51 protein-coding genes (1 of these 51 cut by a window edge) are annotated in these 47680 nt (G+C 62.0%); 32 read left to right on the forward strand and 19 right to left on the reverse strand.

The window, feature by feature from the left end; all coding sequences use genetic code 11:
• Positions 1-895 carry the 3' portion of a Bug family tripartite tricarboxylate transporter substrate binding protein gene (locus ACE04A_RS06670; RefSeq protein ID WP_264616439.1) on the forward strand. 116 nt of this gene lie to the left of the window's left edge, so only the last 895 of its 1011 coding nucleotides appear in the window; its start codon lies off the left edge, out of view; the stop codon is at positions 893-895.
• Between the two features lie 9 nt (positions 896-904).
• The gene (locus ACE04A_RS06675) at positions 905-2206 is read left to right on the forward strand and encodes an acyl-CoA thioester hydrolase/BAAT C-terminal domain-containing protein (RefSeq protein ID WP_448716080.1); all 1302 of its coding nucleotides are present in this window, start codon (positions 905-907) and stop codon (positions 2204-2206) included.
• Here the strand turns inward: ACE04A_RS06675 and ACE04A_RS06680 are convergent.
• Both ACE04A_RS06680 and ACE04A_RS06685 read right to left on the reverse strand, forming a co-directional pair.
• The gene (locus tag ACE04A_RS06680; protein ID WP_259246491.1) at positions 2193-3494 is read right to left on the reverse strand and encodes a UDP-N-acetylglucosamine 1-carboxyvinyltransferase; all 1302 of its coding nucleotides are present in this window, start codon (positions 3492-3494) and stop codon (positions 2193-2195) included. The two genes, ACE04A_RS06675 and ACE04A_RS06680, sit on opposite strands and share 14 nt — an antisense overlap.
• Positions 3495-3666: 172 nt before the next feature.
• Positions 3667-4887, reverse strand: a complete 1221-nt coding sequence (locus ACE04A_RS06685) for an MFS transporter (protein WP_485819969.1) — start codon at positions 4885-4887, stop codon at positions 3667-3669.
• Positions 4888-5070: 183 nt separating this feature from the next.
• Here ACE04A_RS06685 and ACE04A_RS06690 point away from each other — a divergent pair, with 183 nt between their 5' ends.
• Positions 5071-5691 (forward strand): TetR/AcrR family transcriptional regulator, encoded by a 621-nt coding sequence (locus ACE04A_RS06690; protein WP_448716082.1) that lies wholly within the window; start codon positions 5071-5073, stop codon positions 5689-5691.
• A 16-nt stretch (positions 5692-5707) separates the two neighbouring features.
• On the opposite strand, the gene ACE04A_RS06695 is transcribed toward ACE04A_RS06690, so the two are convergent.
• The 3 genes from ACE04A_RS06695 to ACE04A_RS06705 form a co-directional block, all read right to left on the reverse strand.
• On the reverse strand, positions 5708-7828 hold the full coding sequence (locus tag ACE04A_RS06695; protein ID WP_485819970.1) for a DUF4034 domain-containing protein: 2121 nt from the start codon (positions 7826-7828) through the stop codon (positions 5708-5710).
• Between the two features lie 96 nt (positions 7829-7924).
• The gene (locus ACE04A_RS06700; RefSeq protein ID WP_448716084.1) at positions 7925-8395 is read right to left on the reverse strand and encodes a hypothetical protein; all 471 of its coding nucleotides are present in this window, start codon (positions 8393-8395) and stop codon (positions 7925-7927) included.
• Positions 8396-8458: 63 nt separating this feature from the next.
• Entirely contained in the window at positions 8459-8941 is a 483-nt protein-coding gene (locus ACE04A_RS06705; RefSeq protein ID WP_438858292.1) for a nucleoside deaminase, read from the reverse strand.
• A 250-nt stretch (positions 8942-9191) separates the two neighbouring features.
• Here ACE04A_RS06705 and ACE04A_RS06710 point away from each other — a divergent pair, with 250 nt between their 5' ends.
• Positions 9192-9587: a type II toxin-antitoxin system RelE/ParE family toxin gene (locus ACE04A_RS06710; RefSeq protein ID WP_448716085.1), complete on the forward strand. Its 396-nt coding sequence runs from the start codon at positions 9192-9194 to the stop codon at positions 9585-9587.
• A gap of 130 nt (positions 9588-9717) precedes the next feature.
• Positions 9718-9999, forward strand: coding sequence for a type II toxin-antitoxin system RelB family anti-toxin transcriptional regulator (gene relB / locus ACE04A_RS06715; RefSeq protein WP_242001446.1), 282 nt, complete (start codon positions 9718-9720; stop codon positions 9997-9999).
• Between the two features lie 44 nt (positions 10000-10043).
• Here the strand turns inward: relB and ACE04A_RS06720 are convergent, their stop codons facing one another.
• Positions 10044-10679 carry a hypothetical protein gene (locus tag ACE04A_RS06720; protein ID WP_485819971.1) on the reverse strand — a complete coding sequence of 212 codons (636 nt, stop codon included), beginning with the start codon at positions 10677-10679 and terminating at the stop codon, positions 10044-10046.
• Positions 10680-10906: 227 nt separating this feature from the next.
• Between ACE04A_RS06720 and ACE04A_RS06725 the strand changes: the two genes are divergently transcribed.
• Complete coding sequence (locus ACE04A_RS06725) at positions 10907-11548, forward strand: glutathione S-transferase family protein (RefSeq protein WP_259246500.1); 642 nt, start codon at positions 10907-10909, stop codon at positions 11546-11548.
• A gap of 90 nt (positions 11549-11638) precedes the next feature.
• On the opposite strand, the gene ACE04A_RS06730 is transcribed toward ACE04A_RS06725, so the two are convergent.
• Entirely contained in the window at positions 11639-12229 is a 591-nt protein-coding gene (locus ACE04A_RS06730) for a BPSL1445 family SYLF domain-containing lipoprotein (RefSeq protein WP_279994035.1), read from the reverse strand.
• A gap of 175 nt (positions 12230-12404) precedes the next feature.
• Here ACE04A_RS06730 and ACE04A_RS06735 point away from each other — a divergent pair, with 175 nt between their 5' ends.
• Positions 12405-12674, forward strand: a complete 270-nt coding sequence (locus ACE04A_RS06735) for a hypothetical protein (protein ID WP_259246502.1) — start codon at positions 12405-12407, stop codon at positions 12672-12674.
• On the opposite strand, the gene ACE04A_RS06740 is transcribed toward ACE04A_RS06735, so the two are convergent.
• Both ACE04A_RS06740 and ACE04A_RS06745 read right to left on the reverse strand, forming a co-directional pair.
• Positions 12671-13657: a Bug family tripartite tricarboxylate transporter substrate binding protein gene (locus ACE04A_RS06740; protein WP_448716087.1), complete on the reverse strand. Its 987-nt coding sequence runs from the start codon at positions 13655-13657 to the stop codon at positions 12671-12673. The two genes, ACE04A_RS06735 and ACE04A_RS06740, sit on opposite strands and share 4 nt — an antisense overlap.
• Before the next feature lie 57 nt (positions 13658-13714).
• Positions 13715-14944 (reverse strand): CaiB/BaiF CoA transferase family protein, encoded by a 1230-nt coding sequence (locus tag ACE04A_RS06745; protein WP_279994037.1) that lies wholly within the window; start codon positions 14942-14944, stop codon positions 13715-13717.
• Positions 14945-15116: 172 nt separating this feature from the next.
• On the opposite strand from ACE04A_RS06745, the gene ACE04A_RS06750 reads away from it, so the two are divergent.
• From ACE04A_RS06750 to ACE04A_RS06825, 16 genes are all read left to right on the forward strand, one after another.
• Positions 15117-16334, forward strand: coding sequence for an ABC transporter substrate-binding protein (locus ACE04A_RS06750; protein ID WP_279994038.1), 1218 nt, complete (start codon positions 15117-15119; stop codon positions 16332-16334).
• Between the two features lie 10 nt (positions 16335-16344).
• Positions 16345-17187, forward strand: a complete 843-nt coding sequence (locus tag ACE04A_RS06755) for an HTD2 family dehydratase (RefSeq protein WP_448716088.1) — start codon at positions 16345-16347, stop codon at positions 17185-17187.
• A 44-nt stretch (positions 17188-17231) separates the two neighbouring features.
• A complete protein-coding gene (locus tag ACE04A_RS06760) occupies positions 17232-17975 on the forward strand; it encodes an SDR family NAD(P)-dependent oxidoreductase (protein WP_448716089.1) in 744 nt (247 codons plus the stop codon).
• 16 nt (positions 17976-17991) lie between these two features.
• Entirely contained in the window at positions 17992-18981 is a 990-nt protein-coding gene (locus ACE04A_RS06765; protein WP_448716090.1) for an NAD(P)-dependent oxidoreductase, read from the forward strand.
• Entirely contained in the window at positions 18974-19852 is an 879-nt protein-coding gene (locus ACE04A_RS06770) for a branched-chain amino acid ABC transporter permease (RefSeq protein ID WP_448716091.1), read from the forward strand. Before ACE04A_RS06765 ends, ACE04A_RS06770 begins: the two co-directional genes overlap by 8 nt.
• Positions 19845-20846 (forward strand): branched-chain amino acid ABC transporter permease, encoded by a 1002-nt coding sequence (locus ACE04A_RS06775; RefSeq protein WP_448716092.1) that lies wholly within the window; start codon positions 19845-19847, stop codon positions 20844-20846. Before ACE04A_RS06770 ends, ACE04A_RS06775 begins: the two co-directional genes overlap by 8 nt.
• Complete coding sequence (locus ACE04A_RS06780) at positions 20843-21631, forward strand: ABC transporter ATP-binding protein (protein ID WP_438857854.1); 789 nt, start codon at positions 20843-20845, stop codon at positions 21629-21631. Before ACE04A_RS06775 ends, ACE04A_RS06780 begins: the two co-directional genes overlap by 4 nt.
• Positions 21624-22418: an ABC transporter ATP-binding protein gene (locus tag ACE04A_RS06785; protein WP_448716094.1), complete on the forward strand. Its 795-nt coding sequence runs from the start codon at positions 21624-21626 to the stop codon at positions 22416-22418. Before ACE04A_RS06780 ends, ACE04A_RS06785 begins: the two co-directional genes overlap by 8 nt.
• Before the next feature lie 13 nt (positions 22419-22431).
• Positions 22432-23370 (forward strand): SMP-30/gluconolactonase/LRE family protein, encoded by a 939-nt coding sequence (locus tag ACE04A_RS06790; RefSeq protein WP_448716095.1) that lies wholly within the window; start codon positions 22432-22434, stop codon positions 23368-23370.
• Positions 23371-23570: 200 nt separating this feature from the next.
• Positions 23571-24488 (forward strand): Bug family tripartite tricarboxylate transporter substrate binding protein, encoded by a 918-nt coding sequence (locus ACE04A_RS06795; RefSeq protein ID WP_485819972.1) that lies wholly within the window; start codon positions 23571-23573, stop codon positions 24486-24488.
• Positions 24489-24592: 104 nt separating this feature from the next.
• A complete protein-coding gene (locus ACE04A_RS06800) occupies positions 24593-25795 on the forward strand; it encodes an FAS1-like dehydratase domain-containing protein (protein ID WP_259246531.1) in 1203 nt (400 codons plus the stop codon).
• Positions 25796-25883: 88 nt separating this feature from the next.
• Positions 25884-27050, forward strand: a complete 1167-nt coding sequence (locus ACE04A_RS06805) for a CaiB/BaiF CoA transferase family protein (RefSeq protein ID WP_485819973.1) — start codon at positions 25884-25886, stop codon at positions 27048-27050.
• On the forward strand, positions 27047-28312 hold the full coding sequence (locus ACE04A_RS06810; RefSeq protein WP_448716098.1) for a CaiB/BaiF CoA transferase family protein: 1266 nt from the start codon (positions 27047-27049) through the stop codon (positions 28310-28312). The genes ACE04A_RS06805 and ACE04A_RS06810 overlap by 4 nt, the downstream gene beginning before the upstream one ends.
• A gap of 69 nt (positions 28313-28381) precedes the next feature.
• On the forward strand, positions 28382-28963 hold the full coding sequence (locus ACE04A_RS06815) for a cysteine hydrolase family protein (protein ID WP_448716099.1): 582 nt from the start codon (positions 28382-28384) through the stop codon (positions 28961-28963).
• 7 nt (positions 28964-28970) lie between these two features.
• Positions 28971-29783, forward strand: coding sequence for an HpcH/HpaI aldolase/citrate lyase family protein (locus tag ACE04A_RS06820; protein ID WP_448716100.1), 813 nt, complete (start codon positions 28971-28973; stop codon positions 29781-29783).
• Between the two features lie 108 nt (positions 29784-29891).
• Positions 29892-30533 carry a GntR family transcriptional regulator gene (locus ACE04A_RS06825; RefSeq protein WP_438857860.1) on the forward strand — a complete coding sequence of 214 codons (642 nt, stop codon included), beginning with the start codon at positions 29892-29894 and terminating at the stop codon, positions 30531-30533.
• A gap of 52 nt (positions 30534-30585) precedes the next feature.
• Here ACE04A_RS06825 and ACE04A_RS06830 read toward each other — a convergent pair whose 3' ends face one another.
• Entirely contained in the window at positions 30586-30924 is a 339-nt protein-coding gene (locus tag ACE04A_RS06830) for a hypothetical protein (protein WP_448716101.1), read from the reverse strand.
• Between the two features lie 214 nt (positions 30925-31138).
• Between ACE04A_RS06830 and ACE04A_RS06835 the strand changes: the two genes are divergently transcribed.
• The 3 genes from ACE04A_RS06835 (at position 31139) to ACE04A_RS06845 (ending at position 32955) form a co-directional block, all read left to right on the forward strand.
• Positions 31139-31939, forward strand: a complete 801-nt coding sequence (locus tag ACE04A_RS06835) for a hypothetical protein (RefSeq protein WP_448716102.1) — start codon at positions 31139-31141, stop codon at positions 31937-31939.
• A 320-nt stretch (positions 31940-32259) separates the two neighbouring features.
• The gene (locus ACE04A_RS06840; protein WP_391432194.1) at positions 32260-32418 is read left to right on the forward strand and encodes a hypothetical protein; all 159 of its coding nucleotides are present in this window, start codon (positions 32260-32262) and stop codon (positions 32416-32418) included.
• Positions 32419-32571: 153 nt separating this feature from the next.
• Positions 32572-32955 (forward strand): hypothetical protein, encoded by a 384-nt coding sequence (locus ACE04A_RS06845; RefSeq protein ID WP_448716103.1) that lies wholly within the window; start codon positions 32572-32574, stop codon positions 32953-32955.
• 8 nt (positions 32956-32963) lie between these two features.
• Here the strand turns inward: ACE04A_RS06845 and ACE04A_RS06850 are convergent, their stop codons facing one another.
• The 8 genes from ACE04A_RS06850 to ACE04A_RS06885 all read right to left on the reverse strand — a co-directional run bounded on the left by ACE04A_RS06850 (position 32964) and on the right by ACE04A_RS06885 (position 39620).
• Entirely contained in the window at positions 32964-33536 is a 573-nt protein-coding gene (locus tag ACE04A_RS06850; RefSeq protein ID WP_448716104.1) for a cysteine hydrolase family protein, read from the reverse strand.
• A gap of 192 nt (positions 33537-33728) precedes the next feature.
• On the reverse strand, positions 33729-34517 hold the full coding sequence (locus ACE04A_RS06855; protein WP_485819974.1) for a DUF899 domain-containing protein: 789 nt from the start codon (positions 34515-34517) through the stop codon (positions 33729-33731).
• A 187-nt stretch (positions 34518-34704) separates the two neighbouring features.
• Positions 34705-35472 (reverse strand): aldolase/citrate lyase family protein, encoded by a 768-nt coding sequence (locus ACE04A_RS06860; protein WP_448716106.1) that lies wholly within the window; start codon positions 35470-35472, stop codon positions 34705-34707.
• 10 nt (positions 35473-35482) lie between these two features.
• A complete protein-coding gene (gene hpaH, locus ACE04A_RS06865; RefSeq protein WP_448716107.1) occupies positions 35483-36265 on the reverse strand; it encodes a 2-oxo-hept-4-ene-1,7-dioate hydratase in 783 nt (260 codons plus the stop codon).
• 13 nt (positions 36266-36278) lie between these two features.
• The gene (locus ACE04A_RS06870; RefSeq protein ID WP_448716108.1) at positions 36279-37148 is read right to left on the reverse strand and encodes a fumarylacetoacetate hydrolase family protein; all 870 of its coding nucleotides are present in this window, start codon (positions 37146-37148) and stop codon (positions 36279-36281) included.
• A complete protein-coding gene (locus ACE04A_RS06875; RefSeq protein WP_448716109.1) occupies positions 37145-38092 on the reverse strand; it encodes an amidohydrolase family protein in 948 nt (315 codons plus the stop codon). The genes ACE04A_RS06870 and ACE04A_RS06875 overlap by 4 nt, the downstream gene beginning before the upstream one ends.
• Before the next feature lie 42 nt (positions 38093-38134).
• Complete coding sequence (locus ACE04A_RS06880) at positions 38135-38515, reverse strand: RidA family protein (protein WP_485819975.1); 381 nt, start codon at positions 38513-38515, stop codon at positions 38135-38137.
• Between the two features lie 136 nt (positions 38516-38651).
• Entirely contained in the window at positions 38652-39620 is a 969-nt protein-coding gene (locus tag ACE04A_RS06885; RefSeq protein WP_448716111.1) for a Bug family tripartite tricarboxylate transporter substrate binding protein, read from the reverse strand.
• Positions 39621-39868: 248 nt separating this feature from the next.
• On the opposite strand from ACE04A_RS06885, the gene ACE04A_RS06890 reads away from it, so the two are divergent.
• From ACE04A_RS06890 to ACE04A_RS06915, 6 genes are all read left to right on the forward strand, one after another.
• A complete protein-coding gene (locus ACE04A_RS06890; RefSeq protein ID WP_046807937.1) occupies positions 39869-40501 on the forward strand; it encodes a flavin reductase family protein in 633 nt (210 codons plus the stop codon).
• The gene (locus ACE04A_RS06895; protein WP_448716112.1) at positions 40498-41286 is read left to right on the forward strand and encodes an IclR family transcriptional regulator; all 789 of its coding nucleotides are present in this window, start codon (positions 40498-40500) and stop codon (positions 41284-41286) included. The genes ACE04A_RS06890 and ACE04A_RS06895 overlap by 4 nt, the downstream gene beginning before the upstream one ends.
• Before the next feature lie 511 nt (positions 41287-41797).
• The gene (locus ACE04A_RS06900; RefSeq protein ID WP_448716113.1) at positions 41798-42673 is read left to right on the forward strand and encodes a hypothetical protein; all 876 of its coding nucleotides are present in this window, start codon (positions 41798-41800) and stop codon (positions 42671-42673) included.
• Positions 42674-42719: 46 nt separating this feature from the next.
• Entirely contained in the window at positions 42720-43826 is a 1107-nt protein-coding gene (locus ACE04A_RS06905) for a hypothetical protein (RefSeq protein ID WP_448716114.1), read from the forward strand.
• 721 nt (positions 43827-44547) lie between these two features.
• Entirely contained in the window at positions 44548-44883 is a 336-nt protein-coding gene (locus tag ACE04A_RS06910) for an HNH endonuclease (RefSeq protein WP_448716132.1), read from the forward strand.
• 839 nt (positions 44884-45722) lie between these two features.
• Positions 45723-47129 carry an ATP-binding protein gene (locus ACE04A_RS06915; protein WP_448716115.1) on the forward strand — a complete coding sequence of 469 codons (1407 nt, stop codon included), beginning with the start codon at positions 45723-45725 and terminating at the stop codon, positions 47127-47129.
• Positions 47130-47157: 28 nt separating this feature from the next.
• Here ACE04A_RS06915 and ACE04A_RS06920 read toward each other — a convergent pair.
• Positions 47158-47680, reverse strand: a 523-nt coding sequence (locus ACE04A_RS06920; protein ID WP_485819902.1) for an integrase core domain-containing protein, incomplete at its 5' end; no start/stop codon positions are given.

The raw sequence follows: 47680 nt of genomic DNA on the forward strand, positions 1-47680 counted from the left end.
GCCCGTGCGCCTGCTGGTGGGTTTTGCCCCGGGCGGCCTGACCGACATCGCTGCCCGCGCCTTGGCCGAACGCATGGGCAAGACGCTCAAGCACAACGTCGTGGTGGAAAACCGGCCGGGCGGGCAGGCCATCATCGCCACCGTGGCGGTGGCGCGCGCCGAACCGGATGGCTACACGCTGGGCTTCGCCGGCACCAACGGCATGATTTTGAATCCCTTGCTGTACAACAACCTGCCTTACCAACCGTCTGATTTCAAGCAACTGGGTTCCATGGGCAAGTCGCCCATGCTGCTGATCGTGCACCCCGACCTGGGCGTGAAGAACGTGCAGGAATTCATCGCGCTGGCCAAGAAAAAGCCCGGCGACATCACCTGCGCCCATGCGGGACGCGGCGTCATCAACCATCTGGCGCTGCTGCATTTCCAGTCCAAGACCGGCACGCAATTCCAGGACGTGCCCTACAAGGGCAGCGGCCCCGCGCTGCTGGACCTGATGGCCGGCACCGTGCAAAGCAGTTTCGACTTTCCCACGTCGGCCTTGCCCAACATCAAGTCGGGCAAGCTGCTGGCGCTGGCCGTTACCGCCGACAAGCGCCTGACCAGCCTGCCGGACGTGCCCACCATGAAAGAGGCCGGTGTCGATGACTTTGAGCTGTACACGCGCATGATGATTTCCGGCCCGGCCGCCATGCCGGCGAACGTTGCGCAGGTGCTGGAGAACGCCGTGCGCGAAGGCACGCGCGACCCCAGCCTGATTCAGCAATTCGCCGAGCAGGGAGTGGCCGTGGAATTCACCTCGTCGGCGGACTTGGACAAGGTCATCGCCGACGAATCCGCCATGTGGGCCCAGGTCATCAAGGCCAACGGCGTGCCCAAGACCGACCTGAAAGCCTGAGGACACCCCGTGACCGACCAAGCCCGCATTAGCGTCACCCCGGAATTTGCCCTGATCGATGTCGCTCGCGACATTCGCATCGACGGCTTTCCGGCCTACGCCTTCATCACCGTCACCGCCAGCATGCAGATGTGCGGCGCGCCGTGGCGCTCGCAGGCCGTGTTCGTGGCGGGCCACGACGGCAGCCTGGACCTGGGCCGCGACAGCCCCGTTTCGGGCAGCTACGCCGAGCCCGCGGCCATGGGCATCGTGTGGTCCATGGTGTGCGAAGACATGAGCCGCGTGGTGTTTCCGCCTGATCGCACCGAACCGCTGGTTATTCAGATCGAGGCCACGGACGGGGTGCGCAGCGTGTCGGCGCGCCTGGTGCAGGAATTTTTGGAAGAGGGCGTCACGCACCGCGCGGTGCGCGAGCAGGTCGGCGGCATGACCGTGTCGGGCGAGCTCTATACGCCCGCTGGACCCGGCCCGCATCCGCTGGTGATCTACATGAACGGCTCGTCGGGCGGGGTCAACGCACCCCGCGCCGCGCTGTTCGCCGCGCGCGGCTTCCAGTGCCTGGCGCTTGCCATCTTTAACTACGATGGCCGGCCCAAGTACCTGAACGACATGCCGCTGGAATACTTCGAGCATGCATTGCGCTGGGCGCACGCCGAGCTGGCGCCGCGCGATGGCTTCGTGGCCTTGTCGGGCATCAGCCGGGGCGGCGAGACCTCCTTGCTGGTGGCCTCGCAGTATCCCGAATTGGTCAGCGCGGTGGCCGCCTACGTGCCGTCGCCCGTCATGCATGGCGTGGTCAGCGCGGGCTCGCCCGGCACCGGCCGCGATGCCCAGGTCTGGACCAAGGATGGCGAACCCTTGCCGCATTTGTGGCAGGACAACGCCAGCGCCGACTGGGAAGCGGCCTATGCGTCCGAGCCGCCGTATCGGCAAACCCACGCTTTCCTGAGTGCCACGCGCGATGCCGCGGCCGTTGAACGCGCGCGCATTCCGGTGGAAAACTATCCCGGCCCGATCATGCTGATCAGCGCGTCCGACGACGGCTTCTGGCCCAGCACGGCGTATTCCGAAATGGTGATGCGCCAGCGCCAGGCGCACGGCCTGCCCACGTTTCACCACGTGTGCATGGGGGCGGGGCACCACGTGCATTACCCCTATCTGCCCGCCACGCTGATCAGCAAACCGCATGCGATGTCGGGCTTGCTGCTGGACGCGGGCGGCACGCCGGCCGCGAATGCGGCGGGCAACGAGGGGTCGTATCTGGCGGTGCTGGAATTCCTGAACCGCGCGGCGGCCCTTACTCCTCGCTAGTCCATTCGACCTGCACGCCCAGGCTGCGCAGGTTTTCCACGAACTGGGGATGCGCGCGGCGGATCGGCGTCGCGTTGCGGATTTCCGAGCGGCCCTTGATGCTGCTGGCCACCATGAACAGCGCGATCGCCACGCGGATGATGTAGGGGCTTTCCACCACGGCCGGCGTCAGCGGCATGCCGCCGAACGTCACCACGCGGTGCGGGTCCGACGAGAACACGTGCGCGCCGAACTTCGTCAGCTCGCCCGTCCAGCCCAGCGCGCCGTCGTAGACCTTGTTCCAGAACATCGCATTGCCCTCGGCGCACACGCCCAGCGCAATGAAGATCGGCAGCAGGTCCACCGGAAAGTACGGCCACGGCGCGGCTTCCACCTTGGTCAGCACGTTACTGGTGAAGGGCGTCTGCACCTTCAGCGGGCCCGAGCGCAACGCGCGCGACCAGCCGTCCTTGTGCTCGATGGTGACGCCAAACTTGGCGAAGGTGCGGTCGATCAACGGGAAGTTGCCCGGCGTGCGGTTGCGCACCACGACATCGCCACCCGTGATCGCGCCCAGCGCGAGAAACGTCGTGATCTCGTGGAAGTCTTCTTCAAAAGTGAATTCGCCGCCGCCCAGCCGCGCACCGCCGCGCACCGTCAGGCGCGACGTGCCGATGCCATCAATATCGGCGCCCATCATCGCCATGAAGCGGCAGAATTCCTGCACGTGCGGCTCGGACGCCGCATTGGTCAATGACGATTCCCCTTCGGCCGCCGCCGCGCACAGCACGAAGTTTTCGGTGGTGGTGACCGACGCGTAATCCAGCCAGTGATGCGTGGCCTTCAACGTGCCGCTGCTGCGCACCAGCAAAGACCCGCTGGCGCGTTCCACTTCACCGCCGAACGAGCGGAAGATGTCCACGTGCGGATCAATCTCGCGCACGCCCAGCGTGCAACCCTTGACGTTGTCTTCAAGCCGCGCAATTCCAAAGCGCGCCAACAGCGGCGGCACCAGCATGATCGACGAGCGCATTTCTTCCGGCAACCGGTGCTGCGTGGCGTCGAACGTGGTGTTGCGGTGATGCAGGTTCAGCGTGCGCGTGGATTCATCCAGCTTCACCTCGCTGCCCAGCGTGCGGAAGATGTCGAGAATCTTGCGCACATCGGTAATGTCCGGCACGCCATGCAGCGTCAAGGGCTGGTCGGTCAAGAGCGTGGCGCACAGAATGGGCAGCACGGCGTTCTTGTTGGCCGAAGGAATGATGCGGCCGCGCAGGGGCGTGCCACCGTGGACGATGAGACTGGACATGGGGAAGGCGGACGGGTTGCGTACGGGTAGCAGGAAGTGGCCGGAATTGTACTTGTGTCGCCTGACGGGGACGGGCAGCCCGGTGATGAAACGTATCAAACTGCAAGTGACGTGGCCACCCAGGATTCTCCGGCCGCGCGCCTTGCCTCTCCCGCGCTCTCGCTGCGCGAGGTCAATGCCCCACGGCAGCCATGCCCGAGGTCCGTAATCCGGGCCGGAACGCATGCGCGCGCGCCGACCACGCCATCGCGAACGCCAGGGCGATCAGCACAAGCAGCGCCCACGGAAACGCCCCTACGCCCCAGGCCTCAAGCAGCATGCCACCCGCCACGCCGGCGCCGGCGATCGCGCCATTCCACGCCACCACGTTCATCGACAGCGCGACGTCTGCGCCGCTACCGGCCGCATCGGCCAACGCCGTTTGCAACAAGGTGGCGGCCCCGCCGAAGCTGATGCCCCATACCGCCACGCCCAGGTAGATCACGGCGGGGTTGGCAGGCGCCAGGGCGAAGACCAGTGCCGTGGCGGCAAATGCGGCCAGGCTGGTCAGCACCGTCAGGCGCAAATGGTGATCGACCAATTTGCCCGTGATCCAGATGCCGGCAAGCGCTGCCATGCCAAAGACCAGCAGCACCAGGTCCACCCGTTCAGACAAGCCGATGGGGGCCACAAAGGGGGCAATGTAGGTGTATAGAATGTTGTGCGCCAGCATCCACGCCATCACCACCGCCAGCACGGGCCGCACACCCGGCGTCGTGAATACCCGGCGCAGCGGCATGCGTTCATGGGCAGACTGCCCCGGGTAGTCAGGCACCTTGACCAGCACCCAGACGACCAGCCCCAGCGTCATCGCCGACATGATCCAGAACGCCACGCGCCATCCCACCGTGGCCCCCAGCAACGTGCCCAGCGGCACGCCGAGAGACAGCGCGATCGGCGTGCCCACCATCGCCAACGCCATCGCCCGCCCTTGTTGCCAGGGGGCGACCATGCGCCGCGCGTAGCCTGCCAGCAGGCTCCAGGCCAGCCCCGCCGCCATGCCCGCGAAGAAGCGCGCCACCAAGGTCAGCCCGTAGTTTGTCGACAGCGCCGTGGCGGAATTAAAGAGAAGAAAGCCGATGATCGTCATCAGCAACACGTTGCGGCGGCGCCAACTGCGCGTGGCGATCGTCAGCGGAATGGCCGCCAGCAAGGAACCCAGCGCATAAGCCGTCACCATCTGCCCGGCCAAGGCCTGGCTGACATCCAGGCCGGCGCTGATCTGCGGCAACAGCCCGGCGGGCAGAGTTTCGGTAACGATGCAAAGAAAGCCGGTCATGGCCAGCGCAAGCAGCGCGGAGACAGGCAGGCGGTCAGGCGCAGGCTGACCGCTTGATGTTGTTGAGGGGTTCACGCGAAAGTCCTTTTGTAGAGGTGGCAGGATCGATATCCAAGGCGGCCCATGCGCGGTGGATGAGCGCAAAGATTGGCCGCTTTATATACCGATCAGTACAAATGTATGCCGAGCGCTTTCGCGTTGTCAACGACTTTTGTATCGATTAGTATTGATGTCGCGTTCGAAAATAGGGAGACCGTAATGGCGCAAATGGGCAGGCCGCGCGCGTTTGACCGCGAGCAGGCGATCGACCAGGCGTTGCATCTGTTTTGGGAGCAGGGCTATGAAGCGACGTCGCTCAGCCAGTTGAAGGCCGGCATCGGCGGGGGTATTTCAGCGCCCAGTTTTTATGCGGCGTTCGGGTCGAAAGAGGCGCTGTATGCGGAAGCCGTTCAACGCTATCTGGACACCTACGCCCGCGTGAACGACAGCCTGTGGGACGACAGTATTCCCCCCAAAACCGCCATCGAACTGGCACTGCGCCGGTCGGCGAAGATGCAGTGCGAGCGCACTCACCCCAAAGGCTGCATGGTGGCGCTGGGCGTCATGAGTGCGCCCACCCCTGAACATGCCGCCGTCGCCAAGCCCTTGGCGGCATCGCGCCAGCGCACGCATTCTGGCTTCATCCGCTGCGTGGAACGCGGCATTGCCGGCGGCGAGCTTGTGGCGACGACGGACGCCAAAGTGCTGGGTACCTTGTTCAACAGCTTTCTGTTGGGCGTGTCGCTCGCGGCCCGGGACGGCGTGCGGTACCCCGTTTTCGACGCCGCGATTACGCAACTGATGCTGCAATGGGACGCGGCGTGCGAGCCGGCAAGCTAAGCGAACAAATCAAGGCTCAGGCGTCCGTTTCACCCCGTCCAAACGTCAGCTCGCGACCCCGCGCGTCCACGTTTGCGCGGGCCTGTTCCATGCGCCGCCGCAAGCGCCAGTCGCCAAACCAGCCGCTGTCGTCATTGATTTCGCCGCTTAAGCGCTGCAAGTATTCGTTGTCGGGCGACAGCGCGCAGGCGCGCGCAATCCACACCTTGGCCAGATAGGCATTGGGCTCGCAGCCGCGTCCTTCCAGGAATGCGATGGCGTAGCTGCGCGCGGCGGTTTCGCGGTCGCCCTCGTCGCTTTGGTCCCACAGCCAGGGCAGCACGCGGTCCAGGGCGGTGCGCTGGTCTTCATCCGACCCGCTGTGCATCAGCATCAACCAGCTCAGGTTGCGGGCGGCCATCGCTTCCATGCGGGAACCGCGATCGGCCACCTTCCAGTTGTTTTCCAGCCAGAGCCGGTACGTCTGGTATTCGCCCGTTGGAATGTCGCGGCCTTCGTCGATGGCGGCATAGGCCAGGTTGTTGCGGGCCACCAGATGACCGGCTTCGGCGGCGCGCGTCAGCCAATCGCGTGCGGCGGTCTTGTCGATGTCGGCGTAGTCGGCATCGATCTTGCCCGCATACAACTCGCTTAGCGACATCAGCGCATCCGAGCGCCCACGCGCGGCGCCTTCCTGCCACAGGAACAACGCGGCGTCGGGCGATACGTCGCCCCACAGGTTGCGGCCCAACTGCGGCAGGTTGAACTCGCGGGCTTCGCGGTCCAACGCAAAGCCGCGTTCCAGCAGCGCCTGGGTGTCGAGCTCGCCGGCCTGCAAGCCAAACAGGCCGAACTGGCTGCCCACTGCCGCCAGCAGCACGGCTTCCACATCATCCCCCCAGCGCGCGCCGCGCAGCAGAATCTGGCGGAACAAGCCCTGCGTGTCGGGCATGCCCTTGAACCACAGGCACGCCTGCAAGGTGAACAGCGTGCCGGGGTAGGCCTCGTCCGTCAGGTCGACATCGGCGGGGGCCGTCGCGCAGACTTGCGTCAGCAGATCGTAGGCGTGTTGCAGCAGCGCGGCATCCCAATGCACCTCGCCGTCTTCATCGACGTGGCGGGCGCGCGTGGTTTCGAAGTTGGCGTAGTGACACAGGGCCACGGCGCGCTGCTCGGCGGGAAGCTGCAAGGTCAGCCATTGTTCGAACGCCTGGAGGAACACGTCGATCTGCTCGTCGTCATCCGGTTCCGGATGAAAGGCGGTGTAGCCCAGGTAATCGAATTCCTTATGGAACCGCAGTTCATCGCGCTCGGCCTCGGTCAGGCCGGCGCACACGGGGCCGTTGATGAACGCGTCCATCGCGGCGTGGCTGCCGCCCCAACGCGGATACAGGAAGTACAGGTACGCGCTTAGCGCGCCCACATCATTCGGACGCAGGGCAAGCGCGGTGCGCAGCCAATAGGTTTTGGGATCGTCGTCATCGCCAGCCTGACGCGCGGGCAGGCCGGGTGGCAACGAGGCGGGCAGCTCGGCCAGGCCCATGCCGCTGTGTTCGGCCAGCAGGCTCAGGCCTTGTTCCCAAATCTCGGCGGGCCAGTGCGCCTGTAGCGCGGCGGGCGACGCCGGGGGGGCAAGTGGGAGCGAGGTTTGGGGTGTGGCCGGTGCGGCGGTGGCCAAGCCCGCCAGCCATTCAGGTTCGCCCAGGTACGCGCAGACGCGCATGGTCCGCTGCACGGCCACCGCCGGCCGCTCGTGCAAGGCCATGGCTTGCAGGAACGCGGCCACGGCGTGGTCGCGCGCCATCATCGCGCCTACCCATTGCTCATCGTCCACGTAGTCAGCGGTGGTGCTGCTGCGGATGTTGCCGGCTATGGTCTCCCACTGGTTGCCGTAGGCAAGATGCGCGTGATACGACGCAGGCCGCGCGTCGCGCCAGGCGCGCAGGCGGGCAAGGTTGTCGGCGGCTGACAGTTGCGGGTCGCGGATTTCATCCAACAACCACCGGTACCCGAAGGACTCTCCCTTGCTGTCCAGCCACCGCAAGGCGGCGGGTTCCAGGATGGCGTCCAGTGCATCAAACTGGCCGCCTTGCAGCAGTTGCCGAATTTCCGCGCGACGCGCGAGATGGGTGTCGATGGTGTTGGGGGATGAGATCATGCGCTACGCAGGTGGGTTCAAGGAAAGGCGAACCCATGCCGGCTGCGCATGGCGCATGCGGGGGCCGCAATGTTCTAACAACGGCAGATTCGGGGATTAGTTAAGGACCGGGTCTTTGGTGGCCGGATTCTTGCGCACCAGCACCGTGCCCAGAATTGTCAGCGCCAGCCCGCCGCCGACATAGGGCAGGCCGAAAATAAGCGCCCAGAAGAAGAGGGCGGTATTGGCGTCGCGCGTGTCCGCGGCGGAGGCGTTCTGCGTACCGGCGTCCATGGTCAGCAAGGTGGCGGGAATGGTCAGCACCAGGGCCACGCCCAGCACGATGCAACCCCAGCCGATCAAGCGGCGCAGGTTGGGAATGCGCGCCAGCAAGACGCTGGCGATGACGGTGACGACAAGCCAGACGACCAGACCGGCCACGATCATCGTGTTGGAATCGGCCAAGGCGGTGCTTTGCTCGCCCGGGCTCAAGGCCATGAAAACCGGCAGCAGCACGCCGTAGCTGACTCTGCCGATAATCAGTCCGAAGACGATGCTGACAATCCATTTAACGCTGTTCGAGGGCATGCCGGGAAGTCCTGTCGTGGTTTGGATAGCGATTCTGTGCCGGGATAAAACCCACGGTAGAAGCTACGCCCGGCGCCGCACGTTCTCTTGATGCACCAGCTTGATCTGCTCCGCGAACTCCGGCACGGGGCCATCAACCGTCACCCCATCAATAACGTCTTGAATCGCCAACGTTTTTACGCGGGACGGCGCCACGCCCCATTCCTTCATCCACTGCGCATACTGCTTCGAAGACGCCGCATACACAATGCGCCCCAGACCCACCCAGCCATGCGCCGCCGAGCACATCGCGCAGTGCTCACCCGAGGTGTAGACCGTGCAGGACGCACGCTCGGCTGCCGGCACGTGGTTGGCCGCCCAACGGGCAATTTCAAATTCAGGATGCTGGGTGTGATCGCCGCCCGAGACGTGGTTATGGTCTTCGAACAGCACCTCGCCATTGGCGGACACCAGCACGGAACCAAAGGGCTGATCGCCCAGCTCCAACGCGCGCTTGGCCAGCTCGATGCAGCGGGCCAGGTGCTTTTTGTCTAGGTCGTTGATCATGTGGGGGTCTCCTTGTGGGGGTGCGGTGCCTGCGCGGCGGCCAGTCGGTGAGTCAGTACGACAGGGCAAGGGTGGAAGCTGCGAGTGGTGCGAGGGACGTGGTGACGAGATCTGTTCAGGATTGTGACGCGGTTCGCCTTCAGGTGGGTGTTTGGTCGGGACTTCGTCCGATTCCGATCCATCATGTGTTTTATATATAGCACTGGGTGCTATGTTATAAGCGTTTGTGTTGCCAGAGGCGAACTTGGTCGTGACTACATCAGGCGCAGTGGGTGCGATGCCTAAACGCGCTCGAATCTTTAAGACGGCAAGCTTTTCTACAGAGTCAAGGCGGGCGGGCATAACCGACGATGAACTGCGCCGCGCGGCCGCCGAGTTGTTCAGGGGCGTCGGAAATACGAATCTGGGAGGCGGTGTTCGAAAGGCAAGGCTCGGCAACGGCAACTACAGAGCCATACTGTTGAAGAGCAGGGGCGTTTGGTTGATCTTCGTGTACTTGTATAACAAGCAAGATGACAAGAACATTAGCGAAAAAGTACTCAAGGGGTTCAAGAAGCTTGCGGCCGATTTCAAACGCATGCCCCAGCAGGCATTCGAGGCCTTGATTGCCAATGGCACTTTAGTGGAGATGTCAGAAAATGACTAAAGACGCTGCTACCCGTCCTGCGCGTGGCGCTTTGACGCATGTGTCTGCCTCTGAGGAAAAAGAGCGGAAACGGAAGGCCAAGGAGCGAAAGCGCGTACCGGCGGTCGACGATTCGAATGCCCTTGCAGCAATTCACGACCTTGCTGAAAAGCTGTACGAAGTCGGCGGTATCGATCAGAAAACGATGCGCGAGTACGACGATTTATGCATACCCCCCGTGCCAGACTTTACAAAAGCCATGATCGCGAAGATTCGTAAGGACGCAAACGTTAGCCAGAGCTTGTTTGCGAAGTACTTGAATACAAGCCCATCGACGGTACAAAAATGGGAAACCGGGGCTAAGAAGCCGAGCGGAGCTGCCGCAAGGCTATTGCAGGTCGTGAAGAAGCATGGAATCGAGGTGCTGGCTTAAAGCCCCGCAATACAGGGCCCTAAAGGTATGAGTCACATCCCCAATCAATAAAAAATATCCACGTAATCCGTCAAACGGTCGCAGCTTTCCATTTGCTGCAGGCGCCAGTACTTGCGCTTGCCGGTGGCACGAAACTCGTAGTCGCCCGTGCGTTCGCAGCGGCGGCCTTTGTCGGGGGCGTCAAGAATCAGGATCGTGCCGCGAAAGGTGAAGCGGTCTTTGTCGATAGACACGATTTCACCGTTGATCTTCAACGTGCCTTCAAAATTGGCCTGCGTGCCATCGATGCGCACGACGTCGTTCACGTCCTTCGCATTCAGGTGGCCACGTTCGGCCGACCACAGCCACTGCACGCTGACGCCGCTGTTGTTCAACAGGCGTTCGTAGGCGGTCTGGCTCTTGATTTCGGTCTTGGTGACCGGGGCCAGGCCGGTCGAGCCCGCTTGAGGGGTTGCCTGTTGTGGGGTTGCCTGTTGCGGGGCCGCCTGCTGCGGCGCGGCTTGCTGCGCAGCTCCATGGGCGCGGATGGTTTCAGCTTGCGCCGCCTGCAGCGGCGAAGCCGTGGCCAACGCCAGCCCGAACGCCAGGGGAAGAATCCGGGAAAGCCGCGTGCTGCGCGTGCTTTGAGTGCTTTGCAGTGCGGTGTTCAAGTCGCGATCAGGCGTGTTTTGCATGGTCATGAATGGTTGGCTAAGAACGTCCGCCACGGGCAAGGGCGGCCACGGGCGCTTAAATTAGCACGCGGATTGCATTTGGTAATTGCTGATTACCGGCGTTATGTATCTATCCGTAAAGGGCGGTGTCCGACTGAATACGCTGGGCTGTTCGGCGCGGTAAAGCGGCGTAGAGTGGCGAGGTCGCAGTGCGGGCGTACTCACGCCGGCCTACCTATCGATAAAGGAAGCTCATGCTGACCGTGCATCATCTTGGAAAATCGCAGTCCGAACGCATCGTGTGGCTGTGCGAGGAACTTGCCATCCCGTACAACCTGAAGGTCTATGACCGCGATCCGGTCACGCGGCTGGCCCCGCCTGAGTACAAGGCGCTGCACCCGCTGGGCACGGCGCCCATCATTACGGACGGCGACGTGGTGCTGGCCGAATCCACCGCCATCGTGGAATACCTGTTGACCCGCTACGGCGACGGCCGCCTGACGGTGCCGCCCACCAGCCCGGACTATGCCAACTACCTGTATTGGTTCCACTTCGCCAACGGCTCACTGCAACCCAGCCTGATGCGTTGCATGGTGCTGGCCCGCGCCGAGGTGCCCGCCGACAAACCCGCCGTGCAGTTCGCTGATGCGCGGCGCCAGCAAGCCTTGGCGCTGGTCGACAAACAGTTGGGCAAGACCGATTACCTGACCGGTAATGTCCTGACCGCCGCCGACATCATTGTTGTGTTTTCGCTGACCACGATGCGCCTGTTCTATCCCTACGACTTGTCGCCGTATCCGAACATCCTGACGTACCTACAGCGCATTGGCGCCCGCGATGCGTATCGCCACGCCATGAAAAAAGGCGACCCTGATATGGCGCCTATGTTGTCCTGACCACGGGCGGCAGCGCCGCGCCGAGGTCAGGATGTGGGGACCGGCCCATGCTGTGAAGCAGCGACCGGCCGGCCCCGAGGGGGCAGAGGATTACAGCGTTGTCGGCGAGATCTTGTTGCCGTCCACCGACACACCGGCCATCAAGCCGCCGTTGTTCAACACGAAGCCCACGATAGGCTGCTGGGCGGTGTTGGAATCAATGGTGCCATTGGCGCCCACATTGGCCACGGCCACAGAGGCGTCGGCGCCGATGGTCCAACCGCTGCTGGCGCGGAACTTGGCAAGGGCGTCATCCGTCATGAACAACAGCACCATGGCTTTGGATTGGGCGCCGGCTTGAAAGCCGATCGACCCACCACTGATGCTGTAGTAGCCCGTGTCTTGCCCTTTCACCCGCAGCACCCCGGTGCCGTGTTGCGCGCCTACGATGAAGCTGGCGCTAAGCACGTCCGGAAATACCAGCACGCCGCGCGCGCGTTCCACCAACTGCCTGGATTGCGGCGAGCCCTCGTACAGCTTGGTCAGCGTGGCGTTGGCGGCGGCGTCCAGCTCTTGCCGCTTTTCGGCCGACGTGGCCTTGTCGGCGGGGGTGGTTGTTGTGCAACCCGCGAACATCACACTCGCCACGCCCAGCGTCACCGCCACCGTGGTCCTACGCCATGTCGAAGAGATCTTATTCATATGCGCTTCCTTTTTGGTTGCAGGCGAATTTGCAGATTACTCTTGTTGATGGCCTTGGTGCGGGGTTCAAAAGCGGTATTTGGGAAAAATTTGGGCGCGGGAGCGAGTCTGACCGCTGACCTTGAAAGCCCCGGATAGCGCGTCGCGGCAGGCTATCGCGGTTTACCATCGCAATATGTTTCTGCTTATTCTCCTTTGGATCGTCCTGGCCCTGGTGGTGGGCGGCTTGGCTGCCGGCCGGGGCCGCAAGCGCATCGGCTGGACGATACTGGCCTGCCTGATCAGCCCGCCCTTGGCCGGCGCGTTTCTGTTTGCCATTGCCGACCGATCGGCCCATGCACGTGAACCGGTATTGCCGACCCATACGGAATGCCCGCACTGCGCCGGGCGGATTCTGCGCGACGCGCGGGTTTGCCGGCATTGCGGCGCTGCGGTATCGGCTTAGTCCAGCTTGATGTTGGCTTTTTGGGCCACGTCACGCCAACGCTGAAGATCGGCGCGTAGTTCCGCCGTGAACTGGGCGGGGGAATCCAGCACCGGCTCCACGCCACGCGCCACCAATGCTTGCCGCGCTTCAGGCGTGTTCAAGCTGTTGTGCAGGGCTTCGTACAAGCGCTTTGTCACGGCCGCGTTCAAGTTTGGGGGCGCCAGCACACCGAACCACGTGGTGGTCTGAAACCCTGGCACCCCAGCTTCTTGCACCGTCGGGATGTCCTTGGCCGTGCCGGCCCGCACCGCGCTGGTGACCGCCAGCGCCCGCACCTGGCCGCTTTGTATGAACGGCAGTGATGAGGGCAGGGTGTCGAAATAGGCGTCCACGCGCCCGCCGATCAGGTCGGTCATGACTTGGCTGCTGCCCTTGTACGGCACGTGCTGGAAGTTGGATACGCCAGACGATTGCACGAACAGTTCGGCCGTCATGTGGGTAATGTTGCCGATGCCGGCGGACCCGTACGGGACGGGTGTTTTGCTGGCCTTGGCATAGCTCAGGAATTCCTTGAGCGTCTTGACGGGCAGTTTTGGATTCACAACCAGCACCAGTGGCGTGTAGCCGATTTCGGTGATGGGCGTGAAATCGCGCTGCGGGTCGTAAGGCAGCTTGGGCGACAGGGCGGGGCTGATGGATTGAGACGCCGTGACGCCCAGCAGCAGCGTGTAGCCGTCCGCCGGTGCGCGGGCCACTTCGGCGGCGGCGATGGTGCCGTTGGCGCCTGCCTTGTTGTCGACCACCACGCTGGTGTTCAGCGCCTGGCCCAAGCGCTGCGCCACTTCGCGCGCCACGAAGTCCGCGCCGCCGCCTGGCGGAAAACCCACCACCAGACGGATGGGCTTTTCCGGGTAAGCGGCGGCGGCCGATCCCACGGCCGCACACATCAAGCCCGCCAACATGGCCTTGATCAGGCCCGACATCCTATTGATCCGTTGCATTTTCCGTCTCCTTGGTTATTGTCGGGCGCGTTGTGCGTTCTGTGCGCCCTGTTTTGTTCACGCCTGTCGACGCACCGGCGCCCAGGCAAAATCACCGGCGCGGATGGTGGACACCGCGCCGCTTTCCAACAAGGTCTTGCATTCTTCCGGCGACAAGCCTGCCGTTGAGAGCACGTCCAGCGTGTGCTCCCCCAGATCGGGCGGGGGCAGGGTCTGGACACCATCATCACTGCTATCGAGTCGCGGAAATTCAGGCACGTCGAAGCTCAGGTCGCGGTAGCGGACGTCGCGCAGCTTGCCCGGCTGGCGCGCCTGCTCGGCATCCAGCACGCGCTCCAAGGGCAGCACTTCCGTGCAGCCCACGCCCGCGGCCTTCAATCGGGCCGCCAATTCATCGAAGCGAAGCGCGCCCACGGCGGTCTTGACGATGTCTTCCACCCGCTCGCGCGCCTTCTTCCTGTCTTTCAACGCAGCCAGCGACGCATCGTCGGCCTGCGGCAATGCCAAGGCCTGACAGAACTTCAGCCAATGTGCGTCGGTAAGCATCAACAGGTACATCCAGCGTTCGTCCGACGTCTGGTACGCGCCATAGCCCGGCATGCTGAATTCGCCATGCGGCTCCCGTTCCGGGCGGCCCAGCAGCTGCGTCTTCAGTTGCACGCCACAAAGATCGCGCGACGCCACATGCAGGCCGGTTTCATACAAACCGATTTCGACATGGCCGCCTTCGCTTGCCGTCTTGGGTTGCAGCATGGCCGCCAGCATGCCGATGACGGCATAGGCGCCTGCAAACTGGTCGTGGTACGACGGGCCCAGGCGGCTGGGGCGGCCGTTGACGCGGTTGGCTTCCATGACGCCGGTTGATGCTTCTGCAACGGGGTTCGACGCTAAATCGTCTTCCTGGGGGCCGTGGGCGTAGCCACGGATATGGCAGTAGATCAATTGCGGGTTGACGGCCTGGCAGTCGGCGCGCGTCAGTTTCAGTTTGCGCGCGGCCTTGGGCGCCAGGTTATGGACCAGCGCATCGGCCGTCCGCAGGATTTTCAGGAAGGCGGCATGGCCGTCAGGATGGGCCAGGTCGATGCAGACGCTTTTCTTGCCGTGGCTATAAGCGATGAATGTGCCGCTGGGCCCGCCGCGAACCAGGCTGCGCGTGGGGTCGCCGCGCGGCGGTTCCACCTTGATGACCTCGGCGCCCAACTGCGCCAGGATGTGGGAAGCGAAGGGCGCGGCAAGCATGGTGCCCAGTTCAATGATTCTGCGGCCCGCGAGAGGGGGGGTAGGCATGGTGTCTCCGGCTGTTTTGCTAAAAGAATGCATTCTATATGGGTAAAGTTTGAGCAATAGATCTATTTTGTGTAGGGAAAGCCCGTATTTTTTCAACGGGTCAAAGATATAGAATGCATTCTTAGTCGCGCAGCAGACAGCGGCAATCGAAGAACAACCAGGAGACATCACCGTGCTCAGAAGGACTTTTCTTTCCGGCTGTGCCGCGGCAGCCTCGATCTCGCTTCCAGGCTGGGCGCGCGCGCAATCCCAATCGGTTTCCCCGGGTATCGACGTGGCCAGCAAGACGGTTACGGTGGGGGCCTTCACGCCCATTACCGGGCCGGTGCCGTTCTACGCGATTCTTTCCCGCGCGGCCGACGCCTGCTTCAAGTGGGTCAACGACACCGACATGTTGAACGGCTGGAAGATCAAGTCGGTCACTTATGACGACGGTTATGAACCGGCCCGCAGCGTGGCCGTGACGCGTCGCCTGGTAGAAGAGAACAAGATCTTTGCCTTGGCCGCGCCGGTGGGCACGGCGCAGTCCGTGGCGGTCATTCCCTATGCCAAGGAAGTGGGCCTGCCGATGATCGGCCCGATCGGCGGGGCGACCGCGCTGTTCGCGGAACGGCTGGTGTTTCCGCTGTTGCCCGACTACGGCTGGTCGGCGGCGTCCAACCTGGACTATGCGTTCAACGGGCTGGGCGCCAGCCGCGTGGCGCTGCTTTGGGAAAACGACGAACTGGGTCGCTCGGCAAAGCGCGGCTTTGACCTGTTGATGGCGGCGAACAAGAAGCAGGCCGCCGAATCGATTCCGTTTGAAGTGCGCAGCACCGACTTCACGCCGCATATCCGCCGCATCGCCAACGCCAAAGCGGATGTGGTGATCCTGTTCGGGTCCAACGCCAATCTGGCCGCTGCCTTGAAGACCGCTGACCGTCTTGGGTTCCAGGCCAAATGGATGGCGCCGTTCTTCACCGCGGACCCCACCACCTACAAGCTGGCTGGCCGCTTGCTGGATGGTGCTTATTTTTCATCGTGGCTGATGCCCGTGGACGCCGACGACGCCAATATCAAGGCCTACCGCGAGACCGTGGCCAAGCTGTACCCGAACGACCCCATCGGCGTCTTCGGCCTGAATGGCTGGAGCAACGGCGCCTTGTTCGCCAAGGGGTTTCAGATGCTCTTGGCCAGCGGCAAGCCCTTGACGCGCGCCAGCCTGGTCGACGTGATGGAAACGATGACGAATGAAACCGTGGGCGGGGCGCGCCAGGTCACCTTCAAGGCGGGCGACCACCGGGGCGCGCGCCAGGAAGGGATCATTCAAGCGGTGTCCGGCGGCAGCTTCAAACTGGTGCGGGACTTCAAGCCCTATCCGGCGGACGTGTTCGACGCAAAACTAGCTTAGGAGTGCAGGCGTGACCAACGCATACGAAGAATGGGTAGGCCGCGAAGAGGCGCGCACGCAGCGCCTGGACGCGACGGTGGTGCAGGCCATGGCGGCCACGCTGGATCTGGACAGTGCGCCCGGCGACGGCGAACCGCTGCCGCCGGGCTGGCAGTGGCTGTACTTCAATCCGACCGCGCGGCGCAGCGGCCTGGGCACGGACGGCCATCCCCAGCGCGGCGGCTTTCTGCCCCCCATCGAATTGCCGCGCCGCATGTGGGCGGGCAGCCGCGTCCGCTACCTGGCTGACCTGCCGATCGGCGCGGAAGCGACGCGGCGCAGCCGCATCGTGAAAGTCGAGAACAAGGTGGGCAAGCGCGGATCGTTGTGGTTCGTGACCGTTGAGCACACCACGCTTTGCGGCGGCGCGGACTGCATCGTGGAAGAGCAGGACATCGTCTACCGCGAGGCCACGCCCGCCGGCACTACCTCGGCCGCCGCCCCGGAACCCTATGCGGGCCAGGCACGCTGGGGCCATGACGTACACCCCGACACGACGCTGCTGTTCCGCTATTCGGCGCTGACCTTCAACGGCCACCGCATCCATTACGACCAGGCCTATGCGCGCAACGAAGAAGGCTATCCCGACCTGGTGGTGCATGGTCCGCTGACGGCCACCCTGTTGCAGCAATTGGCGCTGGCGCATGGCGACGGCCGGGCGCTGGCCAGCTTTGAATTCCGTGGCGTCAGCCCCTTGTTCGTGTCGCGCCCGTTCCGCTTGGAAGGGCATACGAATGAAGATGGTTCGCTGGCGCTGTGGGCGCGCGGGCCAGATGGAGAATTGGCGATGTCCGCCACCGCGACGCTGCGTTGACGGCCAGCGCGATTCCTAAAAAAACGATCAGGAGACAAGAGAAGATGGCACAGCATTTGAGCGGCCCCGCAAGTCTTGAAGGCCAGGTGGCGTTGATCACGGGCGGCGCGGGCGCCATGGGGCGCGCAATATCCAAGGCGTTTCGCGAGGCCGGCGCGCGGGTCATCGCCACGGACCGGGTCGAACAGGAAGAGATCGGCGGCGGCATCGACTACCGCCGCTACGACGTGACCTCGCGCGCTGAAACCGACCAGGTCATCGACAAGATCATCGCGGACTACGGCAAGGTGGACATCCTGGTGCTGTGCGCCGGCATCATCGCCCGCACCTCGCTGGCGGACAGCACGGACGATGAATGGGACGCGGTGATGTCCGTCAACGTGCGCGGCGTGGTGAATCCGGCGCGCAAACTGTTCCCGCTGATGTGCAAGCAGGGCTTTGGCAAGATCCTGGCGGCAGGGTCGATTGCGGCCAAGAACGGCGGCGTGGCCTCGGGCCCGGCCTATGTGGCGTCCAAGGCCGCCGTGCACGGCATGATGCGCTGGATCGCCAAGGCCGGCGCGCCCCACGGCGTGTACGCCAACACGCTGGCGCCCGGCCCGGTCGAGACCGCCATGTGGGCCAGCGTCACGGGGGGCGGCGCGCCGTCGGCCAACGGCACGGTGCCGCTGGGCCGCTACGGCAACCCCGAGGATATCGCGCAGGCGGCGCTGTTCCTGTGTTCGCCGGCTTCCAACTGGATCACGGGCACGTCGCTGGATATCAGCGGCGGCATGTGGATGGACTAAGGCAAGGGACGCCACCATGACTACAGACAAGCATCCCGTGATCGGCTTTATCGGGCTAGGCGTGATGGGCGGCCCAATGTGCCGCAACATGGCGCTGAAGCACCCGGGTGAAGTCATCGCGTTTGACATGAACGCGGACGCGTTTCAGTTGCTGGAAGGCACCGGCGCGCGCCGCGCGGATTCGGTTGCCACGGTGGCGGCGCAGGCGGACGTGGTGTTCCTGTCCCTGCCGGGCGGCCCCCAGGTAGAGCAGGTGTGCGTGGCGCCCGGCGGCCTGACCGACGGCGTGCGCCGACCCGCCGTGATCGTTGACTTGAGCACCACCACGGTGGCGTCCGCCCGGGGCACGGCCGAGCAGCTTGCCGCGCGCGGCGTGGCCTTTGTGGATGCCCCGGTGGCGCGCACCCGCGAAGCGGCGCAGCGCGGCGAACTCAGCATCATGGTGGGCGCGGACCTGGCGCTGTACACGCGGGTTGAACCGCTGCTGCGCTACATCGGATCAGACGTGACGCGCTGTGGCGAGGTGGGCTGCGGCCAGGTGGTCAAGCTGATCAACAACGCGCTGGTGTTCGAGCACACCGTGGCGCTGGCTGAAATGATGGTGCTGGGCGAACGCGCCGGCGTGCAGCCGGAAGTGCTGCTGGACGCCGTATCCAAGGGTTCCGGCGACAGCTTCGTGCTGCGCAACCATGGCCGCAAGGCGATGTTGCCGCGCCAGTTTCCCGACAAGGCTTTTCCCCCCGAATACGTCTTGAAGGACCTGGGCTATGTGCTGGAACTGGCCGCGCAATCGGGCCTGGCGGCTCATGTGGCCGAGCTGGCCCGGCAGTACTACGCAGCCGCCGTCAGCGGGGGATATTCGGGGCGGTACTTCCCATCGGTGATTGAACTGATCGACCAGGGCGGAGGCCCGGCCAAGGCCGAATCTCAAGCCTCCCAAGCATCTCAAGCCTCCCCGGCAGCGTCAGCCGACGCCTTGCCGCCAAGGAGCCGTGCTCATGGATGACCTGATCGGCTTGATCTGGGCGGGCATGGTCAGCGGCTGCCTGTACGCCATGGGCGCGATCGGCATTGTGCTGATCTACAAAAGCTCCAACGTGGTGAACTTCGCGCATGGCAACCTGGCGGGGCTGGCCGCGATCCTGGTGTTCGGCTTCACGGCCGGGCTCTTCGCGAACATGGCCTGGGGCGCCGCCGTGCTGCTGACGCTGGCGATCATGGTGGCGGTGATGGCGGTCAGCTACTTCCTGATTGCGCCGCTGGTTTTCAAGTCGGACTTGACCAGCACCATCGCCACCCTGGGCGTGGGACTGATCGCCCAGGGCGCAACCCAGCTTCTGTTCGGCTCGAACGTGGTGTCTCTGGACTTGCCGCTGCCTGCCTGGCGCGGGCAGATGGGCCCGGTTCACGTCACGGCGTATGACCTGGCCGTGCTGGGCACCACCGCGGTGGCCATCGGCCTGCTGTACCTGCTGATCGAACGCACGCGCATCGGCATCGCGTTCCGGGCGGTGTCGGCCAACCCCTTCGCCAGCCGCGTGTGTGGCCTGAACCTGCGCCGGGTGCATCTGTTTTCGTGGGTGGTGGCCGGCTTGCTTGGCCTGGTTGCATCCTTGCTGATCGTGCCCACTACGTTTTTGTCGTCGACCAGCGTGTCCTCATTCATGCTGCAAGCTTTTGCGGCAGCCGTCGTAGGCGGATTCAACAGCCTGCCGGGCGCGGTGCTGGGCGGCATCTTCATCGGCGTCATCATGAACCTGCTGTCGTTCTACGTGGCCGCCGAATTCAACAACAGCTATCTGCTGCTGACGATCCTGCTGGTGCTTAACGTCTTCCCCAAGGGCGTGCTGGCCATACGCGGAGGTGCCCGTGTCTAGTGTGATGCTATCTACCCGTTCCTTGCCGGCGGCGTCGGTGCCGCAGGGCAGTCAGCCGGTATCCGCGATGCGCCGTTGGTCTTCGGTGATTGGCGTGGCGGGCCTGCTTGCGCTGGCGCTGTTGCCCATGGCCGCGGGCGGCTACTGGACCTATACGCTGGGGCTGTGTTTTGCCAACGCCATCGCGATCATGTCGGTGAGCTTTCTGGTGCGGTATGCCGGAGAGGTCTCCATCGGCCACGGCGTCTTCGTGGCGGCCGGGGCGTACACGGTGGCCTTGATGGAGAAGTACCTGGGCGTGTCGCTGCTGGCCAGCCTGCCGGTGGCGGCGATAGCCGGGGCCGTGCTGGGCCTGGCCTTCGCCTTCCCGTCGCGGTTTTTATCAGGCATCTATCTGGCGGTGGCCACGATGGCGCTGGCCCTGGCCCTGCCCGAAGTGCTGCTGCACTTTTCGTCGGTGACCGGTGGCTATGAAGGCTTGTACGTGAAGCTGGACGCGTTGCCGGGGCTGGCGAAGGAAACCCAGCGCTACTACCTCCCGCTTGCGGGCCTGGTGTTGGTGGCGCTGCTGCTGCGCCAGTTCCGGCGCTCGCGCCAGGCGATGGCCTTGCTGTTGATCCGCACGTCGCCGCACGCGGCCGAATCATTCGGCGTGCGTCGCAGTTGGGCGCGGCTGTCGTGCATGGCCTTGAGCGGCGCCATTGCCGCCATCGCCGGCGCCATGCTGTCGTTCAGTTCGTCCACGGTGTCGCCCAACAGCTTCACGTTATGGACGTCTATTTTCCTGCTGGTCGGGTCGGTGGTCAGCCTGTATTCGCTGGCGGTGCTAGGCAGTTTGCTGGGCGGTCTGTTCCTGACGATGATGCCCTTGCTGCTGGCGGGGGCGGGCGACTGGGTGCCGATTCTGTATGGTTCCGCGCTGCTCATCGTGGTGCTGGGCTTCAATGCGTTGCCCGCCGAAATGCGCGCCAGACTGCACGGAGGCAATCCATGAACGCACACGCCATGGCGGCCGGTGAGGCGCTGATCGTGGAAGACCTGTCGCTGTCGTTTGGCGGCATCCAGGTGCTGCAAGACATCGGGCTGCAATTGAAGGCCGGAGAAATCACGGGCTTGATCGGCCCCAATGGCGCGGGCAAAACCAGCTTCTTCAATTGCCTGACCGGCTTGTATTCGCCGCAGCAGGGCAGCATCAGTCTGGCAGGCCGGCGCTTGGAAGGCGTGCCGCCCAGCGGGCGCGCCGCGCTGGGCTTTTCGCGCAGCTTTCAACATGTGGCCCTGTGCCCCGAACTGACCGTGGCCGAGAACGTCATGGTGGGTCTGGACAGGCAGTCATCGGCCGGTTGGCTCGACGCCTTCCTGCCTTTGCCGCGCGGCAAAGCGGAACGCGCCCACAACCGGGATCGCGCCTTGGCCGCCTTGGAGCGATTGGGCGTGGCGGACGTGGCAGACACCTATCCCTCGCAACTGCCACCCGGCGTGTTGCGCCTGACCGAGATCGCGCGCGCCATTGCCGGCAAGCCCCGCGTGCTGTTGCTGGATGAGCCGGCCGCCGGACTGAATTCCATCGAGACCAGCGACCTGTCCGCCGCGCTGACACGCTTGCGCGCGCCCGATCTGGTGCTGGTCGTGGTTGAGCACGACATGGACCTGATCATGGAAGTCTGCGACACCATTCATGTGCTGAACGTGGGCCGTTTGCTGGCTTCCGGCGAGCCGGCGCAGATCCGGCTGAATCCGGATGTGGTGCGCGTCTATCTGGGAGACGACGATGAATGACACGCCGGCAAGCTTGCTTGAGGTCGACGGCCTGACGGTGCGCTACGGCGCGGGTCCGGTGGTGCATGGCATCGACCTGTCGGTCGGGGCGGCAACCGTGGTGGCCTTGCTGGGCGCCAACGGCGCGGGCAAATCCAGCACGCTGCGTGCCATCGCGGGCCTTGAGCCATCGCAAGGCCGCATCCGGCTGGACGGGCAGGACATCTCGGGTCTGTCCGCCGCGCAGCGCTTTCGGCGGGGCATCGTGTATGTGCCGGAAGGGCGCGCCATCGCTACGGACCTGACCGTGGCGGAAAACCTGATCCTGGGTTCGTACTTCGTGGACGCCCGCACCCGGGCGCGCCGCGAACAGATGGTGATGGATTTCTTTCCCGAAATCGCCGGACGGCGCAATGCGCCCGCTGGCCTGCTCAGCGGCGGCGAACAGCAGATGCTGGCGATTGGGCGCGGGCTGATGTCCGGCCCGCGCCTGCTGTTGTTGGACGAGCCGTCGCTGGGCCTGGCGCCTTTGTTGGTGGCGCGGGTGTACGAACGGCTGGCCGTGATCCAGCGCGAACAGCAACTTGCTGCCTTGCTGGTCGAGCAGAGTTTCCACGTGGCCGCCAAGTTGGCCGTGCAGGCCTGGGTGCTGCGCCACGGCCATATCGTGGGCACGCTGGACGAACAGGCGCTGCGCAGCCGCGAAGGCCGGCAACAAGCCATCGACGCTTACTTGGGCGCGCGCCAGACCGCGCAAGCGGCGGCCCAACCGCCATCGCAAACCCCGTCGCAAACCCAGCCCGCATAGGAAGGACACAGGCATGAAGCAACTGAAGCTGCAAGGCGAAGTCATGGCGACCGGGCTGGCGTTTCCCGAAGGGCCGGTTGCGATGCCGGACGGCAGCGTGCTGGTCGTTGAGATCGCGGGCGGGCGGCTGACTCGCGTGTCGCCTAATGGCGAATTGCGCAAGGTGGCAGACCTGGGCGGCGGCCCCAACGGTGCGGCGCTGGGGCCGGACGGGCACTGCTATGTCTGCAACAACGGCGGTTTCAGTTGGCGCACCGATGATGGGTTCACGCGGCCCACCGGCCCCGCTGCCGATTACGACGGTGGCAGCATCCAGCGTGTGGACATCGCCACCGGCGCGGTCCAGACGCTATACACCCACTGCGACGGCACGCCGCTGCATGGCCCCAACGACATCGTCTTCGATGCGCATGGCGGCTTCTGGTTCACGGACTTTGGCAAGACCTTCGAAGACAAGATGCTGCGCGGCGCCGTGTATTACGCGCGGCTTGATGGCAGCGCCATCCGCCGTGCCGCGCATCCCGTGCTGACGCCCAACGGCGTGGGCCTGTCGCCGGACGGCAGCCGGCTGTATGTGTCCGAAACCGAGACCAGCCGGCTGTGGTCGTACCCCATTCCCGACGCTGCGTCGGCGCCTGGCCACTTGCAACTGGCGGCCTGGCCGTCACCCAACGGCGGGCAACTGGTGCACGGCTTGCCCGGCTTTCAGCGCTTTGATTCCCTGGCGGTGGAAGAGGGCGGCAATGTCTGCGTGGCCACCTTGGTGCGGGGCGGCATCAGCGTGTTTTCCGCTGATGGCGAAGCGCTGGAATTCCACGAAGCGCCCGAAGGCTATTGCACCAATATCTGCTTTGGCGGCAGCGACCGGCGCACGGCGTACATCACGCTGTCGGGCCACGGCCAACTCTTTGCCGCACGCTGGCCGCGAGCCGGCCTGGCGCTGAACGGCTGATTCCCATGACCCTGGACACAAAGGACGCCTTGATGACATCCCGCCCGAGTTCCCGCGCGACTTCTCGCGCAACGGCCCATGCGACTCCGCGCGCAACGACCCATGCAACCTGTCGCACAACGTCCGATACCGCTAGTAGTCGCCGCACCTTGCTGCGCACGGCAATCACCGGCATTTGCGCCTTGGCAGCCGTGGCAAGCATGCCCGCCGCGTTGGCCGCAAGCTGGCCCGACAAGCCCATCCGCATCATCGTGCCGTATGCGCCGGGGCAGGGCGCCGACGTGCTGGCGCGCCTGTTGTCGCAAGACCTGGCCAAGCGCTTGAATCAACCCATCGTGGTCGAGAACCGCGCAGGGGCGGGCGGCAACATCGGGTCGGCCGCCGCCGCCCGCGCCGCCAACGACGGCTACACCTTCTTGCTAGGCACCAACGCCACCAACGCGGCCAACGAATTCCTGTACGCCAACCAGGGCTACGACCCCACCGCCGACTTTACGGGCGTGGCCATGATCGGCTTGCTGCCCATGGTGATCTGCACGTCCGCCGCCGACCTGCCCGCCAATAGCGTGGGCGAACTGATCCAGCGCGCTCGCGCCCGACCCGACACGCTGAACGTCGGCTTGCCCAGCACCACGGCGCAGGTGGTGTTCGCGGAGTTCGTGAAATCGGCGCAAGCGCCGCTTTTCGCGGTGAAGTACAAGGCCTCAAGCCAATCATTGACCGACGCGATGGGCGGGCAGATCCCGCTGGTGATTGACACCGTTACCGCCGCGCGTCCGCATCTGGCCAGCGGCAAATTGCGCGCCGTGGGCATCACGTCGCTGAAGGCTAGCGACATGCTGCCCGGCGTGCAGCCCGTGTCCGAGCAGGGCGTGCCCGGCTTCGACGTTGTGGCCTGGGACGCCTTGTTCGCCCCGCGCGGCACACCCACGCCGATCATCCGGCAAATGAGCGAACAGATCCGTCTGGTGCTGGAGCAACCCGAGATGCGCCGCAAGATGCTGGACATCGGCGTCGAACCCTTGGTGATGCCGCCCGCGCAATTGGATGCATTCGTCAACGATGAACGCCAGAAGTGGGGCGCCATCATCAAGGCTGCTGGCATCCGCATTGAATGAACCTTTGAATAACCCCCGTCTTATCAACCCCTTTTTTTACGTACTTGAAGAATGCATTCTGCATTCTAGCGATAGGTAAAGGAGTCGCAACCGTGAGCAATGTCATGAACCTTCCCCAATCCGATGTCGGCAACGCCCCCGCCGAAGGCCTGATCACCGACGAAGCCATCGCCGCCGCGCGCGCCATGATCGGCTTGCACCTGCGCCCCGAAGGGCCGTACCTGCAAGACGCCACGGCCGACACCTTGCGCAACTGGTGCAACGGTATTGGCGACCTGAACCCGCTGTACCGCGACGCGGGTTACGCGGCGGGCACCCGCTACGGCACCTTGCTGGGCCACCCGATGTTCCCGATGGCATTCGGCTGGTTGGGCCGCACCCGCTGGGGCCTGCCAGGCGTGCACGGCTTCTATGCCGGCAACGACTGGGAACTGTTCCGCCACGTGCGCCCGGGCGATCGCATCACCGCCATTGAACGGGTGGTGGGCGTCGAGGAAAAAGAAAGCAAGTTCTCGGGCCGCCTGGTGCTGCAGTACGTCGAGGCCAGCTACTACAACCAGCGCGGCGAACTGGTTGCCCGCGCCCTGGGCACGTGCACGCGCCACGAACGCAAGGCGGCACGCGACACCGGCAAGTACAAGGAAATCGTCCAGCACGAATACGCCGACGAAGAGCGCGACCGCATCGACCAGATGGTGCTGGACGAGCCGAAGAACATCCGTGGCGCCAACGTGCGCTATTGGGAAGAAGTGCAGGAAGGCGAAGAACTGCCCACGATTGCGCGCGGCCCCTTGTCGCTGATGGACACGATGGGTTTCCTGGTTGGATGCGGACGCGGCCACACGCACGGCGTGGTGTTGCAGGCGGCGGTGAAGCACCCGGGCCATTTCTTCCGCAATCCGGAAGCGGGCGGCGGCGTGGAATACACCGGCATCGGCCATCACCGCGAATCGGTCGCGAAGGAAGTGGGCGTGCCGGGCACCTATGACTACGGCCCGCAACGCTCGTCGTGGATGTGCTCGCTGGTGACCAACTGGATGGGCGACGCCGGGGTCATCAAGCGCGTGCGCACCGAAATGCGGCGCTTCAACATCATGGGCGACACCACGTTCTGCAAGGGCAAGGTGCTGCGTAAGTACGTCAAGGACAACGTCGGCCTGGTCGACATTGAACTGGCCGCCGAAAACCAGCGCGGCGAACTGACCACGCCGGGGATCGCCACCGTGGCGCTGCCGTCGCGCGACGTGCGCCTGCCGGCCTTCCTGGATGGCTCCGGCGTGGACCTTGAATTGCCCGTGACCCGTTGATCCGTTCACCCGTGACCCGTTGAACCGTGACCCGTGGACCGGTGATTCCTTCACTGGTCCGCGGCCGTAACCTTGCGAGACAGCCCTTATGCAGTCCTACGAACCGCAACACACCACCACGCTGCCCTTGTCCGGCTGCCGGGTCCTGGAGCGCTCGAACACGGTCGCGGCCGCCTATGCCGGACGGATGCTTGCCGTGATGGGTGCGCAAGTCGTCATGCTGGAACCGCCCGGCGGGTCGCGGCTGCGGCAGGCGCCGCCGCTGATCGACGACAGCGATGAGAGTGCGCTGTTCGCCTATCTGGCCGTGGGCAAGCGCAGCCTGGAAGCCGATTTGACGCAGGCCGAAGGCCGCGAATTGCTGGCGCGCGAACTGGCGGGGGCAGACATCCTCATCGACGACACGCCCGCGCAAGCGCGCGCGTCACAGGGCTTGTCGCCCGAGCAGATCTCCCGCGACTGGCCCGACCTGGTCCACGTCAGCGTGCTGCCGTTTGGCGCAACCGGGCCAAAAGCCGATTGGGACGGCGAAGAGGTCAATCTGCTGCACGCGGGCGGCGAAGGCTTCCTGCTGCCCAACGGCTTGTCGCACGAGCTGTTCCCGGATCGGCCACCCTTGAAAATCTACGGCCACTTCGGCGGCTACCAGGGCGGCGCGATGGCCGCGCTATGCGCGCTGTCGGCCTGGTGGGCCGTGCCGTCCGGCGGCGGCCAATACGTGGATGTGTCGGTGCAAGACGCGGTCCTCTCCGTGGGCGCGTTTGCCTTGCAACGCCTGGGCGACGGGTCGCTGGAACACCGCGCAAGCCGCCGCTTCCGCTACGGCGGCGTGTTTGAAGCGCAAGACGGCTACATCGAATTGCTGACGCTGGAAGACCGCCAGTGGCGATCGTTGGTGGATCTACTGAGCCAACCAGCCTGGGCAGCGGACCCGGGCCTGCGCGACCCCCTGGAGCGCAGCCGCCGTGGCGATGAAATCAATGGCCATATCCGTGAATGGATGGCGCGCCACACGGTCGAAGACATCGTCCGGCGCGCGCAGGAATTGGGCGTTCCCGCCGCCAAATACCGCTTGCCCGCTGAAGTGATCCAAGGCGAACAGGAACGCGCACGCGGTCTCTTTGCGCCCGCCGTATTGGCCAGTGGCCGCGAGGCCGAGATCTTGGTCGCCCCGTTTCAGTTTCGCTATACCCCATTGCCGCGCGCGGGCGCCGTGCCCGCCTTGAACGAGATGGCACAGGAGGCCACCGCATGAGTCAGGCCCAGGCACGTTCCCCGCAGACCGATCGCCTGCGTGCGCCGCTGGCCGGCGTGCGCATCGCGGACTTCACCATTCACGCAGCTGGCCCGTTCTGCACGCACCTGCTGTCCCAACTGGGCGCCGAGTGCATCAAGATAGAAAGCGCCACCCGGCCCGATGCGTTTCGCAAGCCGCATGCGGTCTATGGCCGCATGTCGGCCGCCACGTTTGATCAGGTGTCGGCCAACAAGCTGTCGGTGCGCCTGAACCTGAAGCAGCCCGAAGCCGTGGCGCTGGCCAAGCGCATCGTTGCGCTATCGGAAGTGGCCGCCGAAAGCTTCCGCCCGGGCGTGATGCAGCGCCTGGGGCTGAGCTTTGAGGCGCTGCGCGAGGCCAAGCCCGACCTGGTCTTGCTGTCCCTGTCGTCCTGCGGCCAAAGCGGCCCCGACTCGCACTTTGCAGGCTACGCACCGCTCTTTGGCGCTTGGGGCGGCTTGGGGTGGATGAGCGGATACCGCGACGGCCCGCCCGTAGAAATGCGCCACGTCATGGACCACGCGGCCGGCGTGCATGCGGCGCTTGCCACCCTTGCCGCTTTGCACCAGCGGCGCCGCACCGGCCAGGCGCAACATGTGGACCTGGCCGCGCGCGAGGTGGCATCCGCCATGATCGGCGACGCGCTGGTGCTGGCCAGCCTGGGCATCACCCCCGAACGCCCGGGCAATGCGGACCTGGACATGGCGCCGCATGGCGTGTATCCCACATCGCAGCCCGACCGCTGGCTGACACTGGCCATCCGCAACGACGCCGAATGGCAGGCATTGGTACGCACGTTGGGGCAGGGCGAGGGCAATAGCAGCACCAACAGTAGCGGCAACGGTGCTGGATATGCCCGCTACGCCACGGCCGCGTTACGTCGGCAGCACAGCCAGGAACTGGACGACATGTTGACGCGGTGGTTGTCGACCTGTGATGCGGACGCCACCGCCGAACGCTTGCAGCAAGCCGGCGTATGCGCCCACGTCTCGTGGACGATGCAGGACGTGGCGTCGGACCCGCACCTGAGCGCGCGCGGCGCCGTCACCACCGTGCAGGCGCCAGACATCCCCGCCCGTTTGGCGGTTGGCGCACCCGCCCGCTTCAGCGGGGCGGACCAGGTCGGCATCCGGCGCTTGACCCCCGCCCTGGGCCAGGACGAGGATTATGTTTTCGGAGAGCTGCTGGGGCTTGGTGCACAGCAGCGCGCCGACCTGGAAAGGCGCGAGGTCATTCTTTAACGAGTCCCCACCTTTTTTGCGCCATTCAACGCAGCATGAACAAACACCCCTGATTTAAAGGAGTCATCAATGAAGGAAGCCATCTACCTAGTGCTGGACATGGAAAACGATCTGGTCCACGCCGACGGACCGAACGGGCGCGCCGCCTACGGAGAGCAGGTGCGCAGCCGCGCCATCTTGGAAAACACCCGCCACGCACTGGACAAGGCCCGCGCCGCCGGCCTGCATATCGGTTTCGTGCGCGTGGGCTTTTCGCCCGACTACCGCGAATGCCCGCCCCATTCCCCCATCTTCTCGGGCGCGCGCAAGAACGGCATCTTCAAGCTGGGCGAGTGGGGCACGCAGGTGCATCCCGACCTGGGGCAACAGCCGGGCGACTTTGACATCATCAAACACCGCGTCAGCCCCTTCTACAGCACCACGTTGGAAGCCGTCTTGCGCGCGCATGGCATCAAGCGGATCTACTGCTCGGGCATCTCCACCAACGCCGTCGTGCAGGCCACCGTGCGCGACGGGCATGACCGCGACTACGACATGGTGGTGCTGGAAGACTGCTGCTGCGGCCTCAGCACCGAAGAGCACGACAACGCCATCAAAAGCCTGCAACGCTTCTGCAGACTCACCAATTCCAAAGATGTGGTTTTCGAATGAGGCGCCTGTGAACGCTCCCCCGCGCAGCCTGTTGTTTGTACCGGGCGACCGCCCGGACCGTTACGCCCGCGCCGCGTCCAGTGGGGCGCACGCGGTCATCCTGGACCTGGAAGACGCCGTCGCGCCCGCCGCCAAGGCACAAGCGCGCATCGACGCGGCCGCCTGGCTGGCCCAAGGCGGCCAGGCCATCGTCCGCATCAACGCCGCTGACACCGACTGGTATCAGGATGATCTGCAAGCCGTGCGCGCCGCGCCCGGCGTGGGCATCATGCTGCCCAAGGCCGACGCCCACACCGTGGCGCACACCTTGCTGGCCTTGCCGGGCAGGCCCATCATCGCCTTGCTGGAAACCGTGCGCGGCTATATGGACCTGCACGCCGTCGCGCGGCAGGCAGGCGTTGAGCGCATCGCCTTTGGCAGCGTGGATTTCGCCGTGGACAGCGGCATCGCCGACGAGGCCGACGCCATGACCGCCATCCGCACCGACATCGTGCTGGCCTCCCGGCATGCCGATCTGGCGCCGCCCATCGATGGCGTCAGCCTGGAATTCAACGACCCCGACCAGATGCTGGCCGATGCTCGGCGCGCGCGGCAGCTTGGGTTCGGCGGCAAGCTGTGCATCCACCCCCGCCAGGTCGCCGCCGTCAATGCCGCCTATTTACCCACCGCCGACGAACAAGCCTGGGCCCGGCGAGTGCTGGCCGCCTTCGACGCCAGCAATGGCGCCGCCACCGCCCTGGACGGAAAAATGATCGACAAACCCGTCGTCGAACGCGCCCGCCGTATCGCCGCGGAATCCCAGGGTGCCGCCATGGCTTAACGGTTAGAATCTGCCCCATAGGGGCTTCGCGGCCTGTAATCAGGGTTTTACCCAGGCGGGTTTAATCCAAGGTTTAACCGGCAAGTCCGGGCCACTCAGGCTTAATAAATGGAATACCGTACGAAAGAGGAACAAGTCGCGGATTACTTGCGAGAGCGCATTATCTCGGGCGTATTTCCGCGCGGGTCACGCTTGAAGCAGGCCGAGATCGCAGAACAACTGAAGCTCAGCATCACGCCGGTGCGCGAGGCGCTCAAGCTGCTGGAAGCCGAAGGCTATATCAGCGGGGATTCCTACCGAGGCGCACGCGTCGTACCGTTCGATGCCGGCGCATCCGCCGAAATCCTGCAACTGCGTTTGTTGCTGGAATCCCAATTGGTGCGCGCCGCCGTCGAACGAATCACCACGCAAGACATCACCGAACTGCGCGTGCTGGCCAATGACTTCGCCAAAGCCTTCGAAACCGGCGACCGCGCCATTGCGCGCGGCATCAATTACCGCTTCCACCGCCAGCTCTACGACATTGCGCAGTTGCCGCAAACCTTGCACTTCGTGCAGATCCTATGGGCGCGTTACCCGTTTGATTTGATCAATTCCGCGTCGAATCGCGGCCAGGATGCGGTGCGGGAACATGAAGAGATCCTGCAAGCGTTCGCCTCGGGCGATGCGTCAGCGGCAATGCTGGCGATGCGCAAGCATATTGAGTCGGGGTGGACGGTGTTGAAGTCGCTGAGCGGGGCGGCTGATTAGTGGCGTTGTCGTCGACGCAGTCAGCGGCTTGGTCGGTCACCGGGTCAGCAGCCTAGTCAGCAGCACGCCACGACTTGCGCCGCGAGGCTTTCGGCTTGGGCGCTACCCCCATGCGCGGGTCCCGATCCAATGCCAGTCTTACCAACGTAGCGGCGCGGGACTCAAACGCTTCGTCGGTCTGCGGCAGGTACAGCCATTTACCCAACTCCGGATGCACCAACAGCCCGGGCACCTCCGCCATCAACGCCGCATGGTGCTCGCGCGATGTACACACCATGACCCCGTTCCAGGGCGGTTCACGGTCAGCAACCACCAGATACAGCGACTCATCCAGATACGCCGCATCGCAGCCGAACATCTTGCGACGTTGGTAAGCGGCGTCACGTTCCATGGGCTCCAGAATCCATGACAGCGAATTCACGCGGGCAGGGGAGCGCTTGCGAGGCGGCGCGAAGAGATCGGACGAGGGTGATGACGATTTACTCATGTCGGCAAGTTTAGGCGGACAGGGCGATATCGTTCACCTGGAATTTTTCATTTAGACTTTCGAGGTTTGCCCACGAATTGCAAACCGTTAACCCCGGAATTCGCCAAGCGCATCCCCCATGTCTGAACACCACCAATTCATTTGCCCACGCGATTTTCACCTGCCGCCGCCCGATTGGCAGGCCCTGGAAGCGCAACTGCTGAAAGGCGGGTACGTGCTTGAGCCGCGTGGCCGGCAAGTTCCGTATCGCGCCATCATCAACCTGGGGTTTGGCGTGGCCGGCCTGAATGAAGGCTCATATCAAAACCCGGAACCCGTGGGCACACCTGGCGACTTGCTTGCGAGATACGTGCAGGCCGGCCATCTGCCCGCCAACCTGCCGATTCGGCACGACGCAACCATCGAAGAAACGCTGAGCCTGCTGGCGCAACATGGCATTACGCCTGACCCGCTATACGACGATTACGAAAACAGCGACTGGCACAGCCCGCAATACTGCCTTGGCCCCGCCGCGCGCCCCTACCTAAGCGCCGAGACCCGCGAGGCCTATGACGCAGACCCCAGGAATTTTCCGTTAATGCTGCTGGCATTCAACGGCCCGAACCCCAACGTCGCGGTTGGTGAAAACCTGTCCGTACCATGCCTGCCCGGTTCCGACGAACCTTTGGAATCGCTACCGCCATTTGATTCGCACGTGGATTTCATCGGCGCGGCGTATGAGGACCCGGCTGCGCAATGGCATAGCGAGGCAAATGGTTGTGCCTACCGCATCCTGGAACTGGACTGGCGCTATAGCCTGGCAATGGGATTTCGGATGGTGCGCATGGAATGGCTGGATGAAGAAAGCGCGCGCGGCATCGCCAGGCTGATTGGCGAATTGACCGGCCAGGCGATGGTGTGTAGCCATCGGCATTTGTGATGGTCGGCGGGGAGAAGCGCTGCGGTCATTGCGGCGTTCAATTGCCGAGATAACTGGCAAGAAGTTTGTACGTGTAATGTGCTGAACGGGGGGGAGACGGGACGGCAGTTTCGATTTCGGTGAAGTTGGGCGTGACGCTAAAAGTAGGACTCTTTCACGGTCTTTATGGGCGGTTATTGCGGGTGTTTTTGGGTGTCGACGGTCTATGATTGCTGTTCGTATCGAACAGCAATTTGACCTTTTGATGTGGCCCAAAGCAGAACGGATTTCGTTGCCGTTCAAGTGCTAGTCCAAGCGAAGGTCGATCCAGGAGTCGAGCCATGATCAAGCGCGATGAATTCCTCGCTTCAGAAATTCGAGAGTTGGAGAAAATGCTGGAGGACATCCCTGCGTCAGCGGCGATACAACGCATCTCCATTCATAATCGTTTGAAGACAGTTCGTGCTGCGCTCGAGCGGGAGCGCGCTTCCTCACAATAAAAGTCAACGTGGGCGAAGGCGTACTCGGCGCGCTGAACGCGCTTCCCGATTGGCGCGGTAAGGGGCTGCCATTGGATCGGATAAAAGTGTCAGACTGCAATTTCGGCCGTGTTAATTGCAGTCTGAATCCATTGATAGGCTGAAGATAGCTCGATGATAAAAAGTTTCCTACTGCTGGCTTTATCGACCGCGCTCTTGACGGGATGCGGCCCAAACAAAATCATTGTGGATCTGCCTTCGCCCCAGGGCCAATACCACGTTGAAGTCCGCCAATGCGCGCAGCCGGGCTCCATGTCATCGACCGGGCAAACCCAGGTCTCGGTCCTGAAGTCCGGCGTATCAGAAAACTGCCAGTCTGCGGTGAATGCCTTGGCGCAGTTTCAGTCGTATTCGCCCGACGATCAACTGCAACTGGAATGGCTCTCGGAGGCGGAGCTCCGGGCATGGCATCCCGGATTTGATCCGAAGTCCGGGCCTCGTTCCGCTTCGTACAAGGCTGATAACCCGGTCAAGGTGATATTTGCGCCGGCCAAGTGATCAGCACGCTACGCCAGCAATGCCAGCGCGTCGGCAAGCGACAGCACGGTGGTGCGCGACGCGAACGCCGTGGAAAACAGGTGCTCGTGCACAATCGAATCCGGGTCGTAGCAGCAGTCTTTAACGGTAAATAATCGGTAGTCCGCATCGCTCGCATGCGCGATCGACGACAGCATGACGCCGGTGGACGCAATGCCCACCATCAGCAGCGTATCGATGCCTTGGGCCGACAGTCGCAATTCAAGGTCCGTACCAAAAAACACGCTGGCGCGATGGGCGATGATGATCGGCTCGTCAGGCTGCCGGCCCAATTCCGGCGAAATCTGATCGTCGATGAACAGACCAAGTTGTTTGATGCCTTGCCCGTTTTTATTTAACGGACTGACCTCGGGATAGCCGGGGCTGAACCGAATCTGCGCGAAGTAAACCCTGATCCCTTGGCGCCGTGCCGCGTCGCAAAGCGTGCGCGTGTTCGCTAGCAAGGTGGGCGCTACCGAGGGGAACAGGTTGATGATGTCGGTCTGATAATGCATGACCAGCAACGCGCTGCGGGCGGGCACGAGGGTGTTCATGGTGCTCATTTTCTCCAGATCCCTACGCGCGTCAGCCTAACCGCGCCACATCGTTTCGATATTGTTGTCATCGACATTCTGGTTCGGAACCAGACTGCATTTTTTAGCACGAGCCGATCGGAATGTTGCAGTCCGACTGCATAAAAAGTGAAGGGCGTCCCTGCTTCACGCTGAACGCCCTTGCCAAGTAACGCGCTGCGGCTATGCCGCTGGCTTACCCTTGTTGCAGCATTGCTCCATGAGCGCCTTGTCTGCGGCCTCGGACACTTCGACCCACTCGTGATCCGGCGGCGCATCCGCCACATAACTGTCGTGCCAGTTCCACCAGGTGTACGCCGGCGTCTGTGGATACCCATCAGGCGAATCCTCCCAGGCTTCCTGCCGGCCCAACGGCGTGATGTCCAGGTAGTTCCACGTGCCGCCCATCTGCTCGTCGCCACGATTATTCAAAAAGTACGTGCGGAAAATGCGACCGCCATCACGAAAGAACACGTTCGTTCCATGCCATTCATCCACGCCAAAATCCGCGTCGAAGCAGTCAGTGATCGTGAACCACGGCATCGTCCAGCCCATGCTGGCTTTCAAGCGGGCGATGTCGGCTTGCGGGGCGCGCGAAACAAAGACCAGCGTGGTGTCGCGCGCATTCAAGTGGGCCAGGTGCGCCACTTGATCGGCCACCATGGAACAGCCTCGGCACGCGTGCTCGGGCCAGCCGTAGACGCCGGGTTCAAAGAAGGCGCGATAGATGATGAGCTGGCGGCGATTGTCGAACAGGTCGCGCAGCGTCAGCTTGCCGTTCGGGCCGTCGAACGTGTATGCCTTGTCGACAGGCGTCCAGGGCATGCGGCGGCGCTCGGCGGCCAGGGCGTCGCGGGCGCGGGTTTGGGCTTTTTCTTTCAGCAGGAGCTGCTGGCGCGCGGCTTCCCATTCGTCGGCGGAGACGACGGGGGGCGTCTGCATGCGGCCCGTGGGTTCAGTGGCAGCGGTCATGGCGGTGATACCTCCAGTGGTGATTCCTTCTTGGCTAGGATGAACGGCGGGATGCATGACAGCCCGCCGTGTAAGGGTGCTTACGGATAGTGTTGCACCACATGCCGAGGTCCGGGAGTAACAAACGTGGCGTTATTTCCGTGGCATAAGCCGCCATGGCCGCGCGTCTAGCGTCTAGCGAAAGCCGTCAAACCTGTGCGAACCGCGCCGCCAACTGATCGCAATACCGCACCAAGATCGCCGCGTCCACGCCCACTGCCGTAAACAAACTGCCCGCCTCGATATACCGCCGCGCCAACGTCTCATCCCCCGTCAATACCCCCGGCGCCTTGCCCGCCGCGCGTATGCGCTTGATGGCGCTTTCCACCTCGGCCACCACCTTCGGATGCTGCGGCTCGCCCGGGTACCCCAGGCTGGCGGCCAGATCCGCGGGGCCTATAAACACCCCATCGACCCCATCCACCGCAATCATGGCGTCCAGATTCTCCAGCGCTTCGCCAGTCTCTGCCTGCACCAGCAAACACAATTCCTCTTCGCACCGGCGCATATAGTCCGGCACGCGTCCATACCGCGTCGCGCGCATGGTTCCGCTGACGCCCCGCACGCCGCGCGGCGCATAGCGCATACCGGCCACCGCGCTTTGCGCCTCGTCCGCGTTCTGCACATACGGCAGCAACAAGGTCTGCGCGCCGATATCCAGATACTGCTTGATCTGCACCTTGTCATTCCAAGACGGGCGCACTACCGGATGGCTCTTATACGCGCCAGCCGCCTGCAACTGCGCCATTACCGTCGGCAGCACCACGGGCGTGTGCTCGGTATCCAGCAGCAGCCAATCGAAGCCGCTGGCCGCCACCAGTTCGGTGCTGTTCGCAGCCCCAAGCGTGACCCACAGCCCGGTTTGATGGCGCTGTTCACGCAGTGCGCGTTTAAACGTATTGATGGGAAGTTCCATGCGCGCCGCCTTATGAAAAATGCACCGAGATGCTGCCCAGCTTGCCGTAGTCCGCATGCAGCGTATCGCCGCGTTTGACAGCGACGGTGCGTGTGAAGGACCCCGCCAGCACGATGTGCCCGGCTTCCAGCCCGGCGTCGTGCTGCGCAAGCTTGTTCGCCAACCACGCAATACCCAACGCCGGATGCCCAAGCACCGCCGCCGACACGCCGGATTCCTCGATCACGCCATTTTTAAGCAGCAGGGCGCCAACCCAGCGCAGATCAATATCCATCGGCCGCACCGGCCGCCCGCCCAGCACAATGCCGGCGCAGGCCGCGTTATCGGCAATGTTGTCCACGATGCGGCGCGGATACTTGCTGCGGCCGTCAATTAGTTCCAGCGCGGGCACCACGTAATCCGTGGCATCCAGCACGTCGAACAGGCTGACGTCAGGGCCTTGCAGCGGCTTGCCCAGCACGAAAGCCAGCTCGACTTCCACGCGCGGCACGATCAGCTTGTCGGTGGGAATGGTCTGCCCATCCTGATAGAACATCGTGTCCAGCAAATGGCCGTAGTCGGGCTCGTCAATGCCCACGGTGCTTTGCATGGCCTTGGACGTCAGGCCAATCTTATGGCCGCGCAGTTTAGCGCCGTCGGCAATCTTCTGGTCGATATTGCGTTGCTGGATGGCATACGCATCCGCAATCTCGATGCCGGGAAACGCCTGGTCAAGCTGCGTGGTGGGCACGCCGCTGCACTCGGCTTCAAGCAGCAGGCTGGCCGCGCGGGCGCGGTCTTCGTCGTTAAGCATGAAGGGCTCCTGATCAGTGCGCGGCGGCTTCATCGGCCACGGGGTTGGACAACACGCCGATGCCGGCAACTTCGACTTCAACCACATCGCCCGGCTTCAAGAAGCGCGGCGGCGTAAACCGCACGCCCGCGCCGATGGGGGTGCCGGTGGAAATCACGTCGCCGGGCTTCAGCGTGGTCCAGATGGAGATGTAGCGGATCAGTTCCGCGAACGGAAACATCAGGTTGTCGGTAGCGTCTTGTTGGCGCAGCTCGCCGTTGACGCGCGTGGTCACCGTCAACGGCGCGGCGGGGTCGAACTCTTCCGCCGTCACCATCCACGGCCCCATGGACCCGCTGGCGTCAAAGTTCTTGCCCTGCGTTACGTTGAACTTGCCGTGCTTGATCCAGTCGCGCACCGTGCCTTCGTTCAGGCAGGTCAGGCCCGCGACGTGGCTCCAGGCGTCCTCGGCGGCAATGCGGCGTCCGGCCTTGCCGATGATGATGGCGATCTCGCCTTCGTAATCCAGCTGCTCGGATTCTGGCGGGCGCAGCAAGGGTTCACCATGGCCCACGAACGAACCGGGAAAGCGCGGGAACACGCTGGGGTAGGCAGGCGGCGCGCTGCCGTCTTTATATTCCTCGTTGCGCTTGCCGTAGTTCACGCCGACGCAGATGATTTTTTCTGGCGAAGGAATTGGCGGCAACAGCCGCACCTCGTTCAGCTTGTGCGTGGGGGTAAGCGAGTCCGCCAATTTGGCCAGCGCGGGCAGGGCATCGGCTTCCAGCGCAGCGCGCAGGCTGTCATAACCATGGCCATGTCCATCCAAGGCCACAATCTGGTCCTGGCCGCGCAGCGCACCAAAGTGCGTGCGGCCTTGATGCGTATAAGTCAGCAGTTTCATTCGTCGAATCCAAACAAGCGAGCGGGGTTGTCCACCAGGATTTTCTTAAGCGTCGCGGCGTCGCCCGCATAACGCGCCAACTGGTCCACCAACTGGCCCTCGTCGGGCGTGGGTTTGGTGGAGACGGGATGCGGCCAGTCGCTGCCCCACACCACGCGGTCAGGGTTGGCGGCGATCAGCGCTTGCGCAAGCGGCGTCACGTCGTCCCAAGGGGGGCCGGTGCGAGAGATCTTCTCCGTCAGCGACAACATCACCCAGAAGTTGCCGCGACGTAGCAATGACTCCAACAACTGCCGAGTTGGGTCCGCCGCGCCCGCAGTGGGATCGGCACGCCCCATGTGATCCAGCAGCACCGGAATATCCAGCCGTTCAAACTGCGCCGCCTGCGCCATCATGCCGTCGGGCTCCGGCTGAAACTTGGCGTACCAACCCAGTTCACGAATGCGCGCAATGGCGCGGTCAAACACAGCCGGCGCCATGCTGATGCCCAAGCCCTGGCGCGTGAACCGCGCGCCGCGCACGCCTGCATCGTGCAGCTTTTGTATGTAGGCGTCGTCACGCTCGGCCAGCACCACCGCATTCGCGCAACCGCGATACGACGGGCCGGCGGCGGCCAGGCCGTCCAGCACCACCTGGTGATCCGCCCCGTAGGTGGTGGCCTGCACGATCACGCCGCGCTCGATGCCCAGCAGGCGGTGCAAGCCCAGCGCGGTCTCGATGGTGGCGCTGGGCATCTCGTACGCCGCGCCGGGGCGAACCGGGTAACGGTCTGCGGAGCCGAATACGTGAAACTGGCTATCGCAGGCCTTAGCCGGCAGGCGAGTAGCGGGCGCAGTGGGGCGGGGATTAAAGGGTTGGTACTGCGAGGGGGAATGTTGCGGCGCTTGCTTCTGCGACGCTGGATTCTGCACGGCTTGCTTCTGCGAACTTTGGCTTTGATTCATTTGGCTTTGAGTCATTTGGCTTTGAGTCATCGTCTGTCTCCCTTACCCGATCACGGCTACAAAATCGCACTCGATCAGCTTGTCGCCATCCAGACCGGCCTGCATTGTGTGCCGCGCCGGGCGGTTCTCCGCATCCGGAAACGCTTTTAACCACACCGCATTCAGCGCCGCGCGCTGGCTGCGGTCGCGCATCCACACCGTCATCTTCGCGACGTGATCCAGCGTGCCGCCGCCCGCTTCCACAATGCGCCGCACGTGGTCGAACATCAGTTCGCACTGGCGCTCCAACGTCGCGCCGTACGCGCCCGTGGCGGGGTCGGTGCCTTGGATGCTGCCCGAATACAGCATGGGCCCAATCCGGCACGCGGCCGGAATGGGATTCTTGTGGCTGAAGCCTTCGGCGTAAATGCTGCGTCTGCTCATGGCGGGTTCCGTGTGGAAAGAAGGGGGTGGGGCGGCATCGCGGCCATGACCAGGCAAGGCCGCGGTGCGTTCGGTTGTCAGGGCGTGGCTGCTGGCGCGTCAGGCCAGGCTGCGGTCCGGTGGCGGTGGTCTGGCCTTAGTTCGCCGTGATGCCCGCACGCTTGATGATCGGCGTCCAGCGCGCGTCTTCCGAAGCCAGATAGCGCGTGAATTCCTCGGGCGTACTACCGCGCGCCTCGGCACCCAGGTCATCAAATCGCTTGATAATCGTCGGCTGCGCCAGGATCTTGGTAAGTGCCTCGCTCAACTGTTTCAGCACAGCCGGCGGCGTGCCCTTGGGCGCAAGCAGCCCGGTAAACGTGGCGGCCTCCATGCCCTGCACACCCGCTTCCGCAAACGTCGGCACGTCCGGCATCGACGGCACGCGCTTGGCCGTCGTCACCGCCAACGCGCGCAAGCGGCCTTCCTTCACATACGGCAGCGCCACCGAAATCTGATCAAAGTTGAAATCCACTTGCCCGCCCAGCAGATCGGTCGTGGCCGGCGCGTTGCCCTTGTATTGCGCCGTCGTCCAACGCGCGCCCGTCAACGACTGCAACAGCTCGCTGACCAGATGATTCGTGGTCCCCGCACCCGGAGACGCCATGTTGAGCTTGCCCGGCTCTTTCTTCGCCAGCGCCAGCAATTCAGCCAGCGTCTTCGCCGGCACGCTCGGCTTCACCTGCAACACCAGCGGCGTGTACGACACCGAACTGATCGGCGCAAAGTCCCGGTCCCACTTGTACGCATCCCGCTTGAAAATCAGCGGCGAGAACAGCAGCGGCCCGTTCGCCGCCATGAACAATGTGTAGCCATCGGGCTCGGACCGCGCCACCTGCTCGCCGGCAATCATGCCGCCCGCACCCGGCTTGTTCTCGACGATAAACGGCTGCCCAAACGCCGCCTGCAAACCCGGCGCAATCAGCCGCGCCGCCACATCCACATTGCCGCCCGGCGGATAGGGCACCACGATCTTCACGGGTTTCTCGGGCCACGCGGCGTGCGCCATGGAAGTCAGAACGGTCAGCGCCACCGTGGCGCAGGCGCGAAGGGTATTGCGATGCATGGTTTGTCTCCTGGTCGTGTCATCACGTTTTGTTTGTTGTGTTTGACGACACTCTAGAAATTCCCGTGCCGCTGAACAATCCGAATTTCAAGAAAAGTTCCGGATGTTGGACTCTTTTGGCAGGTTGCTTTGCGGGCGGCTTTTGGCATGACCGCGTTTCGCCGCAGAATTACCCTGGGCGCCTATTGCGCACGCGGTTTTATTCATTGTTGAATGTTCAATATCCGGACTACGGAGCCACACCCATCATGCACTTTCCCGCCAGCGACCTGAACCCCGAACAAACCTACCGCCTGATGAGCGGCATCGTCGTGCCCCGGCCCATCGCCTGGATCAGCAGCGTCAACGCCCACGGCGGCGTCAACCTGGCGCCGTTCAGCTGCTACACCTTCGTCTCAAACAAACCCCCCATGATCGGCGTCAACATCGGCCGCAAAGCCGGCAAACGCAAAGACACCGCCGAAAACATCCTGGCCAACCGCCACTTCGTCGTCAACGTCGGTGACGAAACCCTGCTTGATCCCCTGCACGACAGCGCCCAAGAACACCCGCCCGAAATCAGCGAAGTCGACGTGCTGGGCTTAAGCGTGCTTCCCGGCGCCGTCATCGACACCCCCAGACTTGCCGCCGCACCCATCAGCCTGGAATGCCGCTTTCATAGCGTCACCCCGTTTGGCGACACCGGCGCCGAGTTCTTCGTGGGGGAAGTGGTGATGTTCCATATACGCGATGGCCTGCTGCAAGACGGCAAGATCGATACGGCATTACTACGCCCCATCTGCCGCATTGGCGGCCCCAACTACGCATCGCTAGGCCCCATCGTCACCAAGCGCGGTATTCAGCAAACGCCAAAATCCATTATCAAACCGGAGGCCACGTGAGCGAATCAGAAGATAAAAGCGCATCCGGCGCGCAAACGGTACGCAGAGCCTTGGCGCTGCTGCGCCTGATTGCCTGCGGACAAGAGCGCGGCGTGCGGCTGGTGGATCTGGAACGCATGTCCGGCTTGAATCGGCCCACCGTGCATCGCTTGCTGAAGACGCTGGTGCAAGAGGGCGCGGTTGAACAGGATTCAGAAACGCGACGGTATTTGATTGGGCAAGAGATCAGTTTGCTGGGGTTGGCGCGGACAAGGCGCTTTCCGCTGCTGACGCTGGCAGACCCGTATATGAGCGAGCTGGCCGATCAGGTCGGGGATACGGTGTTTTTGAGTATTCGACATGGGCACGATTCGATATGTATTGGGCGGCGGACGGGCAGGCATCCGATACAGGTGCTGTCGATTGAGGTGGGGGTTAGACGGCCGTTGGGCGTGGGGGTGTCGGGCGTGGCGTTGTTGGCGAGTTTGGGGAGGGAGGAGAGTGTGGAGTTGGTGCGGGGGAATGCGGCAAGGCTGGAGGTGATGGGGGAGCGGGTAGAGGATGTGATTGCGCGGGTTGAGGTGGCGCGGAGGGAGGGGATTGCGCATGCGGCAATGGGGTTAATGCCGGGGACTAGTGCGGTGGCGGTGCCGGTGTTGACGGAGGGAGGGGTGGCGCTGGGGGCGATTACGGTGACGGCGATGGCGGAGAGGTTGGGGGTGGAGAGGTTTGGGATGGTGGTGGAGAGGATGAAGGCGGCGGCGGGGGGGATTGCGGGGAGGTGGGGAAGGGTGGAGGGGAGGTGACGAACCTCAGCTCCTGAATATGGAATCTATGTAATTGGCTCATCCGAGTTATTTTTTTCATAGAGTAAATTCAGTAACTAAAGTAACATTTGGAATTTTGCCGTCGACCTAAACCTCCGTTCTCAAACTTACGTTGGCCCCCGACGACAATTTTCAATAGCAAATGTCGCTTCTGGCAAATACTGGATCGCATTTCAGGATTTGATTGAAGGTATGAACGACCGCGGCACTCTTGATTGAAAGGAAGGGAAATGATGATCCTTTATGGCCTTCTGCAAGCGGTCATTACGATTACTGTGTACCTTGCACTAAATATGGTGGGCTTGATCGCGATTCAGAAAGTGTTTGGTGCGTCGTTTAGAAAATAAGGTGTCGCAAAAAATGAGGTGTCGGACTGCAACTTCGTGATTTTTCAGTGAGTGGTTGGCTGAATTGCAGTCGGACACTTCTATTCGAGACAGCTGGCTAGTCAGCATGTTGAATTTGGTGTTCATAAGGTGAGGATTGAATAGTGCCAGCCAAGGTCGTGCGTTTACTGATCGTTGCTCTTCCCGTATTTGTTTTAGCAGGGGGGGTAACTCTTTCTTTGCTTGGGTATGGTGCCGCTATTGCTATCGAAACCACGTTCGGTATTCCAAGAGAGCTTACGTATAACTCGCCTATTGGGATATTAAACCTGTCCAGTCACGCGATTGGAGGATGGATAGATTTTCTAGATCCTTTCCTTGAATCGGAAAAATTTAAAGATCTTGTATTGCAGATGACCGGCGCTGGAATTGTTCTGTCGGCGCTTCTTCTGGGATATAGGTTTTGCAAAGTTCGTGGGAACGGACTAGGCCGACGCAGTAGGCGAGCTCGTGGAATAAGTCAGAGTGGGCCTGTCAAGTTTCTGGGCCGGGTTGGTCGTTGGCTTTTTCAAGAGAAGCTCTACCTGCTTCCATTTTTGGCCTGCGCCACCGCTCCATGGCTCATCGTTGCTGTTTTGACTGTTCTATCAACCACCTTTGCAATTTTTCCGTTAATTGGGCATGAATTGGCCGCCCGATACTTTCATTCGTGGATAGTCTCCGCAGACTATTGCGTGCCGCTCAGTAATCGAGATGAGAGATTGCGGGAAAAGCTGCCGGAGTCGGAATCTGTAAATTCGAGCAAAGTCAAAGTGACGACATGCTTGTCGCTATGGAAGGACGATATCTTTGTCGCTGAGGGGCGACATGTCGCATCGACAGATAAAAATATTATCCTCTTTGATCCGATTTCTGGAGACGTCAGGATTGAGCCTATGGAAGGGATATCTGTGCGCATGAGCGGTCTGTCAGCCACAAAGTTGAAAAAGTTAATAGAAGAAAGAAAATTATTCGAAAAAGATAATAAAGCTCCTGATTGAATACCAAAACTAGTGGCGATTATTTCAAACTAATAGGGGGCGTGATATGTCGGAAGGTTTCGAGCCGATGGGCCATGAGGATAGCAATGCGCTTGTTCGTGTAAATCAGCTGATCGAAAAATTTGAGGGTAAGCTTGCGGAAGTTGAGTCTTCGTATATGCGATGCCGAGAAATCGTCAGTACGGCAGAGGCTAAGATTGATGATATTCAGAGTATCGCAAGTTCAGCGCTCGCAGCGAAAACTCAAATAGTTGATGAGCAGGCGGTTATAGCCGCCAAATCAGCTCATATACAGAGCGCTCAGGAGCATGCGGATTCCGTTCGCGCGGAGTTGGATCGCATTCTGACCGCTGCGACTCAGCAGGCGACGGAAATTGAAGGCCATAGACAACGCGGTCAAAGTGCAGCCGACAGCGTGGGATTGGTGGCTGCTGAAATTCAGCAACGTGCGGTGGAAATGAATGCGGCGACCGATGCAGCCCTGGCTTCGCGTGATGAAGCAGCGGCGGCCTCTGCTACAAGCAAATCGCTCGCAGACAAGGCGGAAAATACCGAGAAAATATTAGCGGCGTACGAAAAAAAGCTAGCTGACCTTGAGGCTCGATCTAAAGCGCAGTTGGCCACTATTACGAGTCTTTTACCTGGCGCTACTGCTGCAGGCTTGGCACACGCGTTTGACACTCGGCGTAAAACGTTTTTAAAGCCAGGAGGGCGGTGGCAAGGGTTGTTCGTTACTTCAATTGCTCTTTTGGTTGTACTTGCGGTGTCGGGTCTTTGGAATATTTATAGTACGGGCATCCAGCTTTCTTGGGGAGAGTTGGGCCGACTGTGGTTGGCGCGGCTGCCAATAGCTGGCGCACTAATATGGCTCGCCATGCACGCTAGCAGGGAAGCCGCATTGGCTAAACGACTTGAGGAAGATTATGGATATAAAGCAGCGATTGCCGCTTCATTTCAAGGGTTCCAGAAACAGATGGCAGATATAGCGAGCTCAACAACCGAGAGTTCACCGTTGGCAAAACTATGCGGAGACACTTTAGCAACTATAGCGAATCCACCTGGGCGGATTTATGAAAGCCATCAACTTACGATCACCCCAAGCGAACAGCTTTTGACCGCTGCCTCACAAGTGGCAGGGCTTGAAAAGAAATAAGGGAGTAAGACTGCAGTTCTGCAACCAAGGTCGTAGGGGGATCCCTTTCTTCAATTTAGTGCTTGAATCATAGTGTCTGCACTTGGGTGCTGTTTCTGAAGTCTGGTTGGAATAATGTGTCGATGCAACGCGCAGCCGTAAGCACGGCGAGGTAAATGGAATTCAAAGTTAGATTGCAAGTTTACCTTTTTCCACTGCGGCATTGCGGTCTGACAATTTTATGGAAGTGAAGAATAAAAATGGTGTCAGACTGCGATATTGCGATGTCTCAGTAAGTGGATGGCAGCGTTGCCGTCGAACACCTTAACTATTAGATTTTGTTGGTTGGCATCTTTATTATCTTCTCTCGTTCAAGTTAAGTAATTATTTTTCCACAGGTTATTTTATGGCTTACGCCTTTGATCTCCGACAGGTTTGCGGAGGCTACGCATACTTCAGTACATTCACTCATGGAATATCATCTTCTGACGATAGATATGAAATTAGAGTGCCATCCCAAGTGGATGTGAATCGTTTCTCGATAGCGCTCAAGGAACTCGGACAGTCATTTCGATTTATCGACTCTGAAGATTCCTATAAAAGTTGGATTTACATGCATGGGTGGGCAGTGGTAGAGCCTTCTTTTGCTAGATCTTGCATGCAGAGTTGGTTGAAACAGCATAAGTGCATCGGCACTGCATTGGGAGCGTTTACGGATATTGAAATTGCCGCACCAAGCGTCATGAAACGGAGTTTTCGAGGCTTTGCAAAGAAAAAAATCTTAGATCGAGATGGCGGTCGCTGCCTAGCGTGCGGAAGTCAAAATGCGCTAACTCTCCAGCATGTAATTCCCTTTTCTGCCGGCGGGGAAACGAGTAGTCGAAACATGGTCACCTTATGTGAAGCATGCAATCAAAGCTATCGGGATGAAATTAGTCCTGAGCTGTACCGCTTGGCAGGACTACATTATGGATATGAGCCTTCGATAGTAAAGTTTGCAACTGACCGAAAGGCAGCGCTACACCGTGCCGTATATTTCTCGAATAATCTTATGCATACGCGTTGTGATCTATGGTGAACAACTTGCCCGACTTAGTGGCTTGCGAAGAGGAGGCTGTGGTTCACTCATCGCGCATACCAATTTACTGCTTCGGGTAAAATCCGCCGACCGGAACGTTCTGCTTTGACCAAATACCTTAGATTAGAGAACTAATCTGAAAAAGACTTTTGTATATAGCCCTAATTCGTTCGTGTTTCGCGTCATTTTTCAGGCTGAAATTAATTAGACTAGAGGCTGTCCATTGCAGCCTAAGACCATATTTTGGATTATCAAGGAAGGATCTTTGATCTATAGAGTGTCAATAGATTTATGTGCTGGCTCTTCAATATCGGATAGATGGAATATTTCAGACATGAGTTGGCAGAATGGTTGGAAAATCTAACAGGGGCAAAACGCATGCAGGCTGAATTAGCGTTTTCCACCTGGAATCCTTTCAATGCGGAGTCCGCTAGACGTTTGCTTTCGGTTCAATCCTTGCCCCAGCAGATCGTCAGATATCTGTGCATCCACTTCGGCAGAAGGGCCGGGGCTGAATTAGAGGAAATGGCGTAATAAGGCGCGTTCCCACAATCGCGGCCTGTGTAGTCTGAAACCTATATTTTTTTTGATCTACTTTGCTGGCACAACTGCCGTCAATAAAAGTGTCCGAATAAAGGTGTACGTCTGACACCTTTGCACGCTTTTGCTACCGCCGGCGAATCGACATGACGTGCAGTCTCGACATAAGCAGCACGGTGTTGGATTTTGTAGCAAAATGTCATCTTTCGGAGGGGAGGAGAGCGCGAACGCTAGAAGGAGTGCTGCCAGCCAGCGAGCTCAACACCAAGCCTCCCGGCAACCTTTTGAGGAAGGTCATCATGAAGCTACAGGCTTATCGACTGCAGAACTACCGCCGACTGCGCGACGTTGTCATCGAGCTCGATGACGAGATATCTATCTTCGTCGGCGCCAACAACAGCGGGAAGACGTCCGCAGTCCAAGGGCTGTATTCCATGCTCCGGGGCGATGCGAAGAAGTTCGAACTCTTTGACTTCAGTGCAGCGCTGTGGGCCGAAATCGACGCCATCGGAAGATCGGATCCAGGGGATGTGGAAGCGGCCAAGAGATTGCCATCCATCCTCTTAGATCTCTGGTTCCGTGTCGGTGAAGATGATCTCGCTACCGCAATGTCACTGCTTCCGAGCACTGAGTGGGATGGCAAGTGCGTCGGGATTCGTGTGGCGTTTGAGCCTCGCGATGCCTACGAACTCGTTCAGCGGTTCCATGAACTGCATGAGAAAGCCAACGACGTGGCGAATGCGCTGGCGGCACAGCGCAAAGCAGGCAGTGAGCCTGCTGCCGAGGTGGAAGGGGGAAATGAGGTTGAGGCGAAATCCGAGGCCAGCGAGTACAGACCCTGGCCAGAAAGCTTGACTAAGTACCTTGCCAAGGAACTGAGCAAGGAATATACCTTCCGCTACTATGTGCTCGATGAGAGGGCCTTTGTTGACTATCAGGCGGCAGCCGACTACGAGCCGCAGCCGCTAGGCAAGGAGCCGGCTGGAGCGACCATTCTCAAGTCGCTGGTGAGGGTGGACTTCTTGCGCGCGCAGCGGCACCTCGATGACCCGGATGCTGCCAGCTCAGATCGCGCCGAGAGCCTTTCGCGACGCCTCAGCCGTTTCTATCACCGCAACCTGGAGAAGCGTGGCGACGACCATGCGGCTCTCAAAGCGCTCGACACATCAGAGAGAGAACTGAACTTCCACCTGGAGGAAGTCTTCAGTGACACCCTCAAGCGCCTAGCCAAGCTCGGCTATCCAGGCTTGAACAATCCCGAGATCGTCATTCGGGCGGCCTTGGACCCGACCACGGTCCTGGGGCAAGACGCCAAGGTCCACTACGTGATTCCGGGCGCAGCCACCGCTCAGCTGCCCGACAGCTACAACGGCCTGGGCTTCAAGAATCTGGTCTACATGGTGGTTGAACTGCTCGATCTACACGAGCAGTGGAAAGCGGAGGAAGACAAGCGGGCACCGCTGCATTTGATCTTCATTGAAGAGCCTGAGGCTCATCTGCACGCGCAGATTCAGCAGGTCTTCATCAGGAACGTTTTGCGCCTGCTTGAGGATACCAACGACCACGCTACGTTTTTTCACACGCAGCTCGTCATCACCACGCATTCCCCGCACATCCTCTATGAGCGCGGGTTTTCCCCAATTCGGTATTTCCGCCGCGTCAGCGACCAATTGGACAATCGCACGGACGTGCGCAATTGGATTTGACCCTGTATCGCCGGACACCACTTCACCGTTAAGTTGATAAAACGGCGAGACGCCGGAACTCTCGGGGAGAACGATACTTCAACGCACTGTGTGGATGCGATTCGTTGTAGTGCTCGAAGGCCAGAGCCAAGTTATGTGCGGCAGTATTGGCATCGGGCTTGGGCATGAAGGCAACATAATCGCGCTTCATGGTCTTTACGAAGCTCTCGGCCATTCCGTTGCTCTGCGGGCTGCACACGGGCGTGGTCAATGGATGCAGGCCGATCTCGGTGGCGAACGAACGCGTTTTTTCGGCGATGTAGCCCGAGCCGTTGTCGGTTAGCCACTCAATGGGGTGAGGCGGTTTCAACGTGCCACCGAAGCGGTTTTCAACGGCGGCCAGCATCACATCGCGGACGATGTCGCCGCTGTGCCCCGCAGTGGTGGCCGCCCAGCTCAACGCTTCGCGATCGCAACAGTCCAGCGCAAACGTCACCCGCAGCGGTTCACCGTTGTCGCATCGGAATTCAAAACCGTCAGAACACCAGCGTTGATCGCTGCGCGCGACGGCC

This window comes from Achromobacter colocynthidis, from assembly GCF_057334535.1.

Excerpts from the sequence above, each read along its gene's own strand:
- ACE04A_RS06850 (WP_448716104.1), bottom strand. The coding sequence starts at position 33,536 with ATGAGCACCATGAACACCCTCGTGCCCGCCCGCAGCGCGTTGCTGGTC.
- ACE04A_RS06905 (WP_448716114.1), top strand. The coding sequence starts at position 42,720 with ATGTCGGAAGGTTTCGAGCCGATGGGCCATGAGGATAGCAATGCGCTT.
- ACE04A_RS06730 (WP_279994035.1), bottom strand. The coding sequence starts at position 12,229 with ATGAATAAGATCTCTTCGACATGGCGTAGGACCACGGTGGCGGTGACG.
- ACE04A_RS06680 (WP_259246491.1), bottom strand. The coding sequence starts at position 3,494 with ATGTCCAGTCTCATCGTCCACGGTGGCACGCCCCTGCGCGGCCGCATC.
- ACE04A_RS06875 (WP_448716109.1), bottom strand. The coding sequence starts at position 38,092 with ATGAATCAAAGCCAAAGTTCGCAGAAGCAAGCCGTGCAGAATCCAGCG.
- ACE04A_RS06870 (WP_448716108.1), bottom strand. The coding sequence starts at position 37,148 with ATGAAACTGCTGACTTATACGCATCAAGGCCGCACGCACTTTGGTGCG.
- ACE04A_RS06800 (WP_259246531.1), top strand. The coding sequence starts at position 24,593 with ATGAACCTTCCCCAATCCGATGTCGGCAACGCCCCCGCCGAAGGCCTG.
- ACE04A_RS06885 (WP_448716111.1), bottom strand. The coding sequence starts at position 39,620 with ATGCATCGCAATACCCTTCGCGCCTGCGCCACGGTGGCGCTGACCGTT.
- ACE04A_RS06740 (WP_448716087.1), bottom strand. The coding sequence starts at position 13,657 with ATGCAACGGATCAATAGGATGTCGGGCCTGATCAAGGCCATGTTGGCG.
- ACE04A_RS06765 (WP_448716090.1), top strand. The coding sequence starts at position 17,992 with ATGACTACAGACAAGCATCCCGTGATCGGCTTTATCGGGCTAGGCGTG.
- ACE04A_RS06745 (WP_279994037.1), bottom strand. The coding sequence starts at position 14,944 with ATGCCTACCCCCCCTCTCGCGGGCCGCAGAATCATTGAACTGGGCACC.
- hpaH (WP_448716107.1), bottom strand. The coding sequence starts at position 36,265 with ATGCTTAACGACGAAGACCGCGCCCGCGCGGCCAGCCTGCTGCTTGAA.
- ACE04A_RS06695 (WP_485819970.1), bottom strand. The coding sequence starts at position 7,828 with ATGATCTCATCCCCCAACACCATCGACACCCATCTCGCGCGTCGCGCG.
- ACE04A_RS06770 (WP_448716091.1), top strand. The coding sequence starts at position 18,974 with ATGGATGACCTGATCGGCTTGATCTGGGCGGGCATGGTCAGCGGCTGC.
- ACE04A_RS06855 (WP_485819974.1), bottom strand. The coding sequence starts at position 34,517 with ATGACCGCTGCCACTGAACCCACGGGCCGCATGCAGACGCCCCCCGTC.
- ACE04A_RS06780 (WP_438857854.1), top strand. The coding sequence starts at position 20,843 with ATGAACGCACACGCCATGGCGGCCGGTGAGGCGCTGATCGTGGAAGAC.
- ACE04A_RS06725 (WP_259246500.1), top strand. The coding sequence starts at position 10,907 with ATGCTGACCGTGCATCATCTTGGAAAATCGCAGTCCGAACGCATCGTG.
- ACE04A_RS06860 (WP_448716106.1), bottom strand. The coding sequence starts at position 35,472 with ATGGAACTTCCCATCAATACGTTTAAACGCGCACTGCGTGAACAGCGC.
- ACE04A_RS06815 (WP_448716099.1), top strand. The coding sequence starts at position 28,382 with ATGAAGGAAGCCATCTACCTAGTGCTGGACATGGAAAACGATCTGGTC.
- ACE04A_RS06785 (WP_448716094.1), top strand. The coding sequence starts at position 21,624 with ATGAATGACACGCCGGCAAGCTTGCTTGAGGTCGACGGCCTGACGGTG.
- ACE04A_RS06735 (WP_259246502.1), top strand. The coding sequence starts at position 12,405 with ATGTTTCTGCTTATTCTCCTTTGGATCGTCCTGGCCCTGGTGGTGGGC.
- ACE04A_RS06790 (WP_448716095.1), top strand. The coding sequence starts at position 22,432 with ATGAAGCAACTGAAGCTGCAAGGCGAAGTCATGGCGACCGGGCTGGCG.
- ACE04A_RS06910 (WP_448716132.1), top strand. The coding sequence starts at position 44,548 with ATGAAACGGAGTTTTCGAGGCTTTGCAAAGAAAAAAATCTTAGATCGA.
- ACE04A_RS06690 (WP_448716082.1), top strand. The coding sequence starts at position 5,071 with ATGGCGCAAATGGGCAGGCCGCGCGCGTTTGACCGCGAGCAGGCGATC.
- ACE04A_RS06830 (WP_448716101.1), bottom strand. The coding sequence starts at position 30,924 with ATGGAACGTGACGCCGCTTACCAACGTCGCAAGATGTTCGGCTGCGAT.
- ACE04A_RS06795 (WP_485819972.1), top strand. The coding sequence starts at position 23,571 with ATGCCCGCCGCGTTGGCCGCAAGCTGGCCCGACAAGCCCATCCGCATC.
- ACE04A_RS06810 (WP_448716098.1), top strand. The coding sequence starts at position 27,047 with ATGAGTCAGGCCCAGGCACGTTCCCCGCAGACCGATCGCCTGCGTGCG.
- ACE04A_RS06880 (WP_485819975.1), bottom strand. The coding sequence starts at position 38,515 with ATGAGCAGACGCAGCATTTACGCCGAAGGCTTCAGCCACAAGAATCCC.
- ACE04A_RS06840 (WP_391432194.1), top strand. The coding sequence starts at position 32,260 with ATGATCAAGCGCGATGAATTCCTCGCTTCAGAAATTCGAGAGTTGGAG.
- ACE04A_RS06825 (WP_438857860.1), top strand. The coding sequence starts at position 29,892 with ATGGAATACCGTACGAAAGAGGAACAAGTCGCGGATTACTTGCGAGAG.
- ACE04A_RS06760 (WP_448716089.1), top strand. The coding sequence starts at position 17,232 with ATGGCACAGCATTTGAGCGGCCCCGCAAGTCTTGAAGGCCAGGTGGCG.
- ACE04A_RS06705 (WP_438858292.1), bottom strand. The coding sequence starts at position 8,941 with ATGATCAACGACCTAGACAAAAAGCACCTGGCCCGCTGCATCGAGCTG.
- ACE04A_RS06915 (WP_448716115.1), top strand. The coding sequence starts at position 45,723 with ATGAAGCTACAGGCTTATCGACTGCAGAACTACCGCCGACTGCGCGAC.
- ACE04A_RS06845 (WP_448716103.1), top strand. The coding sequence starts at position 32,572 with ATGATAAAAAGTTTCCTACTGCTGGCTTTATCGACCGCGCTCTTGACG.
- ACE04A_RS06700 (WP_448716084.1), bottom strand. The coding sequence starts at position 8,395 with ATGCCCTCGAACAGCGTTAAATGGATTGTCAGCATCGTCTTCGGACTG.
- ACE04A_RS06805 (WP_485819973.1), top strand. The coding sequence starts at position 25,884 with ATGCAGTCCTACGAACCGCAACACACCACCACGCTGCCCTTGTCCGGC.
- ACE04A_RS06720 (WP_485819971.1), bottom strand. The coding sequence starts at position 10,679 with ATGACCATGCAAAACACGCCTGATCGCGACTTGAACACCGCACTGCAA.
- ACE04A_RS06890 (WP_046807937.1), top strand. The coding sequence starts at position 39,869 with ATGCACTTTCCCGCCAGCGACCTGAACCCCGAACAAACCTACCGCCTG.
- ACE04A_RS06835 (WP_448716102.1), top strand. The coding sequence starts at position 31,139 with ATGTCTGAACACCACCAATTCATTTGCCCACGCGATTTTCACCTGCCG.